At 58.7% G+C, this 57,671-nt stretch carries 51 protein-coding genes and 1 tRNA gene (2 of these 52 cut by a window edge); 17 read left to right on the top strand and 35 right to left on the bottom strand.

Translation table 11 applies throughout. From position 1 onward, the window contains the following. The 4 genes from IPK79_04310 to IPK79_04295 form a co-directional block, all read right to left on the bottom strand. Window positions 1-633, bottom strand: partial view of an NADP-dependent malic enzyme gene (locus tag IPK79_04310; protein ID MBK8189653.1) — the start only. The gene continues 1,884 nt to the left of window position 1, outside the view; the window shows 633 of its 2,517 coding nt (coding positions 1-633); the start codon lies at window positions 631-633; its stop codon lies off the left edge, out of view. Window positions 634-897: 264 nt separating this feature from the next. Then, the gene (locus IPK79_04305; protein ID MBK8189652.1) at window positions 898-1,194 is read right to left on the bottom strand and encodes a hypothetical protein; all 297 of its coding nucleotides are present in this window, start codon (window positions 1,192-1,194) and stop codon (window positions 898-900) included. Window positions 1,195-1,339: 145 nt separating this feature from the next. Beyond that, a complete protein-coding gene (crcB, locus tag IPK79_04300) occupies window positions 1,340-1,735 on the bottom strand; it encodes a fluoride efflux transporter CrcB (protein MBK8189651.1) in 396 nt (131 codons plus the stop codon). A 23-nt stretch (window positions 1,736-1,758) separates the two neighbouring features. Further along, complete coding sequence (locus IPK79_04295) at window positions 1,759-2,964, bottom strand: 2-oxo acid dehydrogenase subunit E2 (GenBank protein ID MBK8189650.1); 1,206 nt, start codon at window positions 2,962-2,964, stop codon at window positions 1,759-1,761. A gap of 173 nt (window positions 2,965-3,137) precedes the next feature. Between IPK79_04295 and IPK79_04290 the strand changes: the two genes are divergently transcribed. Both IPK79_04290 and IPK79_04285 read left to right on the top strand, forming a co-directional pair. Next, the gene (locus IPK79_04290) at window positions 3,138-3,800 is read left to right on the top strand and encodes an N-acetyltransferase (protein ID MBK8189649.1); all 663 of its coding nucleotides are present in this window, start codon (window positions 3,138-3,140) and stop codon (window positions 3,798-3,800) included. Continuing rightward, complete coding sequence (locus IPK79_04285) at window positions 3,801-4,949, top strand: DegT/DnrJ/EryC1/StrS family aminotransferase (GenBank protein ID MBK8189648.1); 1,149 nt, start codon at window positions 3,801-3,803, stop codon at window positions 4,947-4,949. 34 nt (window positions 4,950-4,983) lie between these two features. Here the strand turns inward: IPK79_04285 and IPK79_04280 are convergent, their stop codons facing one another. Next, window positions 4,984-5,955, bottom strand: a complete 972-nt coding sequence (locus tag IPK79_04280; protein MBK8189647.1) for a hypothetical protein — start codon at window positions 5,953-5,955, stop codon at window positions 4,984-4,986. A 216-nt stretch (window positions 5,956-6,171) separates the two neighbouring features. Between IPK79_04280 and IPK79_04275 the strand changes: the two genes are divergently transcribed. The 4 genes from IPK79_04275 (at window position 6,172) to deoC (ending at window position 8,571) form a co-directional block, all read left to right on the top strand. Further along, window positions 6,172-6,513, top strand: a complete 342-nt coding sequence (locus tag IPK79_04275; GenBank protein MBK8189646.1) for a hypothetical protein — start codon at window positions 6,172-6,174, stop codon at window positions 6,511-6,513. Window positions 6,514-6,620: 107 nt separating this feature from the next. Then, window positions 6,621-7,145: a peroxiredoxin gene (locus tag IPK79_04270; GenBank protein MBK8189645.1), complete on the top strand. Its 525-nt coding sequence runs from the start codon at window positions 6,621-6,623 to the stop codon at window positions 7,143-7,145. 513 nt (window positions 7,146-7,658) lie between these two features. Next, a tRNA-Leu gene (locus tag IPK79_04265) sits at window positions 7,659-7,740 on the top strand. A 39-nt stretch (window positions 7,741-7,779) separates the two neighbouring features. Further along, window positions 7,780-8,571 (top strand): deoxyribose-phosphate aldolase, encoded by a 792-nt coding sequence (gene deoC / locus IPK79_04260; protein ID MBK8189644.1) that lies wholly within the window; start codon window positions 7,780-7,782, stop codon window positions 8,569-8,571. A gap of 8 nt (window positions 8,572-8,579) precedes the next feature. Here deoC and sseA read toward each other — a convergent pair whose 3' ends face one another. The 3 genes from sseA to IPK79_04245 all read right to left on the bottom strand — a co-directional run bounded on the left by sseA (window position 8,580) and on the right by IPK79_04245 (window position 13,909). Then, complete coding sequence (gene sseA / locus IPK79_04255) at window positions 8,580-9,458, bottom strand: 3-mercaptopyruvate sulfurtransferase (protein MBK8189643.1); 879 nt, start codon at window positions 9,456-9,458, stop codon at window positions 8,580-8,582. Next, on the bottom strand, window positions 9,458-11,065 hold the full coding sequence (gene glgP, locus IPK79_04250; protein ID MBK8189642.1) for an alpha-glucan family phosphorylase: 1,608 nt from the start codon (window positions 11,063-11,065) through the stop codon (window positions 9,458-9,460). Before glgP ends, sseA begins: the two co-directional genes overlap by 1 nt. Window positions 11,066-11,395: 330 nt before the next feature. After that, window positions 11,396-13,909, bottom strand: a complete 2,514-nt coding sequence (locus tag IPK79_04245; protein ID MBK8189641.1) for a hypothetical protein — start codon at window positions 13,907-13,909, stop codon at window positions 11,396-11,398. Window positions 13,910-14,223: 314 nt separating this feature from the next. Here IPK79_04245 and IPK79_04240 point away from each other — a divergent pair, with 314 nt between their 5' ends. Both IPK79_04240 and IPK79_04235 read left to right on the top strand, forming a co-directional pair. Next, window positions 14,224-15,264 (top strand): NADP(H)-dependent aldo-keto reductase, encoded by a 1,041-nt coding sequence (locus IPK79_04240; GenBank protein MBK8189640.1) that lies wholly within the window; start codon window positions 14,224-14,226, stop codon window positions 15,262-15,264. Between the two features lie 54 nt (window positions 15,265-15,318). Continuing rightward, window positions 15,319-15,624 carry an MTH1187 family thiamine-binding protein gene (locus IPK79_04235; GenBank protein MBK8189639.1) on the top strand — a complete coding sequence of 102 codons (306 nt, stop codon included), beginning with the start codon at window positions 15,319-15,321 and terminating at the stop codon, window positions 15,622-15,624. Between the two features lie 57 nt (window positions 15,625-15,681). On the opposite strand, the gene IPK79_04230 is transcribed toward IPK79_04235, so the two are convergent. The 3 genes from IPK79_04230 to IPK79_04220 form a co-directional block, all read right to left on the bottom strand. Next, on the bottom strand, window positions 15,682-16,962 hold the full coding sequence (locus IPK79_04230; GenBank protein MBK8189638.1) for a 30S ribosomal protein S1: 1,281 nt from the start codon (window positions 16,960-16,962) through the stop codon (window positions 15,682-15,684). Between the two features lie 123 nt (window positions 16,963-17,085). After that, window positions 17,086-17,997: a sigma-70 family RNA polymerase sigma factor gene (locus IPK79_04225; GenBank protein MBK8189637.1), complete on the bottom strand. Its 912-nt coding sequence runs from the start codon at window positions 17,995-17,997 to the stop codon at window positions 17,086-17,088. Window positions 17,998-18,702: 705 nt separating this feature from the next. After that, on the bottom strand, window positions 18,703-19,968 hold the full coding sequence (locus tag IPK79_04220; protein MBK8189636.1) for an aminotransferase class I/II-fold pyridoxal phosphate-dependent enzyme: 1,266 nt from the start codon (window positions 19,966-19,968) through the stop codon (window positions 18,703-18,705). Window positions 19,969-20,187: 219 nt separating this feature from the next. Between IPK79_04220 and IPK79_04215 the strand changes: the two genes are divergently transcribed. From IPK79_04215 to IPK79_04205, 3 genes are all read left to right on the top strand, one after another. Then, window positions 20,188-21,162 carry a hypothetical protein gene (locus IPK79_04215; GenBank protein MBK8189635.1) on the top strand — a complete coding sequence of 325 codons (975 nt, stop codon included), beginning with the start codon at window positions 20,188-20,190 and terminating at the stop codon, window positions 21,160-21,162. 142 nt (window positions 21,163-21,304) lie between these two features. Beyond that, complete coding sequence (locus IPK79_04210) at window positions 21,305-23,137, top strand: hypothetical protein (GenBank protein ID MBK8189634.1); 1,833 nt, start codon at window positions 21,305-21,307, stop codon at window positions 23,135-23,137. A gap of 34 nt (window positions 23,138-23,171) precedes the next feature. Then, complete coding sequence (locus IPK79_04205) at window positions 23,172-24,488, top strand: methyltransferase domain-containing protein (protein ID MBK8189633.1); 1,317 nt, start codon at window positions 23,172-23,174, stop codon at window positions 24,486-24,488. Between the two features lie 46 nt (window positions 24,489-24,534). Here IPK79_04205 and IPK79_04200 read toward each other — a convergent pair whose 3' ends face one another. Together IPK79_04200 and IPK79_04195 are read right to left on the bottom strand one after the other, a co-directional pair. Further along, the gene (locus IPK79_04200; GenBank protein MBK8189632.1) at window positions 24,535-24,882 is read right to left on the bottom strand and encodes a hypothetical protein; all 348 of its coding nucleotides are present in this window, start codon (window positions 24,880-24,882) and stop codon (window positions 24,535-24,537) included. Between the two features lie 46 nt (window positions 24,883-24,928). Continuing rightward, the gene (locus IPK79_04195; GenBank protein MBK8189631.1) at window positions 24,929-25,414 is read right to left on the bottom strand and encodes a hypothetical protein; all 486 of its coding nucleotides are present in this window, start codon (window positions 25,412-25,414) and stop codon (window positions 24,929-24,931) included. A 150-nt stretch (window positions 25,415-25,564) separates the two neighbouring features. Here IPK79_04195 and IPK79_04190 point away from each other — a divergent pair, with 150 nt between their 5' ends. The 4 genes from IPK79_04190 to clpB all read left to right on the top strand — a co-directional run bounded on the left by IPK79_04190 (window position 25,565) and on the right by clpB (window position 30,548). After that, entirely contained in the window at window positions 25,565-25,855 is a 291-nt protein-coding gene (locus tag IPK79_04190) for a hypothetical protein (GenBank protein MBK8189630.1), read from the top strand. Next, window positions 25,852-26,409, top strand: coding sequence for a pentapeptide repeat-containing protein (locus IPK79_04185; protein MBK8189629.1), 558 nt, complete (start codon window positions 25,852-25,854; stop codon window positions 26,407-26,409). Before IPK79_04190 ends, IPK79_04185 begins: the two co-directional genes overlap by 4 nt. An 84-nt stretch (window positions 26,410-26,493) precedes the next feature. Further along, window positions 26,494-27,645, top strand: a complete 1,152-nt coding sequence (locus tag IPK79_04180) for a hypothetical protein (GenBank protein ID MBK8189628.1) — start codon at window positions 26,494-26,496, stop codon at window positions 27,643-27,645. A gap of 191 nt (window positions 27,646-27,836) precedes the next feature. Beyond that, a complete protein-coding gene (clpB, locus tag IPK79_04175; GenBank protein ID MBK8189627.1) occupies window positions 27,837-30,548 on the top strand; it encodes an ATP-dependent chaperone ClpB in 2,712 nt (903 codons plus the stop codon). Window positions 30,549-30,623: 75 nt separating this feature from the next. Here the strand turns inward: clpB and IPK79_04170 are convergent, their stop codons facing one another. Next, window positions 30,624-32,015 carry an MFS transporter gene (locus IPK79_04170; protein ID MBK8189626.1) on the bottom strand — a complete coding sequence of 464 codons (1,392 nt, stop codon included), beginning with the start codon at window positions 32,013-32,015 and terminating at the stop codon, window positions 30,624-30,626. Between the two features lie 216 nt (window positions 32,016-32,231). Between IPK79_04170 and panB the strand changes: the two genes are divergently transcribed. Next, window positions 32,232-33,107: a 3-methyl-2-oxobutanoate hydroxymethyltransferase gene (panB, locus tag IPK79_04165; protein MBK8189625.1), complete on the top strand. Its 876-nt coding sequence runs from the start codon at window positions 32,232-32,234 to the stop codon at window positions 33,105-33,107. A gap of 39 nt (window positions 33,108-33,146) precedes the next feature. Here the strand turns inward: panB and IPK79_04160 are convergent, their stop codons facing one another. From IPK79_04160 to IPK79_04060, 21 genes are all read right to left on the bottom strand, one after another. Then, a complete protein-coding gene (locus IPK79_04160) occupies window positions 33,147-34,820 on the bottom strand; it encodes a phosphoglycerate dehydrogenase (protein ID MBK8189624.1) in 1,674 nt (557 codons plus the stop codon). 111 nt (window positions 34,821-34,931) lie between these two features. Beyond that, complete coding sequence (locus IPK79_04155) at window positions 34,932-35,258, bottom strand: hypothetical protein (protein MBK8189623.1); 327 nt, start codon at window positions 35,256-35,258, stop codon at window positions 34,932-34,934. A 55-nt stretch (window positions 35,259-35,313) separates the two neighbouring features. Continuing rightward, window positions 35,314-36,162 (bottom strand): 4-hydroxy-tetrahydrodipicolinate reductase, encoded by an 849-nt coding sequence (locus IPK79_04150; GenBank protein ID MBK8189622.1) that lies wholly within the window; start codon window positions 36,160-36,162, stop codon window positions 35,314-35,316. Then, window positions 36,149-37,273: an FtsQ-type POTRA domain-containing protein gene (locus IPK79_04145; GenBank protein ID MBK8189621.1), complete on the bottom strand. Its 1,125-nt coding sequence runs from the start codon at window positions 37,271-37,273 to the stop codon at window positions 36,149-36,151. Before IPK79_04145 ends, IPK79_04150 begins: the two co-directional genes overlap by 14 nt. Beyond that, window positions 37,270-38,223 (bottom strand): D-alanine--D-alanine ligase, encoded by a 954-nt coding sequence (locus IPK79_04140; GenBank protein ID MBK8189620.1) that lies wholly within the window; start codon window positions 38,221-38,223, stop codon window positions 37,270-37,272. Before IPK79_04140 ends, IPK79_04145 begins: the two co-directional genes overlap by 4 nt. Window positions 38,224-38,326: 103 nt before the next feature. Continuing rightward, window positions 38,327-39,271: a UDP-N-acetylmuramate dehydrogenase gene (gene murB, locus IPK79_04135; protein MBK8189619.1), complete on the bottom strand. Its 945-nt coding sequence runs from the start codon at window positions 39,269-39,271 to the stop codon at window positions 38,327-38,329. Continuing rightward, the gene (gene murC / locus IPK79_04130) at window positions 39,262-40,794 is read right to left on the bottom strand and encodes a UDP-N-acetylmuramate--L-alanine ligase (protein ID MBK8189618.1); all 1,533 of its coding nucleotides are present in this window, start codon (window positions 40,792-40,794) and stop codon (window positions 39,262-39,264) included. Before murC ends, murB begins: the two co-directional genes overlap by 10 nt. A gap of 104 nt (window positions 40,795-40,898) precedes the next feature. After that, window positions 40,899-41,627, bottom strand: coding sequence for a methyltransferase domain-containing protein (locus tag IPK79_04125; protein MBK8189617.1), 729 nt, complete (start codon window positions 41,625-41,627; stop codon window positions 40,899-40,901). Then, window positions 41,624-42,919: a glycosyltransferase family 4 protein gene (locus IPK79_04120; protein MBK8189616.1), complete on the bottom strand. Its 1,296-nt coding sequence runs from the start codon at window positions 42,917-42,919 to the stop codon at window positions 41,624-41,626. The genes IPK79_04125 and IPK79_04120 overlap by 4 nt, the downstream gene beginning before the upstream one ends. Beyond that, on the bottom strand, window positions 42,916-44,727 hold the full coding sequence (locus tag IPK79_04115) for a hypothetical protein (GenBank protein MBK8189615.1): 1,812 nt from the start codon (window positions 44,725-44,727) through the stop codon (window positions 42,916-42,918). The genes IPK79_04120 and IPK79_04115 overlap by 4 nt, the downstream gene beginning before the upstream one ends. Next, window positions 44,727-45,686 carry a glycosyltransferase family 2 protein gene (locus IPK79_04110; protein ID MBK8189614.1) on the bottom strand — a complete coding sequence of 320 codons (960 nt, stop codon included), beginning with the start codon at window positions 45,684-45,686 and terminating at the stop codon, window positions 44,727-44,729. The genes IPK79_04115 and IPK79_04110 overlap by 1 nt, the downstream gene beginning before the upstream one ends. Next, entirely contained in the window at window positions 45,686-47,032 is a 1,347-nt protein-coding gene (locus IPK79_04105) for an oligosaccharide flippase family protein (protein MBK8189613.1), read from the bottom strand. The genes IPK79_04110 and IPK79_04105 overlap by 1 nt, the downstream gene beginning before the upstream one ends. Then, on the bottom strand, window positions 47,016-48,146 hold the full coding sequence (locus IPK79_04100; GenBank protein MBK8189612.1) for a mannose-1-phosphate guanylyltransferase/mannose-6-phosphate isomerase: 1,131 nt from the start codon (window positions 48,144-48,146) through the stop codon (window positions 47,016-47,018). The genes IPK79_04105 and IPK79_04100 overlap by 17 nt, the downstream gene beginning before the upstream one ends. A 21-nt stretch (window positions 48,147-48,167) precedes the next feature. Continuing rightward, window positions 48,168-49,433 (bottom strand): polysaccharide biosynthesis/export family protein, encoded by a 1,266-nt coding sequence (locus IPK79_04095; protein ID MBK8189611.1) that lies wholly within the window; start codon window positions 49,431-49,433, stop codon window positions 48,168-48,170. A 126-nt stretch (window positions 49,434-49,559) separates the two neighbouring features. Further along, window positions 49,560-50,357: a methyltransferase domain-containing protein gene (locus IPK79_04090; protein ID MBK8189610.1), complete on the bottom strand. Its 798-nt coding sequence runs from the start codon at window positions 50,355-50,357 to the stop codon at window positions 49,560-49,562. A gap of 130 nt (window positions 50,358-50,487) precedes the next feature. Then, the gene (locus IPK79_04085) at window positions 50,488-51,336 is read right to left on the bottom strand and encodes a fatty acid desaturase (protein MBK8189609.1); all 849 of its coding nucleotides are present in this window, start codon (window positions 51,334-51,336) and stop codon (window positions 50,488-50,490) included. 150 nt (window positions 51,337-51,486) lie between these two features. Next, a complete protein-coding gene (locus tag IPK79_04080) occupies window positions 51,487-52,260 on the bottom strand; it encodes a TIGR00266 family protein (protein MBK8189608.1) in 774 nt (257 codons plus the stop codon). Between the two features lie 116 nt (window positions 52,261-52,376). Next, window positions 52,377-54,554, bottom strand: a complete 2,178-nt coding sequence (locus IPK79_04075) for a DUF1926 domain-containing protein (protein MBK8189607.1) — start codon at window positions 54,552-54,554, stop codon at window positions 52,377-52,379. Window positions 54,555-54,963: 409 nt separating this feature from the next. After that, complete coding sequence (locus IPK79_04070) at window positions 54,964-55,941, bottom strand: type II secretion system F family protein (protein MBK8189606.1); 978 nt, start codon at window positions 55,939-55,941, stop codon at window positions 54,964-54,966. 40 nt (window positions 55,942-55,981) lie between these two features. After that, the gene (locus tag IPK79_04065; GenBank protein MBK8189605.1) at window positions 55,982-56,965 is read right to left on the bottom strand and encodes a type II secretion system F family protein; all 984 of its coding nucleotides are present in this window, start codon (window positions 56,963-56,965) and stop codon (window positions 55,982-55,984) included. Window positions 56,966-56,983: 18 nt separating this feature from the next. Then, window positions 56,984-57,286 (bottom strand): hypothetical protein, encoded by a 303-nt coding sequence (locus IPK79_04060; protein ID MBK8189604.1) that lies wholly within the window; start codon window positions 57,284-57,286, stop codon window positions 56,984-56,986. Between the two features lie 152 nt (window positions 57,287-57,438). On the opposite strand from IPK79_04060, the gene IPK79_04055 reads away from it, so the two are divergent. Further along, window positions 57,439-57,671, top strand: the 5' portion of a protein-coding gene (locus IPK79_04055; GenBank protein ID MBK8189603.1) for a tyrosine-type recombinase/integrase. It continues 943 nt past the right edge of the window; only the first 233 of its 1,176 coding nucleotides appear in the window; its start codon is at window positions 57,439-57,441; its stop codon lies beyond the right edge, outside the window.

The following is a 57,671-nucleotide window of genomic DNA, read 5'->3' as shown; positions in this document are numbered from 1 at the left end:
CTTGATATCGCCAACGCCCAGTTTGTGCAACATCCGTGCTGTCGCCACGCCCGAGGCTCCGGCCCCGGCGATGACCACGCGCGCGTCTTCGAGCCGTCGGCCCGTGAGTTTCAGCGCGTTAATCAGTCCGGCGTAGACGACCACGGCGGTCGCTTCCTGATCCGTGTGGATAATCGGCAGCGAAATGGCGCGCTTAAGGCGCTCGCAAATCGAAAAACAGCGCGGAGACGAGATATCTTCGAGGTGAATGCCCCCAAACGTCGGCGACAGATACCGGATCGTTTCGACGATCTCATCGACGTCCTGAGTGTCGAGCGCAATGGGAAAACCATCAATTCCGGCGAAGGTCTTATGGAAGACGCTTTTGGTTTCCAGCATCGGAATGGCGGCTGTGGCGCCGATATTGCCCATGCCGTACACGCTGGACCCGTCCGAGACGATCGCGACAGTGTTGCCGCGCATGGTGTAGTCAAACGAGGTCAGAAAGTCGCGCGCAATCTCCAGACACGGCTTGGCGACGCCCGGCGTATACACCAGACTCAGGGTTTCGGCGTCTCGCACCGGCGCCTTGGGCCGAATGCCGATGAGTCCGCGATATTTGCGACGATACTCAATGCCAGTGTCAGCGGTCATACGCGCGTATCTCCTTTTTTTGAATCCCCCGCGCGCGTCTCAACGCCGGGATCATCGCCCAGTAGAAACAAATAGCGCGCTTGCCACGAGAACGCGCCTCAGCACAGAAACAACTCAAACACAGAGAGGAGAGAAGACAGTCGGCGAGTCGGGCGTGAGGGACCCCTCGCCTGATTCAATTCAGCGTGCGGTTATCTTACCACAAAGGCGCCGCCCCTAAGGGCGACGCGTGAGGGGAGTCCGCTTGAATGAACTCTCCGCGCTTTACCCGTCGCCGTCGAAAGACATCATGGCCCGCGATGCCTCCATGTCGCGGCTTTTACGCCGTCTTTCCTCATTGTATTCGTCTAGCGCACAGTGCGCTTCGAGCATGACGTCGGCATGGGCGCGCTGAACGCCCAGCCATTTGTCCTGCGCGCCCAGCGCGGCGATTTTTTCAGGCGTATCCGCCTTCCATGCTTCATTGGCGCTTCTCATGATGGCGTCATTCAGCGCAAATAGGCGCGCGCCCCAGTCGTGGACGCCTGACGCCGCTGTCAGCGCGGGGCCAAGGGTGTTCATCTCTCCGTTCTCCATCATGCGCGTGTAAATTATTTTATAATTATAAAAACAATTAATAGAAACAAATTGTCTCATACAGGCGAATGGGCCTGAATAGCTCCCGCGTTTTCGCGCTCAACGCGCCGATCCTCGCTTGTGACCGCCCTCAGGCGCTGCCGGAAAGGCGAATGAGCCGGGCGCTGACAACATATCCCAGCCAGGCCAGCGCCAGACCGCACGCGACGCTGACGCCCAGGTACGCGGCCATCCGCCCCCACTGCCCATCGCGCGCCATCAGCAGGGCTTCCAGCTCCAGGGTCGAGAATGTCGTCAGTGCGCCCAAAAAGCCGCTGACGGCCAAAATCCGAGCCCACGCGGGAAACCAGCGCGTCTGCTCGCTAAAAGCCAGCGCCGCGCCAATGAGCAGACACCCGCAGAGATTCACAAGAAGCGTGCCATAGGGCCAGTGGGCGCCCCACGCCTGTTGCGCCCAGCGTCCGACGTAATACCGGCTGAGGGTTCCGGCGCAGCCGCCCAGCATTAAAAGCCATACGGCGTTCATCGGAGCCTTCATCAGAGAGGCGGCTAAAGCAGCAGGCGCGCCGGATTCTCCAGCGACTCGATGACGATTTTCATGAATTGGGCGGCTTCGGCGCCATCGACGACGCGATGATCGCCGCACATCGACAGGTGCATCATCTCGCGGATCACAATGGCGCCGTCGCGGACGACGGGGCGCGGCGCGATTTTATTGACGCCGAGAATGCCGACTTCCGGGGCGTTGATAATGGGGATGCCGAACAAGCCGCCGATAGAGCCGATGCTGGTAATCGTAAACGTGCCGCCGCCGGCCTCTTCGGGTTTCAGGCGTCCGGTTTTCGCCCGATTCGACAAGTCCTGAATAGCCTCAGCCAGTTGAAACACGTCGCGCCGGTCGGCGTGCTTGACGACCGGGACCATGAGCCCCTGCTCAGTGGCGGTTGCCACGCCAATATGATAATAGTACTTGGTGACCAGTTCGACGCGCCCGTCTTCGCCCGAAGGCTCTTCCAGCGCGCTGTTGAGAATGGGGAACGCTTTAAGCCCTGCAATCACGGCCTTGATGATAAAGGGCAGATAGGTCAGTTTGACGTGGCGCGCGTCGGCCTCGCCTTTGAGCTGGCGGCGCATGGCCACCAGCGCCGTCATGTCGGTTTCTTCGACGTAGGCGAAGTGCGGCGCCGTGCGCTTGGCTTGCGTCAGATGTTCGGCGATGCGGCGGCGCACGCCGATAAAGGGCGTACGTTTTTCAGGCTCTGGAAAAGCGGAGGCCGGGCGGTCGGCGGCCTTGAACTCTGCGCCGGTTTCTTCCGCGTCGCGGCGGGCCACGCGTTCAACGTCTTGCGGGGTGATGCGCCCATGGGGGCCCGTGCCGGTGACGCGGGCCAGATCCACGCCGAGTTCGCGGGCGCGCTTGCGCGTGGCGGGCGCCGCCAGCGCGGAAGAAGCGGGCGGCAGCGGCGCAATTGGCGGCGGGGCCGCGGCGATGGCGCAGGCGCCGCCGTCAGAGGCCTGCGCGTCGTCAATGACCAGAATCACGGCGCCGACTTTGACGATATCGCCTTCGCCGCCAAAGCGCTCGGTAATCAAGCCTGCACAAGGCGAGGGGATTTCGGCCGTCACCTTGTCGGTCATAATTTCAACCAGCGGCTGATCTTCGCTGACGCAATCGCCTACGTTGGCCAGCCAACGGACGATTTCGCCTTCCGCAATGCCTTCGCCTATATCGGGCAGCTTGAATTGCACGGCCATACTCTCTGCCAAGCCTCGCGTCACACGACCACGCCCCTGATAGTAGCATTAACAAGGGCTTGTGCCAAAGCGCCCTCGCCGGCGATGCGGGCCTTCGGGCCGCGCTTGCGCCAGCGGCGCGATCTCCGTACGATGCCAGTCGCGTAGACGCTCTCAATGCAAGAAGGCTCCGAATGACCGATATTCGTGGAGAAGACGATCCCCTCCTGATGGATTATTGCGCGGCCTCGGCGACAATTCATACGGCCGCCTGCGTCGATCGCCCGTGCCGCATCGGCGACTACACCGTCATTAATCGCTATGCGCACGTGATGACCCGCGCGATTATCGGCGATAGCTGCTATATCGGGCAAAACGTCACTATCGGCGCGGGCGTGATGATTGGCCATCATGTTCGCATCCTCAATAACAGTATGATTCTGAGCGGGGCGATTCTGGAAAACGGCGTGTATTGGGGCCCATCTACGGTAATGGCCCCGCTCGATCGCCTGCGGGCCAATCATGCGCCGCTCTCTCGCATTACGCCCACGCTGGCGCGAGAAGGCGCGACGATCGCTGCCCATGGCGCCATCGCTGCCGGCGTCACGCTCGGACGCTTCTGCTTTATCGAGGCGGGCGGCGTGGTCGATAGAAATATCCCCGATTTTGCGGTAGCATGCGGCAATCCGATTACCTTAATCGGCTGGCGTTGCGAATGCGGCGCGCCGTTGACCTTTCAGGACGATCGGGCGGCTTGCCTGCCCTGCGCCCGTCGGTATGTGAGAGAATCCGCCGAAAAGGTGACGCTGGCGAGCCCGCCGACGCCCGGTAGCGTTGAGCGAAGGCATCCGGGTTAGATGATTCCTATTTTTCAAATCACCCGCCAATATGCGCAGTTTCAGCAGGCCTTTGATGATGCCCTGGTGGCGGTCGCGGCCTCCGGTCAGTATATTCTCGGCCCGCAGGTCAGCGCCTTTGAAGCCGAAGCGGCGCGTTATCTGGGCGTGCGCCATGCGATCGGCTGCGCCAGCGGCACCGATGCGCTGGTGTTGGCGCTCAAGGCCCTGCGCATCGGCCCGGGCGATGAAGTCATTACCACGCCCTTCACCTTTATCGCCACTTCCGAAGCGATTGTGCAGGTGGGGGCGACCCCGGTCTTTGTGGATATCGATCCGCAGACGTTTAATCTGGACGTGGCGCGTATCGAGGCGCTGATCACGCCGCGCACGCGCGCGATTCTGCCGGTTCATCTTTATGGCTTGCCAGCCGATATGGCGGCCCTTCAGGCGTTGGCGCACCGCCATGGCCTGTGGGTGGTGGAAGATTGCGCCCAGGCCATGGGCGCCGACGTTCGCGGGCAAAAGGTCGGGAGTTTTGGCAACGTCGGCTGTTTCAGCTTTTTTCCGACTAAAAATCTCGGAGCCTTCGGTGACGGGGGCTTGCTCACGACGCAGGATGACGCGCTGGCCGATCGCCTGCGCATGCTCCGCGTCCATGGCAGCCGAAAACGCTACTATCACGAAGAATCTGGCCTGAATAGTCGCCTCGATGAAATGCAGGCTGCCGTTTTACGCGTAAAACTGCCTCACCTCGACGCCTTTAACGACGCGCGCCGCCGGATTGCCGCGCGCTATAGCGACGGACTTCAGCCGTTGTCAGACTGGTTGACGAGGCCCAGCGCGCCGCCGGACGCGCTTCATGCGTTTCATCAATACACCATTCAATTGCGCACCGACGATCTCACGGCGCGCGATCGCCTTCAGGAGGCGCTGGCCCAAGCGGGCGTCGGTTCGATGATTTATTACCCCATTCCGCTCTATGACCAGCAAACCCATGCGGGGCTGGGCTGCGATCGATCGCATTTTCCTGTCTGCGAACGCCTGCGCGCGCGCGTGCTGTCCCTGCCGATGTTTCCCGAATTGACGGATGCGGAAATTCAGCAGGTCATTGACGCCGTCACGAATGGTATTCGAGAAACCGTCGGCGCGACGGCCTCTTCCTGTTGAATTGCGCGTATCGGCGTCTGGCTCGCGCCGGGCTTTACCACATCGCAAACAGCAGTTGGAAAAAGCGATTCAGCCATTCCCGCCACATGTCGGGCGCTTTGGCATTTGGGGCGCTTGCCTTGGAGCTGGACTCTTTTCCGGCCTCGGCGGCGTCCTGAGCGACCTCTTTGGTAGATTTCCTGGCGACATACTGGGTGTCAGGCGTCTTCGCAGCGCTGGCGCTGGCGGCCAGATCCGTGGCGTTCAGGAGAAGATCGTGATCGCCGCCGTCGGATTTTTGAGCCAGATCAGAGCGCGATAGCCAACCATCGCCGCCCGACAATTCGCCAAAATTATCCAGCATAAATTGGGCTCGCCGGCGATCCTGCGCGCTCACGCCCGGCTCATTGGCCGGTAAGGCGAGGAATTGACGTAACTGGTGTTGCGAGACCTCGTTTCGAACGTGGGACGGCGTATACGCCGCGCCTGTATTCCAAAGGGTTGGATACAGATTGGCTTGTTCGGCTTTATCGAGCGTTTCAATGAACTTCTGGAAAGAGTCCTCTGAGTGATATTCTGCGCGAATGCGTTCAGGGAGCTTCAGGCCGTCTCCTTGATCCAGGCGATCTTTCGAGCCGCCTTTGGCGGCTGCGTTGAGCAGATCAGAGCGACTCACGCCTTTGGCGGAACTGGCCAGGGTGGCGAAGTTCTCTTTCATCAGGCGCGCGGGTAAGACAAATTCCTCATTCAGTTTGATTTTCGAAATATCTCCGGATCCGGGCTGAGGTCCGAAGCGCACCACGTGGTCATTCAGTTCTTTTTGCGTCACAAAACCATCGCTGTCAGCGTCCGCCCGTTGAAACGACTCCAGAAAACGAGCGACTTCAAAAGGTCGCGCTTCATGAATCGTCTGATATTTTTTGAAGGCGAACGCGTTGGCGACCTCTTGCTGCGGCGTGAGGACAGTCAGGCTCGCTTGTTCAGCGCTTGTGGAGGTTTGCAAATAAGAGTTGTTCACAGGCGTCATAATCTGACCTCTCTCTCTCTTCTCGCATGGCCGATCAAGATGCAGGCGTCTATGACAGATCGCTCTCAAGAATGGGATTGCTCATACTGCTCGCTTTAAAATAAAAACATTATAAAGAGCCAGATTGCCTTCATTTCTTAAAATCTGCCTATACTGTGCCAATAGGACGTTTTTGTGGCGTCTTTTTGAAACCAAAGAACCAAAGGAGTTGACGCGTTGCGAGCAATCGCCTGGCTGACGTCTCCGCTGCTTTTGATAGGCGGCTCGATGGCTGTGCTGGGGGCGGCCTCTTATTGCCCGATATGGGCTGCCTCACCGGATGAACGACCCAGCGAGGCCGTTTTTGACAGCATTACCCAAAGCTGCTGCCAGCAAATGGCGCGCAACGTGGTCTCGAACCCGGTGGCTGCCGCCTATTGCTACTGTTATGCGGAGACGCTCACGCAGCAGTTGTCACAGGCAGACTTTGAGCGGATGGGCCAAAGCGGCCCGACGGATCGCGACCGGCGGATTTTTCAGGCGGCGCACCGTCGCTGTGGGCGTCCGGCGGGTCGCTAAAAACCGTAAGCGCTTGAAATTTGAACGTCTTGCCTCTATAACCAAGGCATCCGCGTTCGGTTGCCCGCAACCGGCGATGCCCGTTAATCGAAGAGGAGACGATGTCCATGGCCCCGCAAATCGGCAAGCCCGCCCCCGAATTTACCACCCAGGCCTACGTGAATGGCGAGATTAAAGAGCTTTCTCTCAGCCAGTATCGCGGCAAATGGGTCGTGTTGTTTTTCTACCCGCTGGATTTTACCTTCGTGTGCCCGACCGAAATTCAGGGCTTTAACGAGCGTCTCGGCGACTTCGAGAAGCTCAACGCCCAAGTCCTCGGCGGCAGCGTCGACAGCGTTTATTCCCACAAAGCCTGGAGCGAAGGCGCTTTGGGTCAGATGAAATACCCCTTGTTCTCGGATCTGAGCCACCGCATCAGCCGCGACTACGGCGTGCTGGTCGAAGATAAAGGCCTGAGCCTGCGCGGTTGCTTTATCATCGACCCCGAAGGCGTCCTTAAGAGCTATGTCGTGAACGACTTGGCTGTAGGCCGCAACGTCGACGAGATTCATCGTCTGGTGCAGGCCTTCCAAAGCGGCGAACTCTGCCCGGTCGGCTGGAAGCCCGGCGAAAAAACCCTCGGCAAAGCCTAGCGCGCGCTGAGGCCACTCCTACCTGTCTCAGGCCGTTCGCTGTTCTCAGCGGGCGGCTTTTGACTTGAAGCCCACTAGCTACTCGGCTAGCCTTGCTCCCTCTCCCGGCTATCCCTCCAATGGGGGGCTTGCCTCTTCATACGCTTGTTCTCTATACTATACCTCTTATCTTTGGAGGGATTCACGCGACTGAGCGCTTGTCCAGCGAGCGGCTCCAGCGGCGGAAATCCGGTTTCGCTTTTCAAGCTTTGGAGGAATCGGGCGCGTGTCTGTACATTTCGGCAGGAGATTTAGTCTGGGGGATTCGTCTGGCTCTGTGGGGAAGGCAAGCGTGCCTCCTGCAATACCGGGGCCAGCCTTTTCAAAACGTCCTTTGAATGACATCATTGACCAATTTGTGCAGGGTTCGCAGCCCCTGCGCCAAGCGCTTCCCTCCGCCGTGAGTTTTGATCGTTTCGCTTGAACCCGCCTCCCCTCAATGTTACGATACCGGCTGCGAGAGACGCCCGATAAGCCGGTGTGGCGGAATTGGTAGACGCATGCGACTCAAAATCGCACGGAGCAATCCATGTCAGTTCGAGTCTGACCACCGGCATTCTGGCCTGCGACGCCCTCATCGAGGCGAGGCCTGTCCATGACCTTGACGCCTGAAGCTTTGGCGCGCGTCATCGACCATACGCTGCTTCAGTTTGATCCCGCTGAAGACGCCGACGCCCAACGCCGCCGTATTGAAGCCCTTTGCCGTGAAGCGACGCGCGAAGGGTTTGCCGCCGTCTGCGTGCGGCCAGTGCATGCGGCCATCGCCCGCCGGGCTCTTGACGCGCTGCAGTCGTCCGCGCATCTGGCGGTGGTCATTGCGTTTCCTTCCGAGCGGGCGGCCTTGCGGCGCGAATGCGCGCATCCCACGTTTGGCGGCGCCGCGACAGCCGATAAACTGGCCGAAATCGCCCAAGCCCTTGCCGATGGCGCCGATGAGCTGGATATCGTGATGAATCTGGCGCTGTTTCAGCGGGAGCGGGCTGAGAGCGAATGGACGCAGACCGCCCGGGAATGGCGCGCGTTGACCCAGGCTGCGGCGGGTCGGCCCGTCAAGCTGATTCTGGAAACCGATTGGCACAATCCTGACGATATTGCGCCCTTGTGCCGCCTGGCCGCCGAATGCGGCGTGGCGATGGTCAAAACATCCACCGGCATGGCGATCGACGCGCCCGGCGCGACGCCAGATATCATTGCCCGCATGGGCGCGGCTTTGGCGGGACAGTCGCGTTCGGTCGGCGTTAAAGCCAGCGGCGGCGTTCGCTCGGCGGCCCAAGCCCTTGCCTTGCTGCAAGCCGGCGCCACGCGTCTGGGAACCAGCGCAGGGCCGCATCTGCTTGCGCAGTTGCGCGCCAATGCCAGTACAGAGGCAATCACAGCAGCGTATTAAGGGCGGCGTTAAGGGGCGTGATCGCTGCCGGGATCGCTCGCGCCGTGCGCGAGCGGCAGATCGTCGCGCGAGCCCCACTCGGCCCATGAGCCGTCGTAGACGGCGGCGCGCTCATTACCAAGCAGATACAGGGCCAAAGCGGCGACGCACGCCGTAATGCCGGAGCCGCAGCTACAGGCCAGCGCCGATTGCGGTAAAACGCCCGCCCGCGAAAAAACGTCGCGCAATTCCGCTTCGCTGCGCATACGCTGCGTGTCAGGATCGACCAGTTGCGTCCAGGGCAGATTCACGCTGTTGGGAACGCATCCGGCCCGCATGCCTTGGCGCGGTTCGGGGGCGCGCCCCGCAAAACGATCGGCGGCGCGCTGATCGAGAAGGACGAATTGCGGCTGATCGAGATTGGCCTGTACCGCGCGCCAGTCTATCAGCAGATCGGCTTGCGGGCGGGCATGATAGGCGCGGGGCAAGGGCGCGCGATCGCCGAAAATAAGAGGACGATTCTCCGCCAGCCACTGCGGCAAGCCGCCATTGAGAACGCTGATGCGCTCGTGACCAAAATAGCGAAACGTCCACCAGACCCGTGGCGCGCTAAACAGGCCGTGCGCATCATAAACGACGACCTCGTCGCTCTCGCAGACGCCCAATTCGCCGACAGCGCGTTCAAATGCCTGCGGCGACGGCAACATGTGAGGCAGATGGCTTGCGCGATCGGCAATGGCGTCGATGTCAAAAAACGCCGCGCCCGGCAAATGCCCGCGCATGAACTCTTCGTGCTCATCGCGCGTAGAAGGCGGCAGATGATACGTAGCGTCCAGAATCCGCGGCGGTTGCGCCTGCGTAAGGCGCTCGGCGAGCGCGGCGGGCTCAATGAGCGCCGGATAGCCCATTACAGGGTAACGGGTTTATAAAACCGCGTGAAATACTCAATCACCATGCGATCCGAATTGAAGAACGATTCGGAGGTGGCGATGGCAAGCTGCATCATTCGGGCCCACTCTTGCGGATTTTCGTAGTAGGTCGGGATGATCTTCTGCTCAAGAATTTCCATCAGCGATTCGTGGTCCTGCCGATGACGCTCTTCAATGGGCACGTACTCGTCGGCGCGCTGCTCGTTAATCAGATAGCCGTTAATATCGTGGAAGGTGCCCTCGACCGCCCAGCCGTCGAAAATCGAGCAGTGGATGGCCCCGTTCATATTGGCCGACATGCCAGAAGTGCCCGAGGCTTCCATGGGACGCAAGGGGGTATTCAGCCACACGTCCGCTCCGCGCTTCAGTTGGGCGCTGAGTTCCAGCTCGTAGTTCATCAGGATGCCGATATTGGGCAGCGTCTGCGAGTGGCGGATGATGGTATTGAACATCTGATGGCCGGCTTCGTCCGACGGGTGATATTTCCCGGCGAACAGCAACTGGATTTTGTTTTCGCTGAGCAGGCGCACCAGACGGTCCTGATCGTAAAACAGCAGCCACGCGCGCTTGTACTCGGTAAAGCGGCGCGACCAGACGATGGTGAGAATATCAGGATCGAAGCGCTTGCCGGTTTCGCGCTCGACGCGCTCAAACAGCTCGGTTTTCATTTGTTTTTTAAGCGTGAGCAGCGCCTCGGGTTTTTTGACCGCTTCGGTAATGCGCTTGTCCTGCCAGTATTTGCGGTTGGCGGCGTTGGTAATGGCGATGATGGGGCAGCGATCATGCACCCAGCTCCACATGTTTTTGGCGACTTCGCCGTGCAGTTGCGAGACGCCATTGGCCAGTCGGCTCATGCGCAGAGCGGCCACTGTCAGGCAGAAGTCTTCGCCGCCCAGTTGAATGGCGCGCTCCAGCGGCGTATTGACGAAAAATCCAGCCTCGTGCAGCAAATGCGCCGGATGCGTTTCGTTTCCGGCTGCGACCGGCGTGTGGGTCGTAAAGACCAGGCGATTGCGAACCTGCTCCAGATCGCCGCCGAATTCGTCCAGCAGCTCAAAGGCTGCGGGCAGCGCATGGCCTTCGTTCATGTGCACCACGTTGGTGTGAACCGCAGAGGCTTTCAGAACGCGTAAGCCGCCAACGCCCAGTACGATTTCCTGCGCGATGCGCGTGCGCTGATCGCCGGCATACAGCACCTGGGTAATCTTGCGATGCTCGGGCTTGTTTTGCGGGATATCGGTGGTCAGATAGTAAATTGGCGCCGTGCCGAACTGCTCGGGCGGCAGCAGAAAGGCCTTGACCCGCACCGGTTCGCCGAAAATATTGATGACAACCGTCACTCCGGTGTTCTGTAAAAACGGGTAGGAGCGTTGATCGTAGCGCAAGTCGACTTCGTTGCTCTCATTCACGAATTGCTCGCCGTAGCCGTAGGACCACAGAATGGTGACGCCGACCATGGGCAGGTTCAGCTGCCCTGCCGAATACATATGGCTTCCTGCCAGATAGCCTAACCCGCCGGAATACGTGTAAAGGGACTGGTCGATGGCCATTTCCATGCAGAAATAGGCGACTTTGGGAAGCGTCATGACGTGTCAGGTTCCTGTTGGCTTATGGGACAGTGATACTCAGCGGAGAGCGCGTTTTGAGGGCGAAGGGCGTCCAGAAATTGGGTATATCTTACCGTTGGAAGCGCGCGAGTCAAACTTTTTTTCGCGCGACGGCTGCGGCGTTTTTGCGGCGCATCAAGCGCCAAGCGCTCTTGAGGGCAGCATAAAGCGCCGAAGCGTGATTACGCATCCTTCATTCAGAGGGGGGCTCTGTAAAAGCGCCTCAGGAGAAGACTCCTGAAGCGCTTTGTCTGGATTCCCGACGGGGATGATCGCGCGCGGCGATCGCTGTTTACGATCCAGCGTGCGTCATGACGCCTGCGACATGGTTTTGAGAATCGCCAGAATCGATTCGCTGGCCTTCAGTGCGCCGCCCTCAATCGTCTTGACCAATTCTGACGCCATGGCGGCGTCGATGCCTTGATCGACCAGAGTCTGACGCACGGCTTGTCTTGCGCTGGAATCGTTTTCGCCATTGGCCCGCAAGATTTCATACTGGGCGTCGGCCGATCGCAAGATGACTTCGGTCAACGACTCGTAGGTCTTCGCCAGAAACATGGTCGGCTGACCAAACACAATCAACGGGGCGGATGATTTCCCGAAGCCGCGCGGCAACTGGATCGTCATCCGGCGCTCGCGTCCCAGGAGGAAGGCCGCTTCGTTGCGGAAATCCAGTTCCGTGTCGCTGCCGTCGCCAGTAGAGCCGGACCCGCCGCCTGAGCCGCTGCCGCCAGTAGAGCCAGAGCCGCCGCCGGAGCCGCTGCCGCCGGTAGAACCAGACCCGCCGCCGGAGCCGCTGCCGCCAGTAGAGCCAGAGCCGCCGCCGGAGCCGCTGCCGCCAGTAGAGCCAGAGCCGCCGCCGGAACCGCTGCCGCCAGTAGAGCCAGAGCCGCCGCCGGAGCCGCTGCCGCCGGTAGAACCAGACCCGCCGCCAGAGCCGCTGCCGCCAGTAGAGCCAGACCCGCCGCCATTCTCAAACGTCGGCGGCGCAGGGAGCGGCAGATCGTCCGCATCGGCGGGAGGCGCGTTCACCCGGGGCGGCTGGGGATCTGCCTTCCAGTAGCCCAACGCCAGCTTTGAGGAACCCGCCTTGGTTTCCGTCAGGCGGCGTTCGCGAATGATGCCTTCCGTTATCGCGGTTCTACCGACCGCATGCGCGTGGATTTCGCCTTTGCCATCGGCCCCGTTCTGGCCGTTGCGCGCGCTATACGGCATCGTCAGCGAGCCGGGCTGCGGGACGAAAACGCCGCCTGCTGCGCCCCCGGCGCCGCCTTCGCCGGTAAATACCTGGGCCTTGGCGATCGCCACGCCGTTAACAGAGGAAGCATGCGCAAAGACGTGCGCTTCCGCATTGCCCGCTTTGCCGCCCGCGCCGCCATTGGCCGAAATCGTTCCGCCGCCGACAGGATTCACAGGACCATCAAAAATGACGCGTCCGCCGCGTCCGCCTTGGCTGCCGTCGGCCCCATAGGCGTACAGCGTGGCAATCACGAGCTCGTCGTGCGGTTTATTATTGGTATTCTGGGCATAGGCGTGCGAGTAGCTGTGACCGCCCGCGCCGCCATTGGCCTGTATGAGGCCGCTGCCGCCCTGCGTGAAAATATCGCCGTATTGAAGCAGAATTTCGCCGCTGTCGCCGCCGTCGGCTCCCTGATAGGGTCGCGTATCGCCGACGCGTCCACGGAACGTGTTGTCGCCGCCTTTGCCGCCGTTGGCCTGTAACGACCCGTTGTTGGTGACGGCGCCCAGGGCCTGAAGGGTGAGCGCCCCGCCCTTGCCGCCGCCCGCCGGCGCCGCGCCGGAAGACCCGTTTCCGCCGTTGGCGCGAATACGTCCTCCATTCAGGATGTCATCCGCCGCCAGCAGGGTCACGGCGCCGCCGTCTCCTGCGCGTCCGGCTGCTGTTGCGCGGCCTGAAGACCCGTTGGCTTCTAGCGTTGCCTGCGCCCCCACCACAATATCGCCGCTTTGAAGCGTTGCCAGTTGCGTTGTGCGCGCTTGCAGGGCGGTTTTCTCTCCAGAACTAAAGCCGCTGGCTGTGGTCAGGCCGTCCAGCGCGCTGGCGGCGCCGCCATTGGCCACCAGTCGAATCGCGCCGCCCGAAGAGCCGAGATTGTTCCACTGAACGCCGTTGGCGCGAACGACGCCCTCGACGTTGACCAGCGCGCCTTCGATGCGAATCAGCGCGGGATTCACCAGACCGATCACGTGACCGGAAGCGTCTATCACGCTGCCTTGCCGCAGATCGACGACGTTTTGCGCGCGCAGGGTGATTTGACCGCCTGCGTCACTGGCGCCCATGGCCTGAATGCGTCCGTTGGCCGTTTGCGTCAGTGAGCCGACGTCCATCGAGATTTGGCCGCCGCGCGCGCCATTGGCGTAAATCTTGCCGTTCTGATACAGGAAAGCGGCATCGAACGCGATGCTGCCGCCATTGCCCAGATAGATCGATCCGCTTTTGACAGCGCTGGCGTCAATCGTACCGTCAATGCGAATGACTTGTCCGGGAGCCGAAAAACGCAGCGAGCCGCCGTTATTGGTCAGGCTGGCGGCAGGACTGGCCGGATTGCTGACTTCCAGCGCGCGAACGGTTGTCCCCGCGCCGACGATCAGGCCTGAACCGGTGGCTTGAAACACCGTTTGCGAGCCTGCGGTGTTGTAATAAACGCCGCCCGCGACGTTGGTGACGTTGTGAGTGGCGTTCACGTCGCCGGGCGCCGCCATGGCGGCAGAACTCATGGCAATGGAGAGAGACAGGGCAAGCCCCAGCGAGCGGGTCGCGAGTGAACGGGCGATTAACGCAGACGCACAACGAGTGTTCATGGCAAATCCTCTAATCGACTATCCTTGGGAATTCTCAATTCTGTCAAAATCATCCCATACGCGATATAGGTTTTGCTCGTCCAACGTATGTAGACCCGGGATAATAAACGGGGATGAAATAATGATCAGCGTTTGCGCCTGACGGGGAACGCAAGCGCCTTAAGGCTTAATCACATAAGGCCCTGCTGAAAAGGGATTGGGTGTAAGATAGGAAGGCGCCAGGGCGACTGGGCGCAGCGCGAAGGCAAGCATCACGCGCAAAGCTGCGAAATCGTCATCAACTCCGAGCATCCTCCAAAGGCGGAAAATAAACGATGGAATACCGTGCGCTAGGACTCACCGATCTGCGGGTGAGCGTCATCTGTCTGGGGACCATGACCTGGGGCGAGCAGAACAGCCCCCAAGACGCGCATGCCCAACTGGATCGCGCGCTGGCGCTGGGCGTTAACTTTATCGACGCGGCGGAACTCTACCCCGTCCCCGCGCGTGCGGAAACCTCCGGCAGCACCGAAAGTATTATTGGCGACTGGCTGGCTGCGCGCGGCAATCGCGATCAGGTGATTCTGGCGACCAAAGTGGCGGGCCCCTCTGCCATGAGCTGGATTCGCGCGGGGCAGGCCCGATTGAATCGCGCCCATATCCGCCAGGCGCTGGAAGGTAGTCTGCGCCGACTGCAAACCGATTACATTGATCTGTATCAGCTCCACTGGCCGGATCGACGTACCAACTACTTTGGGCGTCTGGGCTACGAGCATCAGCTGGAAGAGGCAGCAACGCCTTTGGAGGAATCGCTCGCCGCGCTGAACGAGCTGGCGCAGGAAGGCAAGATTCGTCATATCGGTCTTTCCAACGAAACGCCATGGGGAACCATGCGCTGTCTGCAACTCGCCGGGCAAGGCGTCGGGCCGCGCGTGGTGAGCGTGCAAAATCCTTACAACCTGCTGAACCGGTCTTATGAGATCGGCATGGCGGAAGTGTCGTGCCGTGAATCCTGCGGGCTGTTGGCTTATTCGCCATTGGCTTTTGGCTTGTTGAGCGGTAAATATCAAGACGGCGCGCGTCCGCCGGGAGCCAGAATGACGATTTTTGGCCCGTATTTCGATCGCTACGCCTCTGCGCAAAGCGCCCTGGCTGTTGACGCCTACGTCACGCTGGCGCGCAAGCAAAATCTGTCGCCTGCCCAGATGTCGCTGGCCTTTGTCAATAGCCGCCCGTTTGTCACCAGCTCGATTATCGGCGCAACGTCACTGGCGCAACTTGAAGAGAATATCGCCAGTCTGGACGTGACGCTCGATGAGGAGGCGCTTGACGAGATTGAGTCGATTCATCGCCGCTGGCCCAACCCGGCGCCCTAACGTTGAACGGCGTGTCGCCGCTGCTTGTGTCCCTAACAAAAGGCTTGTTGCGTGATGCAGATTATCGTCGATTTATGCGTCGTGCCCTTAGGCGTCGGCGTCTCGGTTTCCAACTATATTGCTGAATGCGAGCGTATCTTATCGGCTGCCGGACTGAAGACGGCTCTTCACGCGTACGGCACTAACATTGAAGGTGAATGGGACGTGGTGATGGCGGCCATTAAACGCTGTCACGAGCGCGTGCATGAGATGGGCGCGCCTCGCATCACGACCACGATCAAGCTGGGTTCTCGCGTGGATCGCGCGCAATCGATGGCTGATAAAGTCGCCAGCGTCGAGCGAAAACTCGCCTCGAGCTGATTCTTGACCCCGTTGACGCGGGGATCACGGCATCAATGAAGAAGGCGGCTTGCGCGATTAGTCGACCCAGACGCCCAGCTGTTCAGTCTGTTTGGCAGCCGGACGGTCGGTAAACAAGGCCGACGGTTCAGAATCGTCATCGAGATCCTCGTTGAGCGACTCGACCGCTTCTTCCTTGGCAGGACGCGTGGCGCGAGCGGGCGGCGCGTCGCGACGCTCTGCGCCCGGATGGGCGCCATGGGCGCGGAAACTGAGAGAAATACGCCGCTCTTCGGGTTGGAATTTCACGATATAAACAGCGATGACATCACCGGGGGCGAATTTCTTGTCGAGCTGCTGTTCTTGATCGCTCATGTCTTTGTTAGGAAGCAAGGCTTCGACGCCGGGGAAGACTTCCACAAACGCGCCAAAATGCTTGATCCGCGTGATAGCGCCTTCCACTTGATCGCCCAGACCCAGTTCCTGAGAGACCTGTGTCCAAGGGTCTTCAAACTGACTCTTAATCGAGAGGCTGACGCGCTGTTTTTCAGGATCCACGCCGATGACTTCGACTTTCACCTTGTCGCCGACCTTCAGAACATCCGACGGATGTTCCACCCAGCGCCAGGACATTTGCGACAGCGGCAGCAAGCCATCCACCCCGCCGAGGTCGATAAAGGCGCCGAAGTCCGTCAGGCGAACGACCTCGCCTTCCACCAGCGAGCCGGGAACCAGATTGGCGAAGATATCGCGGCGCTGTTCCGCCAGTTGCTCAGAGACGACCTTGCGGTGCGACAGGATGATATTGTTATTTTGCTGGTCGAGACTCAGAATTTTAAAGGGCAGGCTTTTGCCCACCAGACTTTCGTACGAATCGCGCACGCGCAAGTGGCTAGAAGGCACAAAACCGCGCAAGCCCTGTACGTCTACCAGCAGACCGCCTTTGACCACGCTGCTGATGGCGCAGGTAATGACCTCGTCGGCGTCCATCATGTCCTGCAGGCGCTTCCACGTTTGGGCCTGGAATACGCGCCGACGCGACAGCACAAATTTTTCGTCCTGCGGGTCTTCACGCAAGATGAAGAACTCGTGGATCGAGCCGGGCGGCAGGGTTTCTTCCAGCGTCTGGCCCGGGGTGAACGACACTTCCTTGACCGGCAGCATGGCCAACGACTTGGCCCCGATATCGACCAAAATGCCGCCCGATTCATGACGGACTACTGACCCTGTGGTAATTTCACCGCGTTTAAAGGCATAATCGTACTGCGACAGGAGCGCTTCAAACTTCAACTTTTCGGCGGTGCGGTCAGTAGAGTCCTCCTGATGGGCTTGCTGTCGCGCGTGGCGAGCATGGGGCATTGGTCGGGACAACCTCCGGTTCAACAACTCAATGGATTTGAAATGGCCTGGACATACAAAGTGGACTAAGCCATAAATGACAGCTTAGTCCACAGGTGGCAAGATATCAATAGGGGTCGCGCGCTAATCCCCCAGATGTTTTAGGTATTGGGAGCTGCGGAGTTTGGCCAGCGCGCGGATCTCGGTTTGCCGCACGCATTCGCGGGTGACGCCGAAGCGCTTGCCGATTTCTTCCAGCGTTAATTTCTTGGCTTGGGCTTGGCCCAGGCCAAAGCGAAGCGCCAGAATTTCGCGTTCGCGAGGTTTCAGCGCGTTACGAAGCGCCAGCAGCAGGCATTCCAGCGATTTAGTATGATGAAGGCGCGTTTCAGGGTCGTAGTGTTCGTCTTCGATGGTTTCGCCAAGAGTCTGGGTGTTGCCGTCTTTCAGAATGGTTTCGGCTTCCAGGCTCATGGTTTTCTGGCCGACGCGCATCAGTTGCTGGACTTTTTTAACCGACAGGCTCAGTTTTTGCGCCAGTTCTTCGGTGGTGGGCTGGCGATCGAGCGTCCGTTGCATGTCGTCTTGCAGGCGGCGCAGTTTGCTGAGGCTGTCGATGACGTGCCCCGGCAGGCGGATGGGGCGATCATGTTCGGCGAAGGCTTGCAGCACGGACTGTTTAATCCACCAGGTCGCATAGGTGGAAAATTTATAACCGCGACGATAGTCGAATTTTTCGATGGCCTTCAGCAGCCCGACATTGCCTTCCTGTACCAGATCCAGAAAATCCACGTTGCGGCCGGCGTAGCGTTTGGCGATGCTGACCACCAGGCGCAGGTTGGCTTGCGCCATTTTGCGCTTGGCGATCGGGTCGCCCTGCTCAATGCGTTTGGCCAGTTGGATTTCTTCGCTGCCGCTAATCAAATCTGCTTTGCGGCCAATGGTTTTGAGGTACTGAACCGCCGCGTCCTGAACGCCTTGGGGCTCTTCGGCAATCGCGGGGGCGGCGTCGCGCAAGGCGTCTTCTTCAAAAATTTCCAGGGTCGCCATGGTCATGGGTGTCTTTCCCTCCTGCTTACCAACGTCTTCTCCTCGGAACTCAGTCAAAATTGAAAAAAATAAGATTATCTTTATAAATTCTATAAACAGTAAATTAAGGCGTAAAAAAACCTCCCAGTGCGGCGGCGGATCGGCGCTGATGTGCCGTCAACTGCGGATGTGACTCAAAAACAAAAATCGGGCAGAGGTCGGCGACGGCGTTGCCTATCAGGCCCCTCAACCTGATGAAGGCGCGGTTTGCTGTCTGCTGAACGCGGCGCGTCAGGGACGTAATCGCATCCCTGCCCGTTATGCGTGCGGCTATCCCAAGGCTCGCGCGGTGAGGCGCTGGCTCTGGGACAGGATTGGTACATCGTCGAAAACGGAATAAATGCGATAGGCGCGGATTGAGTCCGCCCTGACTGTATTTCCACCCTTCCTGTCTGGTGAAGGCGCTTTGATTGAAGGCCTTACATTTTCACTATATAGACAATTAAAACAATTTTCAATCACATGAGGCCATTGTTTTTACATTTATTTATATAAATAAAAAATGAGGCAATTTTTGCGCGCGCCGCGTTTTACGCGCTTGCGGTTTTACAGGCGTATAAAAGGGTCTAAAGCAGGATATCGACGGGCGCGACTGCGTGCTCGATGAAAAATATCCGCCTGTGCGCTGTTTTGGGCGGCGAGAGTCTGGCGGACGGATCCAGGCGAACGGATCTAATAGGTAAAACCGTCAGTTTCCATACGGCTCAGCACTTCCTCCAGCTCCTGACGCGGATTGACCAGTGAGAGGCGGAAATAGCCTTCGCCATATTGTCCGAACGCCGTTCCGGGGACGACGACGACGCCGGCGGTTTCCATCATGTCGGCGGCAAAGCGCTCACATGACGTGTATCGCGGCGGAATCGGCAGCCATAAGTAGAAAGTGGCGCGCGGGACCGCAAGTTCGTCCATCGGCCAGCCCAGTTTTTTGAAGCCTTCGACCATAAAGCGCTGGCTGTCTTCGTATTCGGCATTCATTTTTTCAATATAGGCGTCACAATCCGGGCTGGTAAGGGCGAAGGCGCCGACTTTCTGGATGACTTTCCACACGCCGCTGTCCATGGTGCCTTTGACGGTTTCCAGAATGCTGACGGCGTCCTGATTCCCGACCGCAAACCCAATACGCCAGCCGGTGGCCGCGTATGGCTTGCTGAGGCTGTGGAATTCAATGGCGATATCCCGCGAGCCGGGAACTTCCAGAATGCTGTGAGGCTTGTCTTCGCCTGCAAAGGCCATATCGGCGTAGGCGTTATCGCCAATGACCAGAATATTGCGCTCGCGGGCAAAGCGAATCGTGTCTTCGTAATAGGAATAGGGCGCCAGCGCGCCAATGGGATTGCTCGGGTAATTGAGAATGAGCGCCTTGACGTTCGCCGGATTCAAGCCTTCGGCCTTGAGCGCATCCAGCTCCTGCTGAAAATCGGGAAGATAGCGATTCTGAGGCGTCAGCGCCACCGGCTGGCTATAGCCGCCTGCAATGCGAATGGCGTCTCCATATGAGGCGTAACCCGGATCAGGCGTCAGAATAATGTCTTGATCCGCGCGTTTGGGTCGCGGCGTGATAATGGCGCGAAACATGGCCGCGAGCCCTTCTTTGGAGCCGAGCAGCGAGCAGACTTCGGTTTTGGGGTTGAGGTCGACGCCGAAACGGGTCTTCATCCGTTGGGCGACGGCTTCGCGAAAGAACGGCTCGCCCTTGGGCGTCGAGTAGGTGTGGATGCCGGGCTCTTGAAGCGCCTCGCGAAATTTCTCCATCAGAATGGCGGGCGGCGCGGCGGTGGGGGCGCCGATGCTCATGCGAATGGGCGGGCGGCCCTTGGCCTTGAGCGATTCCGTTAAGTCCAGAACGCGCTGGGCGATGCGAAACATGATGTAGGTTTCCATCTTCGCGCACGAATCCGAATACAGGCTTTTGATATCCGGGCCGGATAAGGTTTTCATCAGCGGCGTCCTTTACAAGATTGGGGCCAACAAGCGTTCATTCTTATACCGCGAACGCCTCTGCGGCGACGGTTCTGTTAAGGAAGATTGCGGGTATCGCGGCCTTATTCAATTCTTTCCAAGAATGGTCGATGGTAAAACGCGCGCGAGGGCGTGTCTGGATTGCGTGGATGCCCGGACCGACGCCCCCGGACATATTCCCAATGCTGAGAACGACCGATGATGGGACAACGTGGGGCCTTAGGCCGCTCATATTCTGAATACGCGTTGATCATCGCGTTGCTCGCGCTGGCGGCGATTCCGTCGCTGCAATTGATAGGGGGCTCGGTGGGCGCACTGTTTCGCCGTGAAGCCGCGGCGCAGGCAGAAGGGCTTTTTGACTTGATCGCCTCTGATCCGCCTCGCGTCGATGAAAAAGCGGCTGTCTTCGAGCAATTGCGTCTCAACGGCGGCGATCTGCAGATGTCTATGCGCAATGGCGCGCTGGAATTCCGCCTCAATGGCGTGCCGCTGGGCGAGGCCTCGGATACCACCGGGGCTCAGGGCGCTCTGGTGACAAGCGTCATGGCGGATCAGTTGCTGGCTCTGGCCAGCCAAATCGAAACCGATGGCGGCGATTCGGCCCTGGCGGCTCGATTACGCGCCTTGGCCATCACAGGACGCGATCTGGCTCAGGTGGAAGACGCGGTTCATCAGGCCCGGGTGAGTGGTGATACGGCGGCCATGATCGTCACCGACGTCACCGATCCCGACTCTCTGGCGAGTAAAACCTATGCGGCGCATTGGCGCTGGACAGATGCGGCCAATGAGGCCATTCAGTGGATGAAAGCCGCCTACCCGACCCAACAGGGCGATACCAGCCAGTTTGCGGATGCCAGAATTCAACAGACGTTTGATCGCCTGAATGTATACGCCGAAGGGATCGATACTGTTGGCAACGTCAATTTTATCAGTGCGCCGGGTCTTTTCTTCGCTGCGGACGGAAAAACGCCGCCGTTAACCCAACTCCTCGGTAAAACCGTCGCAAACGCCGACACGAGATTTCAGAATCAGGTGAACGTCTCCGGGATTACCCTCGATATTGCGCCGACGTTCACGGAGGCGACCGCCAATCGTATTGCGCGCGCCGGGCAGGAGGCTTCGGGCGCTCAGAACGTTGTGGCAGGCTATGCGGGCGGGGCGCTGCCCAATTAAGCGGCGCTCCTTCGCGTGGTGGATTTTGATGGGAAAAGACTCAGGATTTTCTCCCCTGCGCCGATGACTCGGTAAGACGTCTTGCTCCCGGCGCGGTTGGCGGGAGGAGACCTCCAATCATTACCCGTCGGCGGAGGGACCCATGGCGGACGATTTGCAATTGCTTCAGCAAGGCTACGATTTTTGGCGCAACGGCAAAAGCCGCCGCGCGACGGATATTTGTCGCCGTCTTCTGGAGAAAAATCCTTATCATAAAGGGGCGCTCGATCTGTTTCGACAGATGGTCGAAGACGCTGCGTCGCAAGCCAAAGACGGGTTGAAAGGGGTTCGCTCGTTTGAAAGGGCTTTCTGGCTGGGCAATTACTATATGGGCGCTCACAATAATGTTCTGGCCGAGCGTTATTACCAGGAAGCGGTTGCGTTACAGCCTCGGCATTTTGGCGCGTTGCGCAATTACGCCGGCGTCAGTCATGCGCTGGGTAAGCGCGATTTGAGCGCTGAGCTGAATAACCGGGCCTTTGCGCTGAACCCGCACTATGAAGTGCTGATCGAAATGGCCTTCGGTTTGCCGATGGTGTATGACAGCTATCAAGAGATTGAAACGGTCCGCCAGCAATTTATTCAGAATATCGGCGCCTTGTCGCGCGAAGACATTCGTCTGAGTCGTCCGATGGAACGCCTCACGAGCTGGCCGGGCTTTTTTCTGGCATATCAGGGGCGCAACGATCGCGAGATTCAAAAATCGATTGACGCTTTTTTCCGTCAGGCCCTGATCCACGAACCGTTTGTCGATCATCCGGATCACGACAAACTGCGCATTGGTTTTTTGTCGCGCCATTTTTGCGAACAGCACACCATCGGCAAACTGACGCGCGGCCTGATTGAACGCCTGCCACGCGATCGATTCGACGTCACGCTGTTTTATCTGGATGACAACTATGACAATAACCCGCTGGCCCATGAGGTGATTGCCGAGGATGCGCGTCACGTGCGCCTGCCGTATCGCGAACTCTATAATTCGGCGCGCCTTATCTCTGAAAAGCAGCTCGATGCGCTGATTTATACCGACATTGGCATGGATCCGTGCAGCTACCTGCTGGCGCAATTTCGCCTTGCGCGTATCCAGTGCGCGTTTTGGGGCCATCCGGTGACGACCGGCATCGACACAATGGACTATTACGTCAGCAGCCGCCTGATTGAGCCGGACGATTGTGCGGCGCATTACAGCGAAAATCTGGTGTTAATGGACACGCTGCCGTGTTATTACCATCGCCCGAATCTGGAGACGGATGCTTCTAAAACGCGCGCGGACTTTGGTTTTTCAGACGATCAGCATTTGTATTTATGTCCGCAGTCGATTTTCAAGATTCACCCGGATTTTGACGCCGTTCTCGAAGAGATTCTGGCGCGCGACCCGCAAGGGCGCATTCTCTTGCTGAAAGACGCGTCGCAATATAACAATGACAAGCTCATGGCGCGCTTGCGCCGCAGTATGCCCGAACATCACGATCGCGTCGTCTGGGTCGGTCGTCAAACGCTTCAGAATTTCCTGAGTCTGATGCGCGTCAGCGACGTGATGCTGGATCCGCTGCATTTTGGCGGCGGTAATACGACGTATGAAGCCATTGCGATGGGCATTCCCATCGTCACCTGGCCGGGAGAGTATATGCGGGGCCGCGTGACGTATGGCTGCTACCAGAAAATCGGGATGACCGAGACTATCGCCTATACGCTGGACGAATACGCGCCTCTGGCGGTCGCTATTGCAAGTAACCCCGACTTGCGCGCCGCTTTGCGCGAGAAAACCCTCGCGCGTCATCATGCGCTCTACGAAGACGAGGGCGCCGTCGATGAGTTCGCCGAATTCCTCGAACAGGCGATTCCGCGCGCGGGCGCGCGAGATCATCAGACCCTGCCGGGGAGGGCCCCCCATCCGCTTACGCAATTTCAGGAGGCGCTGACCGCTCATGGCTAAGATCCGCCCCTTTCGCAACCGCTCGCAACGCGCATTGGGCGCGCTGCTCATTGAAACGCCGTGTCCGGCCTGTGGTCATCAGCTTGCGTTCCCGTTTTACGATGGCGGGCGTCAGCCGCTCACGACGCTTGCCTGGCCGAGAAGCGCCGCCGAAGCGCAATCGATGGAAGCTCTGCCGCTGGATTTTATCCGCTGCGTGAGCTGCGGGCATGTGTTTAATCAGGCTTTCGATTACGCCAAGGTGCCGTATTCCGACAAGCCGAATCTGATGTTTAACAAGGGCGCCCTGTGGCGTGAACATCTGGAAGCGACTGCGGGCGAACTCTCGCGCGGCTTGCCTGCGCGCCCTACCGTTGTCGAAATTGGCTGTGGCGACGGTCATTTGCTGCGCACGCTTGCCAAGGCCAACCCCAACGGCCGTTTTGTCGGCTTTGATCCCAATGGCGCCATCGAAACCGGCGACGGCTTGGTGGAAGCGCAATACAAGCTGTTTGAGCCCGCCGTCCATTTACTGGAATACCGGCCGGATCTCATTATGATCCGCCATGTGCTGGAGCATCTGACGCAACCGCTGGCCTTTTTGCAGGCGCTGTCGTTTGCGGCGGCGTGGCATGGGCTCAAGCCGCGACTGTTTGTCGAAGTGCCCTGTATCGATCGCGTGTTCGCTACGCACCGCACGGCCGATTTCTTCTACGAGCATAACTCCCACTTTACCCGCGCGTCTCTGGCGACCTTGCTCAGTCGCGGCGGCGCTGCCGTCGATCGAATTGAAACGCCCTACGACGGCGAGGTGCTGACGGCCTTGGTGCAACTGGGGCGCGAACATCGTGACGCCAACGCGCCGATGACAGCCTCAGGCGCCGATTCTGTCGCGATTGCGCGCGATTCAATCGCCTTTTACAATCATACCCGCCATAGCGACGCCGTCTTGCGCGCCCGCATAGACGACCTGGCACAGACCGGATCGCGCGTCGCCGTGTGGGGCGGGACGGGAAAAGCCGCCGCCTTTATTAACCGCTATGGCCTGGATGCAACGCGATTCCCTCTCGTTGTGGATTCTGACGCCAGCAAGGTCGGGACGTTTGTGCCCGGCGCAGGCCAGGAGATCCTCCGCCCGGATGCGCTGTTGCGCGACCCGGTGGAAGCGATCCTGATTGCCACGCAATGGCGCGCCCGTGATATTGCCCGCGAAATCGAAGCCGCCGGCATTCCGTATCACCGTCTGCTGCTGGAGCACGAAGGTCGTTTGATCGACTACCACCGAGACGCTCACCCCTATCGCGATGACGCTGCGCGCGCGCAAAACGCCGATAAAACCGTCATTCGCTTAACGACGCGTCCCCAGGCGTAAGCGCTGGTCAGAATGGCGGCCGGCGCTGGCTCCCGTTTTAAATCGGCTAAGCGGTGACGTCGACCCGTTGAGCAGCGCGCTGCCCTGATCCGGCTTGTGCTGATGGCTGTAGGAAGATCAGTGCCATTGCCATTTGATAGATCTCGCGATCGTCGGAATTGGCAGTCTGGAGATCCAGCTTGCCATCGGGCGTAAGGGCAACAATGCGATTCGTATGTCCATTACTGTCCATCAAGCGAAGGCGATGAATATCTCTGTCACCTTCTAGGCTGAGCAATTCGCCATTAGGTCCCTGAACGGTTTTTAAGGGGATAAAGCGTCCCATCTGATTGTCCTGAAGAGGATTGTGAGGACGGCGTCGGTAAGGCCGTTTTCCGAAACGAATGGGATCCATGATCGGGTGTTCTCCATCGTGTAAGAAGGGACTTCACACGGGCTGGCTACGGTTGACGCGCCTCGGCGTCGGTCAGCAGGGTCAGGGCTTGTCGGTAAAGTAAATCGGCATGGATTGGCATTTTCCAACCCGTCGGTAAATAGTAGCGGCCTCCCGCTTCGAATCCTTCCATGGCTTTGTGCTGGGCCCCAAGCGCTTGCTCAGGGGCCATGATATAAGCCCCTCGAAGCGAGAGGTTGGGCTTGAGCAGAAAATCCACGATGAGGTGCGGATTCTCGGGCAGAAGCCCTTCGGTTTTAATGCCAAATCCGCCCCACGGCGACAGCCAGACGAGTGCTGCGGACCTGCCATTTTTTTGTGCGCTCAGGAGCGTTTCTTTCCCCTGCATCCTAAGCGCGTCCGCCGGGCGATAACGCTTTTTGAGCGCCTGAATCAGCGCCTCTACATCTGCCGGTGGCTCTGAGAGGCGAGTCTCATAGATGCGGGGCGTTGCAAGCGTCGAATTGCTCTTAAAGCGAATGGCAGAAACCATGGGTCAGTACAGCCTCTCTGTAGGGATAGGAGGATTGAAAATTACAAATATAACAAACGCGCGCCCCTGGCAAAGGACACGAAAGGCAATTTTATGAATTCTGGCGCGTTGTTTTTGGTTTGAAAAGACAACCTCAGGAGACACATGGCCATGAAACCTATCGCCGGGCCGCGCTTTGGCGGGTTCTCGATTGAGAAGCCTTCTGATAGAATCCCCTATATCCAGTTGCCTATAGCGGTTAGAAACCTCCCGGTTTTTGCAACGGGGCAAGATTGCGACGTCTATGATCGCCTTGTCAAGGCTCGCCTGCAGGCTCATAGACAGGAACAGAGTGATTCGAGAGTTATCGAGGAAATTAATGATAGACTCGACAAAGAATTGCAAAGGCTCGCTCAAAAGGCTTTGGAGTGGTTGAACACCCGCCACGCAAAAAACTCATGACCGCCGCTCCCCATACGTCGCAAGACTGGCTCGCAATCCTGGACGCGGAAGGCGTTGGGGGGTTTAATGCGCGTCGTCAGGCGATGGGCTATGAATACCTTGAATTGTCCGATCTGGATCTGTCGCATCGCGATTTGTCGGGCATCAATCTCAGCAATGCCCGTCTGCGCGACGTCTCGCTGGATTACGCCTATCTGGCCGAATCGCGCCTGATTCTGGCGGATATTCGCAACGCCTCGTGCCGCGAAACCGATTTTTATATGGCGATGATGGACGAATCTGAGTGGGTGGATTGCGACTGCGCGGGGGCGAATTTTCAGGCCGGGGGGCTGGCGGATGCGTCGTTTACACGCGTTCGCGCAATGGGCGCGCGTTTTCAGGATGCGGATCTGTCGGATGCGATTCTGGATGATTGCGATCTCGACGACGCGGATTTTACCGGCGCCTCGCTGCCGGGAACGGATCTAAGCAAGGCGCGCGCGCCATGGGCAATTTTTGACGACTGTCGCAACGATGAACGGACCCGCTGGGCGCCTTCGGCAGACGTTGTGTAACGCTTTGTAAGTATTTCTTCAGTTGGCGGTGCGCGTGTCGACATGTCTTATAGCTCGCTGCATACGCATAGAAGGTTTGTTGGGATGACGTCGTTTCGCAGTCATGGTCAATCGCTCAGTGAATACGGGTTAATTCTGGCGTTGGTCGTGCTGGTGGCCGTCGGCGGTCTGATTTCCTTCGCCCCGGATCTGCTGAACGTCTTGGGCATCATGGGCGGCAGCATTATGGGAACGGGCTCTGTTGCGGGTTCTTCGTCGGGCGGCTCAGGAGGGTCCTCGCCGGTGGTTTCGCCGGTGACGGGAACCACCACGGTGGAAATCAAGCTCAGCGACGGTAGCGTCATCGCCGTGCCGAACTACCCGGCGAGTGCGGCGCAAGCCATTGAAACGGCCGGCGTCAATGGCGCCACGAATCTCTATGTCAGCGCCTTGCGCGATATGATTGATCAATTGGTCGCAACCGGTGAAGTAGATGCGACTCAGGCCGCTTTTTTGACGCAACTGGCCAATCAAAGCCACTCGCTGGCAGAAGAACAGAAATATCTGGAGTCCAACTGCTTCACCAGTACGTTTATTGCCGCTAACGTTGGCAGCTTGCCCTCGTGCGCTTCCTCTGGCACGGGCGGCGACATCCCGCCGACGCTTCGTCAGCAGTTTCAGGACGCCGCAATGCTGTATTATACGAGCGGCTATAACCCGCCGCCGACCTCGGTCGATGTGTTCAGATTTCTCTACGATCGTCATTCCAACAATTTGTCTACCATTCTGATGTCGGCCCCATCGGGAACGGTGCTGGAGCAACTGAGCGCCGTGGGCTCGGCGAATCCCTCGCTGGTGTCCGCCCAGCCGCAAACGGGCGTGATCAGCGCAGTGGATCAGTCTGGCAATCCCATGCCGTTACCCTATACCAAAGCGCCGTCTCAGGCGGTTCTGGTGTATGACCAATATCAACAGGCGCTGGCCAACGGATCATTAACCAACCCTGCCGTTAAAACGGTCGTGGATCACCTGGTCAATCAGATTTTGACCATGGATATGCGCTTGGGCAATGCAATTCAACAATACACGACGGATGTCACCACTCAAAACAACGTATTGCTGTCCGGCGGTACGCCCACGGCAATCGACTTGGCGCCGTATACGCAGATTAAGGTATCCTCGCCCACGCATTCAAACGCCAGCGATATCTGCACCACCGGTCAAGGGACGGATTCTGGCGTGCAGTGCGCCGGATAGGGGTTCGCATTTAATAAGCCCTGCCGATGTGAATAAACGCGCGCCGCCAAGCGTTAATTCATCCTTAAGCGCGGCGCGCAGGATAGGCGAATCCGCTATGATGAAAGCGAGGAGACGCCCCAGGCGTCATCTCTCTGAATCTCTTTAAAATAAGAGGCTGGACCCTGCGCTAAAGCGAGAGAGCGTTTGCCATGATGATTGATCCCAACCAATGCACCGCGCAAGCGCAGCAGGCGCTTGCCAGCGCCCATGACATTCTGGCGCGCTATCAGCAAAACCAGCTCGACAATGAGCATCTGCTGCTGGCGCTGCTCGAAGACGAGAAGGGGTTGATGCGCCAGACGCTTGCGCAACTCAAAATTGACCCCAAGCCCCTAATTGCCCAAACCGAATCGGTGATTGCCTCGCGGCCCCGCGCGGGCGTTTCGTCTCTCGAATCGGGCTCTGTTTACGTGACGCCGCGATTCAAGAAGCTGTTTGACGCCGCAGGCGAGCAGGCGCGTCGCCTGAAAGACGACTACGTGGGCGTTGAGCATTTTTGGCTGGCTATCATCGACGACGGCGGCGAACTGACGCGGGCTTTCGCTCAGGCGGGATTGACGCGCGAGCGATTGCTCAAGGCGTTAAAAGAAATTCGCGGGGCGCATCGCGTCGATAGTCCTCATGCGGAGTCTAACTATCAGGCGCTGGCGCGCTATGCGCGTGATCTCACTGAAGCGGCGGCCAGTGGCAAGCTCGATCCGGTGATTGGGCGCCAGGAAGAAATCCGTCGCGTGGTGCAGGTGCTCAGCCGCCGGACCAAAAATAATCCCTGTCTGATTGGCGAGCCTGGCGTCGGCAAAACGGCTATTGTGGAGGGGCTTGCCCAGCGCATCGTTCAGGGCGACGTGCCGGAAAACCTCAAGAATCGCCGTCTGATGGCGCTCGATATGGGCGCGTTGATTGCAGGCGCAAAGTTTCGCGGTGAGTTTGAAGAACGCCTGAAGTCCGTGCTGAAAGAAGTGCAAGCCGCCAGCGGCGAGGTCATTTTATTTATTGACGAGCTGCATACGGTGGTCGGGGCCGGGGCGAGCGATGGCGCAATGGACGCCAGCAACCTGCTCAAGCCGATGTTGGCGCGAGGCGAGCTGCATTGCGTCGGCGCAACGACGATCAGCGAATATCGCAAATACATCGAGAAGGATGCGGCTCTTGAGCGACGTTTCCAGCCGGTAATGGTCAGCGAACCTTCTGTCAGTGAGACGGTCAGCATCCTGCGCGGACTTAAAGGGCGATACGAGGTGCATCATGGGGTGCGCATCAAAGATTCCGCCATTATTGCCGCAGCCAATTTGTCGCATCGCTACATCCGCGATCGGTTTTTGCCTGATAAAGCCATCGATCTCATTGATGAGGCGGCTTCCAAGGCTCGCATGGAAATCGATTCGATGCCCATCGAGCTGGACACGGCCTCGCGCCAGTTGATTCAACTGGAAATTGAGCTGGAAGCGCTGAAAAAAGAACACGATGACGCTTCGCGCGCGCGGATGCAGCGCGTACAAGGCGAGATTGAAAACCTGCGCGCGTCTCGCGATGAGATTCAGGCGCGCTGGGAGCGAGAGAAATCGTCTGTGCAGGAGTTGCAGCGCCTTAAAGAAGCGCTGGAGCAGACGCAGCTAGAAATTGAACAGGCGGAGAGAAACGCCGATCTGGCTCAGGCGGCGGCGCTGAAGTATGGACGTCTGCCCGAGTTGCAACGCGAATTACGCGATCTGGAATCTGGCGGCGCCAATGGAACGGGCGAAGACGGCCGTCTGGTCAACGAAGAAATTGGCGAGAACGAAATCGCCGACGTCGTCAGCCGCTGGACGGGCGTGCCCGTGGCCCGGCTGGTCGAAAGCGAAATTACCAAGCTCCTTCGGATGGAAGCGTTTCTGCATCAGCGGATTATCGGCCAGGATGAGGCGGTCAGCGCGGTGTCGCAGGCCGTGCGTCGCGCCCGCGCGGGGTTAGGCGACGAATCGCGGCCCATGGGCTCGTTTATGTTTCTCGGGCCTACGGGTGTCGGTAAAACCGAGTTGGTGAAGGCGCTCGCCGAGTTTTTATTCAACGATGAATCGGCCGTGGTGCGCATCGATATGTCGGAATACATGGAAAAGCACGCCGTCGCGCGCCTCATTGGCGCGCCTCCCGGTTATGTTGGCTACGACGAGGGTGGCCAACTCACCGAGGCGGTGCGTCGTCGCCCCTACAGCGTTGTGCTGTTCGACGAAATTGAAAAAGCGCATCCGGATGTTTTTAATGCCCTGCTGCAATTGCTCGATGATGGTCGGCTGACGGATTCCAAGGGGCGGACCGTGGATTTTCGCAATACGCTGGTGATTCTCACCAGCAATATCGGAAGCCAGACGATTCTGGCGCATCGCGCAGAACTGTCGCTGGGCGGATCGCAAGGGCTGGAGCGCTTAAAAGAGCGCGTGTTTGACGAACTCAAGGCGCATTTTCGCCCGGAATTTCTGAATCGCATCGATGATATCGTCTTTTTTGAGGCCCTGACGCCGCAGCATCTCGCCCAGATTGTGGACATCCAGTTGGGGCAGCTCCGTCAGCGTCTGGAATCGCGTCATATCACGCTGACGATGAGCGATGACGCCAAAGAGCAGCTTGCCGCCCAAGGCTTCGATCCGGTCTATGGCGCGCGTCCGCTGAGACGCGTGATTCGCCGCGCGATCGAAAATCCGCTGGCGGCGCACCTGCTGCAAGGGACGTTTTCCGACGGCGACGCCATTGGGGTTGAGGTTGGCCTGGATGCCGCAGAGCCGTTTGTGTTTCGCCGGCTACGCCCTCACGAGCCCACGCCAACATCTGGCGGGGACAGCGGTAATCCGTTTACGGGCGTTTCCTCTGGCCCGCCGCCGATGTAAGGGCGCGTCTGCCCGCTTTTGGCATGGGACGCGCGCCGAATTTTTATTTTTCAGGGCGACTTATTGGCCAGAAATTTAATGAGCGCCGAGCGCGGGAGGCCCTTCTTCGCAATGGGTTTCCGGCGCTTCATGAACGCGTTGCAGTAACAGCGCGGAAATCAGCACCGAGATGCCGCCTATCACAAAGGCAACGCCTTCGTTGCCGCCTGCAAAGCGCGAAATAATCTGCCCGACCAGCAAGGTGCACAATACGCCCGGCGCAGCGATAAAGATGTTGAACGTTCCCATCAGCAGGCCTTCCTTGCCCTTGGGCATATGATCGGTGAGCAGGGCAAACGGAATCGAGAGCGTCGTCGCCCAGCCAAAGCCAATGCACGCCATGGCGATCATTGCCTGTATCGGCGTGCTGATGAAGTTAAGCGCGATGAAACTGACGGCCATCAGTACCAGCGCCGCCGTATGCGTGGCCTTTTTCGAGAAACGCCGACACAATTGACTAATGCCGAAGGAGACGACAAAACACGACAAATTAAGCGCCGTTTGGCAGGAAGCCGCCCACCGAACGCCGTCATTATAGAGGTCTGTGCCGGGCGTGGCATGGAAAATCTGCTTGGGGATGAAGACCGAGAAGAAGATGAACAGACACATCAGCCCAAACCACGTAAAGCTATGCGCCACGCACAGCTTGAGGGCTTCTTTGGGCATGCGCGGAATTGCCATCAGAGTTTCGCCTAAAATCCCGGTGATAGCGCCTATCGCAGATTTCTGCCCGTTGGGGTGAACGACGGGATCCTTGTCGGTCGGGCGTTCGCGGGTGGTGAGCGCCGTCCAGCCGAGCGCGATCAGAATGGCGGCGGCTCCGAGATAAAATACCAGTTGCGGCACGGCGATTTGAGAGGCGATAAACGTCGACACTACGGCTCCCAGGCCAATGGTCAAGCTCATTAACGAATACGCCGTCGTTTGCTGCGCGCGCGGAACAACGTCCGGCACCAGCGCACGATACGGGCCTTGGGTCAGGTTGATGCTGGCGTCCAGTACCCAGAGCCAGATCGCCGCTACCAGTAAATTGGGAGAATGGGGCATGCAAATGAGCGCAATGGCTGTGGTTAGCGCGCCTAGGAGCAGGAAGGGCCGTCGCCGTCCCAGACGACTGCGCAGATTATCGCTCAGGACGCCGACAATCGGTTGCACCAATACGCCGGTGACCGGTCCGGCTGCCCAAATTAACCCGGTGAGCCACGCCTGCGAGCCCATGCTTTCCAGTAAAGGGCTGACTTGCGTCATCTGAACCGCCCAGACGAACTGAATCCCTAAAAATCCCACGCTGATGTTAATGGGCAGCGCCAATTGTCGGATTCCGCCGGGCGCAACGCCCGCCGTGGGCACAATGGGGGCCGAAACAGAAGAGGCCTCCGGGGAAGAAATATTTTCAGCAGAAGAGGGAATCGTGACGGAATCGGACATCGCAGGCGCTCGCCTCCCAAATTGTCTGAATTTTCTAAAAACTTGGATTAACCACAGTAAACTATCGTAAAACAGGCTCAAAGACAGGCCATTATAACAAGAACATACAAGACACAAAGCTTTGGCCCGGCGCCCATGGCCGCGCGGGGCGTTAAAACCTGTTGAATAGCCCCGTCATTGAATTCCGTGGGCGCGCAGTCTACAATAGACGGCGAGATGACCGACGCGAGTTCCCCCAAACCCCTCACCTGCCGCTCTTTATCGCGCAAGAAGGAGCGGGGCGAAAAAATCGTGGCGCTGACGGCTTACGATTACGCCACCGCGCGCCTGCTGGATGCAACCGGCTCGGTGGACCTGCTACTGGTGGGCGATTCGCTGGCCATGACGGTCCTAGGGCATCGTGATACGTTGAGCGTGACGATGGATGAGATGGCCCATCACGTCAAAGCGGTGACGCGCGGCGCTCAGCGCGCGGTGGTGGTGGCGGACATGCCGTTTCTGAGTTATGGCGTGGATTTGGCCGAAGGCGTGCGTCATGCGGGACGCTTTATTCAGGAATGCCGCGCTCAGGCCGTCAAGGTTGAAGGCGCCAGTTCGCCGGTAGTGGCCTTAATTGAACGCCTGGTGTCATTGGGCGTTCCTGTGGTGGGGCATTTAGGGTTTACGCCGCAGTTTATTCACGCCTTGGGCGGCCCTCGCGCGCAAGGCCGCTCCGTGGAAGCCGCCAGCCGTTTGCGCGAGGACGCGATGCGCTTGCAGGCCGCCGGCGCCTTTGCCCTCGTACTGGAAATGACGCCGCCGCCGGTGGCGCGTTGGATCGCCGCGCGATTGACGATTCCCGTAATCGGCATTGGGTCGGGCGCGGGGTGCGACGGGCAGATTCTGGTGATAGACGATTTGTTGGGCCGTTTTCCCGATTTTCATCCCCGATTCGCGAGGCAATATGCGCCGCTGGGCGAAATGACGCAAGACGCCGCCCGTCGTTTCGCTGCCGATGTCGCGGGCGGCGATTTCCCTGATGAGCAGGTCGAAGCCTACCCCCTGACGTCGCAGGAAGCTGCCGATCTTGCGGCGTTGCTGGCTGCGGAATAAGCCGGATCGCTTAAGCGCAGCTTGATGATGGCGCGGATATTAGGCGCGATCGTTTTGAGAGACGGGCAGATGGGCGTAAACGGCGGCGTAAATGCCGGGTTGCGCGCGCAAGGCGGCCAGCGTGGCATCATCCACAGGGCCGTCGAGGCTGAAAATCATCAATGATTCGCCGCCCGCCGTGCGCGTGCCCTGGCGGCGAGCGACCTGCATGGCGCTGATGTTGATGTGTTGCGCGCCCAGAAGAGAAGCCGTCATGCCGACCATCCCCGGTCGATCTTCGTGAGGGGTAAACAGCACATGCTCGGTGGGAGCAAGCGATACGGCGTATTCGTCGACATCCACGATGCGATACGCGTCGCCATGCAGGTGCGTGGCGGCCACGCGATAGGCGCGTCTATCCGTGGTCAGCGTTACTTCGAGCAGATTTTGGTAGCTGTCGAGCGTTTTGACGCTGGATTGCTTGAGCGCAACGCCGGATTCTTCGGCGATAAGAGGCGCATTGACGTAATTCACGCCCTCGCGGCTTTGCGAGAGCAGCCCTTTAAGGGCGGCCAGCATCAGGGGGGCCGTATCCAGAGACGCCAACGCGGCGCCTTTGGCAGTCAGTTCGACGGATTGCGCGCCGCCTTTGGCGATTTGACGCGCGAGCGCGCCCAGGGTTTCTGCCATGGGCATCAAATGCTTGACGGGATCCAGCGCTTCTTTTCGCAGCATCGGGATGTTGACGGCATTTTGCGCAAATCCTTCACGGAAGAAATCGCGCAATTGCTTGGCGACGTCCAACGCGACGTTAATTTGCGCTTCTTCCGTGCTGGCGCCCAGATGCGGGGTGAGCACCACGCGCGAGCCCAGCGTCAGAAGCGGGCAATCGGCGGGGGCGGGCTCTGCGGAAAACACATCAATGGCCGCCGCCGCCACATGACCGTTGCGAATGGCCTCGGCCAGATCGGCTTCGTTGATAATGCCGCCGCGCGCGCAATTGATAATGCGGACGCCGGGTTTACACTGCGCCAGCGTCTGGGCGTTGAGCAGGTTGAGGGTTTCGCGCGTTTTGGGCGCATGGATGGTAATGAAATCGGATTCGCGCCAGATGTCGTCCAGCGTAACGATTTTGACGCCCAATTCGTCGGCGCGCGTGGCGGCCAGAAACGGATCATGGACCAGCACGCGCATCCCCAGCGCGCGACAGACCTTGGCGACGCGCGCCCCGATTTTTCCCAAACCAATGACGCCCAAGGTTTTACCTGCGAGTTCGACGCCGGTGAGCTGGCTGCGCTTCCATTCGCCTGTTTTCATTGAGGCGTCGGCTTCTGGGATATGGCGGGCCAGCGACATCAACAGCCCCACGGTATGCTCGGACGCAGCAATCGTATTGCCTTCGGGTGAGTTCACCACAATGACGCCATGGTGAGTGGCTTGCGGCAGATCGATATTATCGACGCCCACGCCGGCGCGCCCCACGATTTTCAGGCGTCCGGCGACGGCCAGCGCATCGGCGGACACGCGGGAGGCGCTGCGGATCATCAAGCCGTCGAAGTCGCCGATACAGGCCAGTAGCGCCTCATGGGAGAGAGATTTCTCGAATGTGACGTCGGCGACGTCTTCGAGAATTGCCACCGCTGAGGGGTGAATGTTATCGGTGACCAAAACGCGCGGCTTACCAGCCATGCTATGAGGGGCCGTTTGCGAATGGGGGGAGGGGGCAGACGCCATGGGGTCGGGATCCTTCCTGTTCTTAGCCGGGACCAGGCGCGCGCCTGCGGCTCAATTCAGGCGGATTATACCCAAAAACGTCCGCGTCTTCGAGACGGGGCGCGTTCTGATTCAGTGCGTGATCCGGTTCACGATTCGCTCCAACTCCCCAATGGCGATTTCAATATAATGAACCCGCGTCAGGATTTGGTCGAGAGCTTTCCCCCGCTGCTCCTCAGTGAGCCTTTGACTGTTCATGACGGTCTCCAGACGATTGGATTCTTTGATCAAATCGCCGTGCGCTTGCTCGAGCAAGGGACCTGCCGTCCATTCTTTTTGAGCGCGCCAGCCGTCCGCATGAATGAGAACAGGATAACGCCGAATCTTTACTGAGGTGGACGCGAGCCCGAAGCGGACGGGCGTAGAGGTCCAATAAGGATCTGGCCAGGAGGATCGCATGACGTTCATAAGTCATGAGAAAAACAGCGTATGGAACGAAATTGCGCGCGGTCGTCTACGTCAACAGCGCGTCCAGTCCGTAGGTCAGACCGTTGAGCGCGCCGACGCGTTTGACGGCCAGCGCTACGCCCGGCATAAAGCAGGCGCGATCAAAACTGTCATGACGCAGCGTCAGTAATTCGCCCGCCGCGCCGAAAATCGCTTCCTGATGCGCCACCAGACCCGGCAGGCGCACGCTGTGGATGCGAATGCCTGCGGCTCCCTGAGCGCCCCGCGCGCCTGCGATGGTCTCGGTTTCAGGCGCGTTGTCGGCCCCAAACGTCTGCAGGCCGCGCGCCGCCAGCCCCTCTTGCATCTTGAGCGCGGTTTTTACCGCTGTCCCGCTGGGCGCGTCCGCCTTCTGGTTGTGATGCAATTCGATGAGTTCGGCATGATCAAAATAGCGGGCGGCTTCTTGCGCAAATTTCATGAGCAGCACGGCCCCGATAGCGAAATTGGGAACGACCATCCCGCCGATGCCAGCCGTCTGTAAGGCGTGAGCGATGGTTTGTAAATCATCCGGGGAGAGGCCTGTGGTGCCGATCACCGGACGGCAGCCCGACTCAATAATCGTGAGCGCATTGGTGAGCGCGGCTTGCGGTCGGGTGAAATCAACGCAGACGTCTGCTTGCGATTCGGCCAGCGCCGCGCGTAAATCCGGGCGAATGACCTGGCCGCAAGGCTGCGTCAAGCCCGCGATGAGGGCGGCGTCTTCGCCCGCATGATGCGTATCTACCGCTGCCGCCAGCGTCAGCGCCGGATCGGCCAAGACGGTTTTGACCACTTCGCGACCCATTTTGCCTGCGGCGCCTGATACCACCACGCGAATCGGGGGGGCGGGGGAGGAGGGGTTATTCAAGGCCATGGGGGTGATCTCCGGGGGCTTCTTCGGGATGTTCTTCTGGAAAGGCGTCAGTCGGGCTTGGCAACAACCCCTTGGGTAGCGAGGCGTCGGCGCTGGCAGGCGCGCGAAGAGACTGGCGCAGGGCGGAATGTGAGCGCTGCCAAGCGTCGTTTCCACGATGGAACGTTACCTGATTCAACCACTGTAAATTCACGGCGTCTATCGTGGGGACTTTTTCAAGAATAATCGGGATCAATGACGTCAACCGCGCCAGCCGTCGCGGCGCCGTCACATCCAGAGCGCCCAGGTTGACCTTCACTTGCGAAAACATCAACATCGTTTGTTGCGGATTGCGAAAATCAATCCACTCAAACGTTAAGCCGGTCATGCCGCGCGCAATTTCGGCAATTTCCGCCAATCGGCGGGACTCGGCGCGCGGTAGTCGCTGGCCGGGATTGACGTAAATCCGTAACAGACCTCTCTGTGGAAAGGCGGCAACCGCCCGTTGATAGGGCGCCAGGGAGAGAACGTCGGCGTCATACGTAATAACGGCGCTGGGACGCGTTGAGATGACATCCGTGTAAACTTGCGCCAATAGGGGTTTTTCTGACACCGTCAGGGTTAAGCGCGCCGGAAATAGCGCGCGGCGAACAACGGCCCGATCCAGAATCGGGTAGCGGCGTTTAAGCCATTTTTCCAACGCCTGCGGATCAATTTGGGTGATGGGAAGGCCTTTGAGCGCGCCGACGGCGGGCGCAATCGCATCGCTGGCGATCAGATGCGCGTTTTCTACCCGGATGCGCGGCGCATCCATTGCCCAGAAGGAGGCGGTGGCGAACTGCCACAACGTAAAACAGAGCAGCAGCAGAAAGCACAGTTTGACCAGAAATCGCAGCCGGGAGCACATCACCAGAATGCGTTTCCGTTTGCGTCGCGCCTGAAGATAGGCTTGTTGACGTCCGCGGGCGCGGTTTACGTCTTGAGCGCGCTTGCCTGCGGGAATTTTTCCGATTGGTTTCGGGCGCGAACCCCGGGATTTTTCAGGCGGCGTCGGCGCGCGTAAACGGCCCGGCAAGGCTTTGGCGACGGGCTTTGCGCGTAAGGCTCGCGAACGGGGGGGCTTGCGCTTCATCGCGGGTGTTGGGCCGTCATTAGAATGATTTCTACCAGCGCGTCATAGCCGATGCCCATGGCGTGAGCCTGTGCAGGCAGGTCGCTTAAAGAGGTCATGCCGGGAATGGTATTGACTTCCAGAAGATAAAACCGCAATTGGTCGTCCACCACCACGTCTGTTCGTGAGACGCCATGGCAGCCCAGCGCCCGATGGGCCGCCAGCGCGGCTTGCTGCAGCCGCTCGCTTGCCTCGGGCGGCAGTTCAGCCGGCAGGATGAATTCAGTTTTACCCTCTGTGTACTTGGCTTCGTAATCATACCAGCCTGAGGGCGTACGAAGTTCCAGAACCGGCAGCGCGGTGGGCGCGCCTTCAATGTCGATGACGCCGATCGTCATGGAACGGCCTTCGACGTATTGTTCGATCATTGCTACGCGGGCTTTGCTGGCGGCCAGCTCCAGCGCGCCGCCCAGGTCTTCGATGCGTTCTATCCGGCTCATGCCAACGCTGGAGCCCTCGTTAATGGGTTTTACCATGGCTGGCAACGGGCATCGGGTCTCAACAGCTTTTAGCGCCGCCTGAGCGCCGGCGGTGAGTCGGACGGTGAGTGAGGGCAGTACGGGCAGCCCGGCTTGCATCAACAGGCGCTTGGTGAGGTCTTTATCCATGGCCAGAGCGCTGGCGGCAATGCCGCAACCGGTGTAGGGGATGCCCAGAATCTCCAGCATCCCCTGAATCGCGCCATCTTCGCCGTAGCGGCCGTGAAGGGCCAGAAACGCGATCTCTGCGTCTTCCTGCAAAAGGCGCTCGGCAATGCGGCGATCAACGTCTATCAGGACCGTGCGGTGATACCCAAGGCGCAGTAAAGCGTCATAACAGTTTTGTCCCGAGCGCAGCGACACGTCCCGTTCGGAAGACAGTCCGCCGCATAGCACCGCGATACGGGCGTCATGGGTGATTTCAGCCGTCATGACCGTGCGTCTCCTGAGATATTCCTGATAAGAGATTCCTGTTGGGCGTCGGCTCCGATCGGCGATAAGCGCCTCTCGCCAGATTCGTTACGCGATGGATTTGTTACGCAGTCAAGGCCGCCCATAAATCCGCCTCTTGCGGCGTTGCGTCGCCGATAAACTCATTTTCGGGCCGGACGTCAACGCCATACGCCGATTTTATAGCGCGTTTCATCCGCATCATCAAGCGTAACACGTCGCTTGACGTTCCATTTGCGACATTCACGATGAAATTTGCATGCAGGGGGCTGACCCGAACCCCGCCTTCATGCCACGACCTGGCTCCGAGTTCATCGAGCATGCGTCCGGCCGTCAGATGCGCATTGGCAGCGTCTTTCGAGAAGGGGTTTCGAAAAACGCTGCCACCGTTGGGCTCGGTAGGATGATGCGTTTTTCGGAACGAGACGTTGGTTTCCATCTGGGCGCGAATCGCGGCAGGGTCTCCTGCCTCAAAAACAAGCGTTGCTTCGAGAACGACGCGCAACGGCGCAGGCGCTTGCAGCGCGCTGTGTCGGTACGCGTACTGCAGGGGTTCGCGTGGCCAGCGGGTGATCTCTCCCGACCCGGCGTCAAACAGCAAGACGCTGTCAATGACTGATGCGGTTTCTTGCCCCATGGCTCCAGCGTTCATACGCGCTGCGCCGCCGATTGTTGCGGGAATGCCAATCATGAATTCCGCGCCCGTCCAGCCTTGCGCTTCGGCCATGGTGGCGATTCGTGCCAGATGGACGCCCGCGCCTGCGATGAGGCGTCTGCTCTCTGGCTCGACGCGCGTGTGGGCTAGTTTTCGCGTCACCAGCGTCACGCCGCGAATGCCAGCGGAGGCGACAATGACGTTGCTGCCCCAGCCTAAAATCGTGACGGGCGCGCCTTGCGTAAGCGCTTGTCGCAAAACCTCTGCGGCCTGCTCGGGAGTTTCGGGCTGATGTAAATTGTCAATCGGCCCGCCCACGCGATATGTCGTAAACGCGGCGGCTTGGCCCGGCGCGCCGCAGGTCGTTACGTCCACGGCCAGCCGCGCAAGGCATGCGTGATATCGCCTGCGCCCATCGTCATAATCAAATCATCCCGGCTGCCTTCGGCTTGTAACTGCACGCGCAGGGCGTTCCAATCACGCCCGGGCCAGTAGCGAATTTCTGCCTGTATGCCTGCCTGGCGAAGGGCGGCGCAAAACGCGCGGCTGTCGATGCCGGCAATGGGGTCTTCGCTAGCAGCGTACACATCGCATACGTACAGGACGTCTGCGCCGTCAAACGCCTGAAGGAACTCGTCCCAAAAGGTTTTAAGGCGAGTGTAACGATGAGGCTGGAAAATTACAATCAGCCGTCCGGCGCTGCGGGCGAGCCAGTCGCGGCCTGCTCGGGTCATGGCGAGCGTTTCGGTTGGATGATGCGCATAGTCGTCTACCAAAACGCCGAAAGGGGTTTCTGCCAGCCGCTCAAAGCGTCTGCCCATTCCGCTAAACGCATTCAACGCCTGCGTGATAGGCGTCAGCGACAATCCCAGCTGGTCGCTGATTGCCAGAGCCGCCATCGCGTTAAAAAGTTGATGCGCGCCGGGAATGGCCATCTGGAGCGTCGCCAGCGGGTCGCCATTTTTCAGAACGATGCCGCCGTAACAGCCATGCGTATCGGTCGATGGCGTCTGAATGGCATAGCGAAGCGTTTGTGGAAATCGCTGGAAAAAGACGCTTAAATCAGACGTCTCGGGCGTTGAGGCGTCTGGAAACAGCGCAACCGGACGCTTGTCGTGTCCTTGAAGATACTGTGAGACGACCGCCACTGTTTGCGCGCAGGCAGCGTTAAAATAAAGGAACGCGCCTGGGGGCAACGCGGCGACAAAATCGCCGAAAAGGGCCGCTACTTGAGGAAGGCCGCCGGTAAAATGATCGGCGTGATCGAGTTCGATATTAAGCAGGACAGCATGCGTGGGCTGATAACGCGTGAGCGAACCATCGCTCTCGTCCAATTCCGCGACAGCAATGCGTCGATGGGTCCCGGCCAGCGCGTTGGTCTGCCAGCCGGGCAATTTGCCGCCGACGATCACGGTGGGCTGTTGGCCCGCCGCCAGCAAGGAGACGGCGATCATCCCCGTGGCGCTGGTTTTTCCGTGCGCGCCTGCAACGCCAATGGTCTGGGCGCTCCCCATTGCCTCGCCATGCAGGATTTCGCGCAACAGGTCCGATCGATGAAAAATCGCTTGGCCTCGCTCCAGCGCGATGGCGACCTCCGGATTATCCCGACGAATCGCCGTTGACGCAATGACCGTCGCGTTGGCTGGGACGTTGGCTGACGCATGTCCAATGGCGATATGGGCGCCACTGTCGGAGAGCAAGCGGGTATTGGCATTTTCGGCAACATCTGACCCGCTGACCGGCAAGCCTGCCTCCAGCAATAACTTGGCCAGACCGCTCATCCCGATGCCGCCGATGCCGACAAAATGCGTCGGACGTTCGGGGCTGAGCGTCAGACGCGCCGCCGGCGCAGACGCGGAGATATCCAAAGAGCCGGAAGGCGCAGGCGGAGCCGTCATGAGCAATCGTTCCTGAGGAAGGGCGCTCCTCTATCCTAACGGTCGCGGCGCGCTTTGACCAGATCTGTCGCTTAAAATCAAAGCGTCCCCAGAGAAATTGGCACTTATTTAATGGCTTCGATATAGAGCGAGCCGGGCTTGTATTCTCCGCCTTCAGCGTTGCGATCCAGTCCCCAGTCGTTCCAGTGCGGGATCTGGCTCTCAGCATAGCTGACGACGCGCGTCTGCGAGAATCCGACGTCTTTTAACAGCGCCTGCAAACTGACCCGATCGTATGCCCACTGATGCGTCTCTCCGCGCTTGCGCGCGTCTCCCAGCAGACGATTTTCGAGCCACCGCAGCATAGGGCGCTGACGGCTGGTGCCAGCCGGTTCTCGTCGCACGCTTTGCTCTAGCATCTCGGCGATTTTCGATTCGTGCGTTGAGATATCCTCGGGCTGAGACAGGCAGGCGTCCAGGCTCTGCAAATACTGACGGCATAACGCTTCCCAGTCGGGGACGACAATGCGGTGGACGCCGCCGGGCCGCAGCGCGCGGAGCGTTTCGCGCAGAAAAGCAGGCGCCGCCTCGCGATCCAGATGCTCCAGAAAATGCGAATGATACGCCGCATCCACGCTATTATCAGCGTAAGGCAAGCCTTTGCGCAGATCGTAAGCCCGAATGGTTTCGGGCAGCGATTCCAGCGCCGCGCGTCTCTGTGCGCTCAAGAACGGCCAAATGAGCCATCGCAGAAGCAGATTGCGCTTGACAATCAGATAAATCGACCAGTCCAGATGCGCGACCTCTGGAGCAGAGGTCGTTTTGACGCCGCAGCCGATATTCAGGACAATCATGCGCGTTTCTGCGCTCCTATGACCGGTTGGGGACAATCCTGCGTTAAGGGATAAGCCTGCGCAACCAGAGCGGACCACTGGAACTGGGCGGCGCATCGTCGTGCTCCCTCTGCCAGCGTTGCGCGTAAATCCGGCGACGCGGCGAGTTCCGCGAGGGCTTCGACCAGTCTGCTCACCGCCTGGCGCTTGCTGAGACGGTTAACGTCGATGCGCCTGCCGCAGGCGTTATTGACCATCACGCCAGGGCCTCCCAAATTCCAGCATAGCACGGGGAGTCCGGCTGCCATCGCTTCCAGCGCCACGAATCCTCCAGAGTCATGAAGACTGGGGAAAACAAAGGCGTCGTAGTCGGCGTAGCGACAAAGCAGCTCTTCGCGCGGCAGGCGGGGAATCCACTCAATCTGCGCGTGGGGATGATGGTCAAGGCCCAGAGCGCGCGAACGCCCTCGAAGCCAGGCCGCCTGCGGCCCTTCGCCAACAATGGTGAAATGGCACGGAACGCCTCGCAAAGCCAGTTGGGCCACGGCTTCCAACGCGAGATGAACGCCTTTCCAGTACCAGAGTCGACTGACGCACAGCAGGCGGAATGGACGCGCATCGCAAGTCGCTTCGATTGGCGCAGAAGCCGGGACGCCTGCCGCTTCACTCGCAGTCAGTGCGGCCAGTGGCATCAGGGCTGTTTTAGGGTGGTAACGAGCGGGAATCAGCCGCAGCGTCTCGCCCGTACCTGCCCAGATGCGTTCGGCGCTGGCGAAGGTGAGACGCATCAACGGGTCCACCTGCGCCCATCGATTGCTGAGATCGCGCATCAATTCCCACGCCCATCCTTTTGAGGGGAATCCTTCTCGCAGTTGCCAGGGGGATGTTTCGCCCCCGCCTACGGGGCCAAAGATAAAGGGAATCCCCAATAATCCCATGAAGCTGGGCTGCCGGGCGCTGACAAATGTCGCATGATGCGCGCAATCAAATTGCTCAGCGCGATGAAGGGCGCGCGCGCGCCAGAACGCGCCGACCTGCCATAAAAAATAGTACAGATGAATGCCTCGGTAGCCTTTCTTCCAGAAGCTGGCCCAGCGCGGCAGGTCGTAATAGGCGAAGCGCAGTCGTCCTGCGTCGACGCTCGCCATCGGATGCGTCGCCAGAAAGGTTTCGATGGCCGTTCGGTTGGCGTTACGCGTGAGCGCCGTGACATCGTGCCCCGCTTGCGCCAGATGAACCGCCCATTGCCAGCCGATGCCCGGATCTGATCCCATTTGCGGCGCGCATGCGTAAGCCGACAGCAAAATCTTCATGACGCCGCCTTGTCTTGCGACGTTAAATCCAGCAAAGCCCATTCTAAGACGGGCGTTGCCTGCGCGTTCCCATCCTCAAACTGCTGTAGCGCCATTTGAAGCAGCGTAAATGCATAGAGGCGCTCTATCCAGTCGACTTCACCAGACAGATCCTCATCCAGCGTTTGAATATCCGGTAGGAAATCCGCCTGCAGCTGTGTAATGACCGAATCGCGCCGAATCACGGCCAGCGCATCGCGCGGCGTTCCCAATGTGAACGATTGGATAGCGTAAAAATAGCACGCATCCAGCAGCGGTAAGGCGGGCCAGCGCGCCCATTCCCAATCGACGGCGCCCAATTGACCATCTGCCTGACGTTTGAGATTCCACGGCGCGAAATCGCCATGGGCCATCACCGCAGGCAGCGCTGTTTGGCTGGAAATGGCGGCCAGTTGCGTTTCAATGACGCTGACTTGTTTCTGGCTAAGGCTTTTCCAGTCGTAAAAGCCCGTCTGCAGTCGTTCGCATTCATCTCCTAGCGAGAGCGTCTTGTCTGGCAGACGCAAACGTCTCAGAAAATCGCCATGATAGGCGCGTAAACGCCGCCCGGAGGGCGCGCCTGATAACGGCGTTAGTAATAGCGCCTCCAGCGCTGCGCTCTCTGGATTTCCTGCGGCCGACAACAGGCCGGGCGCAAGAGGACGGATGTTTTCTGGAAACGTTGCCAATTGCCTCAGCGCGTCGCGCTCGCGAGCGATGAGCGCCGATGCGCCCGGAGCGACTCCCCACTTGGAAATTTGCGTCAATGCGCCCGTTTGCGCCTCCCCATCAAAGGCGAGCCATTTCTGGCAATGGCACGGCGTCCCAACGTAGAAAGCTGGAAGCGTTTTCTGCGCCGTCTGAACGCGTAAGGCTTGCGCGCGCGGCCAGAGCCCCAATGCGCCAATGCGATAGCACAGACGAAATGCCGCCCATCCCAGCGCGGAAAGTCGACCGTAAGGGCGCCAGCCAGACAACGCTTTAGACGCAATGCGCCGCTCAGAACGCGGTAGAATCCAGCGCGGCGCGCCTGCCGCAGTGCGCACGATCCAGTAACGCGAGGGCCCGATGCCTAACGACGCCTGCTCTCCTGTCCGCGCGCTTAAGGCATTTGCCAGAGGGGCGATAGCAGGGTCAAAGGCCGGGGGATCCAGCGCTTGGGCGAGCGTTGACAAAATCTCAATCGTTTGCGCGCACACCGTCTCGATAGGCTGTGTCGCATCGAGGCTGCGTCCGCCCGGATACTGCGCGATGAACCCTTGATAAGCCGTAGCCAGAGAGGCGCACGCTTCGGGGCTCAGCTCCTGCTTGCGCGCCCGTAAAATATCCGGCGGCGCATTTAAGGCGATCATGACATCTGGCTTTGGGATCCAGCGTGACACCACGCTTGCCAGCCATGGAGGACCGGCGTAGCGGTAGCGTTTGGGGTCGATGATCACATCGTGAAAATAACGATCAAAAATAATCAGAGGCGGTCGTTCATGCGAACTTCGCGCTCTTGCGCTGGCGCGTCGGGCCTGACGGCGTAATCGCGGCATTCCCCACAGGTAATCGCAGGCGAAATACGCCAGCTTAAGCGTGGAGGATAAAACACTGCGCGGGGCTTGGCCATGAGGCGGCTCCAGCGGCGCTTGCCCCAGCGCCTGGACCGCTTTGCCAAAGCGGGGTCTCAGATGACAATAGGTGATTGGCGCGCCCCAGCGCTGCTTCAATGCCTGAATCAGCGCGGTTTTGCCACAGCCGTCCGGGCCGAGCAAAGCCAGTACTAAGGGCTTGGCCTCGCCTGACATTACGAAATCGTCCACTGGCGACGCAATCGCGTCAACGTATACCGCGGCTGCAAGAGCGCAGCCCCCGCCATGGCTGCTAACGCTTGAACGCGCCGTCCGTTAAGGTGATCCTGACCGGCCTGGCGATACAATTGCTTGGCGAGCAGCTTGCGTTCGCGTTGAAGCTTAACGCCCCAAGGCGCTTTTTCGCGTTCCGCCAGAAAAATCTCGCGCGAAGGCTCCGGCTGGCGGCGTCTTCGAGCGGCCATGCAAGCCCGTACCCAGTCATATTGAAGACGACCGGCTCTAAATTGAGAGGTGATTACGGATTCCTCGTGCAAGCGATAGGCCATTAGCGTTTCCGGCTGGACCAGAATGCGATGCCCGGCTTCCGCCAGTCTGGCCCATAGGTCGATATCGTCTGCAGGCCAGAACTGTCCCCGGTAGCCGCCGACGCCAAGCGCTGCCTCGCGTCGCATCACCACGCCGGGATGCAGCAAGCCAATCGCTTCGCCCGTTCTTAATGCGCGATCAAAGGCTTGCGGGCTCAGCAATTCACTGGCCGTCCGTCCAAAGCTCCGCCCTTGCGAATCCATATAAACGGCAAGACAGGAAGTGACGCTGATGTCGGGATGCTGGTTCAGGAAATCGATTTGTCGCGACAAGCGTTCGGGAAACATCACATCATCCGCGTCCATACGGGCAACCCACTCAGTGGACGCCACTGCCAGCGCGCGATTCAATGATTCGCCCATACCGCAATTCTCGTGACGTAATACCCGGATTCGTTCGGGGTCTTCTCGGGCGGCGGCGTCCATGAGCGCGCCGGAACCGTCTGTGGAGCCGTCGTCAATAATCCATAGCGTCCAGTGGGGCCACGTCTGCGCCCGGACGCTGTTGATGGCCTCCTGCAGAAATCGCCCGGCGTTGAACGCAGGCATCAGGACGCTAAGCGCGATTGCGGCGTCCTTTGAAGACATCAGGCCATGTCCTGCCGCTTCGTAAGATACGCTTGTCTGGCGCGCCGATAGCCTGCCCATAACGTCGCCAGATTCAAGCCTGCCAGTAAGACCAGGCCTACGGCGACGCCATTAAGTCCCATCAGGTGAATTAAGGGCCAGGCCAACGCGACGCTGGCCGCCGCCGTCACAAGATAACCCAGAAAGATAGGACGGGCCTCTTCCATGGCTCGTAAGGCGAAGGTTAATTGCTGCGCAAAGAATGCAAGACCGTACGTGAGAGCGAATCCGATGACCACGCCCGCGTACTGGCCGAAATCCGCTCCATAAAAAAGCGTCATTAACGCATTCGGCGCGACGATTGCAGGCGCCAGTAACGCCAGGGTGCCCACGGCGCCTAATAGAGTGGTCCGTCGTAAACTGATCGACATGGCCGCCGCCCCCCGATGCCGCAGGAGAGACGCCAGACGGACGGGGATAAAATTGGAGAAGGCGTTAAACAGAATATGCGCCACGCCGACAATATTCTGGGCGGCCTTCAGAGCGCCGACCGCCGCAGGGCCAAGCCACCATCCGGCGGCGAGAATGAGGGTGGAGCCGGACATCCATTGCAGCACGGCGGAGCCGCTGAGCCAGCGGGCGCTGCGCCAGTTGCGTCGAAATGCCGGCCAGAAAAACTCTTCTTCGATTTTCATCGGCGTGAGCGAAGCGAGTCCGACCGCCGCCGCAAGCCCCGATGTGGCGGCGATGATCCAGAGCGCAGCTTCCAGAGAAGGGCCGCCGAAAGCTTGTGGGGCAAATATCCACGCCCCTAGCAACGCCGCCTGCGATCCGTAGCTCAGGACGTCATTAATAAAAGCTGCCTGATACCGTCTGAGCGTAAAGAAATAACGTCTCAGAAATTCCTGAAGCTGGCATGTGACCAGTGTCAGGGCAATAGGGAGGCCCAACCCGGTCAAGCCCCATTGAGGGGCGTATCGACCCAGGGCTTCGGCGCCGAGACCCAGCAGGATAAAACCGATCAAGGCGGCGATGAGTTGCTGTAGGAGCGCGGCGCCGTAGTAAGCGGGCTCATCGTCGGCGTTTTGTTGAGGACCGATGCTCATCATCGGCGCCAGAATCATGGCCATTTGCAACGTCGCAGCAAGCGAAATCGCCAGCCATACCGCCGAAAAGCGTCCAAATGCTTCCAACCCCAGACAACGGGCCAGGACAATGCCGGTGAGGAAGTTCACCCCGCTTACCAGCCCTTGATCCAGCAAAGTCCAGTTGAGCGCCCTCGCGTCGGTCATGTTGCGTCGAACGGCGGTGAGGCGCCCGCGCCATCGGGTGGTATGTCGGGTCATGGTTTCAGGTTGCGCCGACATGAGACGTCTCCTCGGCATTTTGGGACGCGGCGGCGCGCGCAAGACGTCGAACGGCTTGCTCTTGGCTCTTATGCGCCACGAGTAAGGCGTCGCCCGCATCGACAATAATCAGTCCCGCCACCCCCAGCGCTGCGACGGTTTTTCCGGGCGTCTGGGCGTAAATAAGACAGTCTTGCGATTCTTCCAGAAAAACGCGTCCGGGGCCTTCCCGCAAGACAGCATTATCGTTGGCGTCTTTCATGCCCATTTCCCAGAGGGCGCGCCAGGAACCGATGTCGTTCCAGCCCATTTCCACCGGCGCAACGGCTGCGTGCGCGGTTTTTTCCATGACGGCGTAGTCAATCGAGCCCGAAGGACATGTCTCCAGAGAGGCTCTGTCCAATCGGGTAAAATCAGCATCGCGCCGCGCCAAGTCTAACGCCTGCTCGCACGCGGCGCGCATCGCTGGCTGAAACAGCGTTAGTTCTTCAAGATATCGATCGGCGCGAAAGACGAACATCCCGCTATTCCAGAAAAAATCGCCTGCGCGCACAAATTCGCGCGCCGTCAGTTTGTCTGGTTTTTCTACAAAGCGGCTGACGGCATAAAGCGTGTAATCCCCTGTTGCGCCAAGGTCTTCAAGCGGTTCGCCGCGTTGAATATAGCCGTATCCGGTTTTGGGCGCGTCCGGTTGAATTCCGAACGTGGTGAGATAACCCGCCTGAGCCGCTTGGCAAGCGGCCTGCGCCACGGCGCGAAAGGCTTCTGCATCGGTAATGGCGTGATCGGAGGGTAGGACCAGCAGCGTCGCGTCGGGATCGCGACGTACAGCCTCCAGAGCGGCGAATGCGACGGCTGGCGCCGTATTACGTCCGATGGGCTCCAGTAAGATCGCGGTTGGACGAATATTCAGGGCGCGGAGTTGTTCGGCGAGCAGGAAGCGGTGGTCGTCGTTGCAGATGAGAATAGGCGCGTCGAGGTCGGGCAGGCCTGAGAGCCTCAGAAGCGTTTCCTGAAGAAGGCTATGGCCGCTGTCGCTGCCTGAGAGCGACAAAAACTGCTTGGGCCGCTCTGGCCGAGAGATGGGCCATAGCCGCGACCCGGCGCCGCCGGACAGAATCACGGGAATCAGCATGAAGGCTCCCTGCGTTGGGCGTTACTTGACCATATTATTGATGTTGGACATGCCGCCTGTCACGAAGAAAAATGGCTGGGTCATCTGACTCAGGAGCTGGAGGCCGTCGCGTACGCTGGACAGCTTGCTGTCAGCCACATAGACGACGTCGCCTGCCATCAGCTCGAAGTTGACCTTGCGGCGATCGATGCGGAATTGGCTGAAGCTGCCTTGCTGGGTCGGACGCTGTACCAGGACGACGCTTTCGCGGGAATAGGACTTAAAGCCGCCCGCCAGTGAAACGGCGGCATTCAGCGAATTGTTATTGGGATCGATCTGGATTTCTCCCTGCTTTTCAACGGCGCCCAGCACAATAACAGGGAATTTTTCGCCATAAAACGTAGAGCGGCACACGAGCCGGAAGAGTTCGGGAGACATGGGCGCCGACGCGGCGGGAACCGAAACCGTGTCGCCGGGCATCAGCCAGATGTCGCGATTATCGCCTTTCAGCAATAAATCCATTAGATCGTAGTCGTCTTGAATGCCGGTTTCATTATGGCGCACGGCGATGTGACGAAGATCAGAGAAGAGGGTCAGACCGCCTGCTCGCTTGAGTACGTTGGTCAGCGTCAATTCCATCTTCTCTTGTAGCTCGCTGGCGATGGTGGAGTTATTTTGCCCTTGACGGATAAACTGGTAAGTGCCGGGGCGACGAACGGCGCCCGAAATATAAATAAGCGCCGGGCGCAATTCAGGAACGCTGAGCGTGATGACAGGTTGTTTCAGGTAAAACCGGAATTTCTCTTCCAGCCAGGTTTCCAGCCCGGCAAGATCGCTGCCGGCGATGTAAAACTCGCCAAAAGGATGAATAGACGCGTAGCCATCCGGGCGAATGTCAAAGCGTTGGTCGTAGGCGCTCAAATCACGGATTTTCATATCGATTTTGTCGCCGGGTCCTAAAATATAGCGTCCTTCCTGGCTGCTGACGCGTCCTTTCAGATACGTAACCGGCATCATACGTCCGCTATCGCCTACTTTTCGCGCCAGCGGAATGTCTCCCGGCGGCGTCATCACGGCGGCGTCGCGCCCGTCATGGCGAAAGGGCTGGACAATATCGCCCACATGGGCCGGAATCGCCTTAATCGCCGATTCTGGCGGTGGATCCTGAAAACTGTTTTGGGCGCTCGCGTCAGCCGTTGTGCCAGCAAGCGCTACGCAAACAAACGCCCGGATCGCAAGCAGGCGGACGTTATGGCGATTTATTTTACGCCAATAGTCGAATGTCCTTATAATCAGGCTCATATCCACTCGCGTCTCACTCCTCACAACCGCCTCGCGCTTTTTACTTTAAAAAGAGGCCCGTGCGCCACACGGATTCATTATGATCGTTGCCGTCCGAGCGCCGGATCCTATGGATGGCGGATCTGGCGTTTCTTACGATTTAGGGCGACGTAACCGCTTTAGCCGGCGAGAAAACGCCTTGCCGAATACGGTAGGAACGCCAAGCAACAAGGTTTTCTGCATCTCTATCCAGCGCGTGACCGTCATGCGACGGGGCTCACAGACCTCTCGCAGCTTGTCCGGGTGAACCAGCGCAAGGGGAATGACGCTTCCGATCTCAGCTTCTGTCGCCAGTTCCGGGTAGTCGGCCAAGCGATCGCGTTGGACATACAGCATCATGTTTTGCTTGTACCACCAGTTGACCTCCGCAAGCGCCCATACCCGCCGCCGTAAGGCATCAACGGGGATAAAGCCTTCTGCCTCAAAACGCTTTGCCCAATAGTCCTGCCATTGCTCGTTGACGTGATGCGCGCCGCCTTGATGGGGAATCGCCGCCGAAAATAAGACCACTGGCGCCAGTTGCGTCAGCGTTTTAATAAACGCTTGCGCGCTCGCAGGATCCAGATGTTCAGCGACTTCCAGCGACATGGCCAGATCAAAGCGCCGGTCCAGCGTGAACGGGCGTTCTAAATTGCGCGCCTGAAAACTCTCAGAAGGAATCAACAATTGCGCGCTTCTCACGTAATCGCCGTCTACGCCCAGGATATCGCTGATGCCATGCGCGCGGCATACCGATAGCCATGCGCCATGGCCGCATCCGACGTCTATGACGGATTGCGCCTTTGTCCAATCAAGCGCGAAAGGGAGGATGGTCTGAGCGGACGTAATCGCATCTTTTTCATGCGCGTTGAAAAATGCGGCGTTATACGTGGGCGTAGAGGGGGGCGTCATGAAAAAGCTCTCCCTGTCGTAAGTCCTTGAAGAAAACTCAATAAAAAGGCGCAGATGCGCGTCAAGCGGCATTTTAGCTCACAGGCGCCCGTGCTGACCTCCCCCATCCGCGCGAGGCGAACTCGTGGGTCTATACCGCGACGCGGGTTGCCCAGCCGCACGCCTTAAAGACGCGAATCATGCCGTAGGTCACGTCCATTTCATACCAGGCGCGCCCGCAGCGAGCTGAACGTGGATGCGCATGGTGATTGTTGTGCCAGCCTTCGCCCCAAGTGAGCAATGCGACCCACCAGTTATTGCGACTGGTATCGGCTGTCTCAAAAGAGCGATACCCCCACAGATGCGCCGCTGAATTGACGAACCATGTGGCGTTAAGTCCGGCGATAATCCGTAAAAAGCCGCCCCAGACCAACAATGATACTCCTAAACGCCACCCGCCCCAATAGGCGCCAGCCGCAAACAGCGTCGCTAGAAAAATCGCATTGATTGAAACGTAATGCCGTTCCAGAAAGCGCATGCCTGGGTCTCGCTGCAAATCCGGGGCGAGCCGCTGGGTGGTTTCGCGCGCCTCGTCGAGTTGCGGATGGCGAAAAAATGCCCACAGAAAATGAGACCACCAGAAGCTGTTGCGTGGCGAATGCGGATCCCCGTCTCGATCCACGCGCCGGTGATGCAGACGATGGCATGCGACCCACCAAATGGGGCCGCGTTGATAGGCGAGACAGGCAAGCAACGCCAATAAAAATTTCAATGGTCGCGCCATTTGGCAGCTCTGGTGCGCCAGAACCCGGTGATAGCAAAGGGCGATGCCCAGACAAATGGTCAGGAAATACAACCCCAGGAAGGCCGCCGCACCCGCCCAGCTAAAGGTGAAAGGCGCCGCCAGCGCGGCGATGTGTAACACGATGTACGTCGCCAGAAGCGGCGCATTAAAGCGTCCTCGGGTGGCATAAGCTGGAAAAATCGCGCTTGTCGCCACCGGAATCTCCTCAGGCCTACGGAAACGTCCTTCTTGACGGCTCATTGAAGACAACGCCCCAAGCGCCTTCTGCAAGGAGTGGCAGTATAGCCCAAAATCACAAAAAAAGCCCCGTTACCGCAAAGGCTTGCGTGAGATGACGCGCGAGCGTTAGTCGCCGCCGAGCAGCGTTCCGAAAATCTTTCCGGCGAGACCGCCGGGGCCGCGTGTTTGGACGCCGCCTAGACCGCTGGCGCTGACGAGCCGATCCGCCAGGCGATTTAATGGCATCGATTGCAGATAGACTTTGCCAGGTCCGGCGAGATGCGCGAAAAACAGGCCTTCTCCCCCGAATAACGCGGTTTTGACGCCTTTCACCAGGCGGATGTCATAGTCAATGGAGGCGCTCATCGCTGCCAGGCATCCGGTATCGACGCGCAGCGTCTGGCCGGGTTTGAGTTCAAGCGGAAAAACCATGCCGCCCGCATGCGCAAACGCCTGCCCCGGACCGGTCAGCTTCTGTAAAATAAAACCTTCGCCGCCGAAAAGACCGGCCCCGAAGCGTTTGGTGAAGGCGATATCCATATCCACCGTGGTTTCTGCGCACAGGAAGGCGCTGCGCTGGCATAGCATCGGCCCGGTTTCCGACAGATTTAATTCGATGATCTTTCCGGGGTTGGGCGCGGAGAAGCCGACTGCGCCGGCTTGATGATGCGCCGTACACACGGTCATAAACAGGCTGTCGCCAGCCAGCATGCGTTTGGCGCCTTTCCACAGCTTGCCGATCGTATCGCTGTTCTCGGCGCCGCCCGCTCCCAGACGTGTTTCCATCTCGACGCCGTCGGTCATGTACAGCATGGCGCCCGCTTCCGCCATGACGGACTCGCCCGGTTCCAGCGAGATTAAAATCGCCTGCAGGTCGTCGCCAAGGATTTTGTGTTTCATGGGAAAGAACTCCTTTTCGGCCGCTCGTTTGGCTTTCGGGACAAGAGCCCGGGCGCTTGAATAGAATCGCTCAGAGACCCGAGACGACTCGTTTCTTTTTCAGGAGCACGCGTTATTTATCCAGAAATAATCTGGACGATTTCCACTGACCAGGCGGCGCCGGGGGCCAGCGTGATGCGCCAATGCGGGAGCAGCGCGCTTGACTGATAGACGCGATCAAAGCCGCTCTCGGACTTGGAGAACGTCTCAATCGGAAAGCGCCAGAGATCGGCGCGTTGGCTAAAGTGGAGTTGATAATCGATCTGGTTGTACTCATCTTTCAGGCCGATCGCGGCAATCTCGCGCAGCGTGCCGGTAGAGGCCAAATGCGGGTGCGCAATACTGGTGTCCGCATGGCAGGAAGGCTCCGTGAGCGCAGCGCTTTGAGACGCGTGCGGCGCCGCCTTCGCTCGTAACGTCTTGCCTGAAGGCTTTTCCGGGGCTGTCGCGTCTGCCACAGGTAGGTAGTAATAACGATCGGGCGCATGCGGGGCGAGCAAATTGACGTTGAACTCGGGGGCGAATGTCAGCGATAATGCGCTTTCGCCGGGATTGCGAAGGGTGTAGAGGATATGGACCCGCGCGGCGTCTCTGGCGATTTCCAGCCGCTTTTCGACAGAGAGCGGGCGGCGATGGTCTTGCTGCCAGACGTGCCCATCGCGATGCAGGGTGACCATCAGGCCGACGGGAAGGGGCGTGATGGCGGCCTCGTAGGGCTGATCCACAAAATCGCCTTGCTCGGGGAATTGGCAGGTTTTCATGGTTTGTAAATTGGCGCCCTCGCCCAGGAAGTGGTCCAGCAGGCTCGCGCGCCGATGCCAATCGTACGCAAGGCCTTCTCCTTCATGGTGGGCGGCATGATACGGTTCAGGACGGCGAGACAATGTATCCAGCAGATTAAAGTTTTTGGGCCGGTAGTCCAGTTCGTAGAGCATGCCGCCTTCAGCCGGATCAAGATACAAATTCTGGAACGGCGTTTCCACGGCGATTTCCGCTTCTCCATCTCCGTCGAGATCCTGCGTAAGTGCCTCGCAGAAGGTTTTGCTCCGAGTCAGGCTGTCTGCGAGCGATTCGGCCTCCAATAGCCGGCGATAATTGGCGCTGCGTAAATTAGTGAGATAGAGGCCGCCAAAAACGCCATGCCAAAAGACATCATTGGATTGTCCGCGCCATAGACAATCTAGCGCCTGTTGGGCCTGTTGGCGTTCGGCGGGTTTGCCTTTTTCTGCTTTATTGATGGCGGCGCGGACTTTATCGGCAACGTACAGCATTTTTTTATGCAGTGCGTTTGATTCGGGATACTTCACCAGAAAATGCCGCCAGAAACCTGCGCGCACGAAACGACGCGAAGCGTCATCGGTCTGGGTCAGCGCCCGTTGATAGTCGCTGGCGAGTTGATGCGGCATCGCCCATTCCAGCATTTCGGCATAACTGGCGGTGGGAAGATACGCCCGGCCAATGGGGCGCGTGCGATCTCGATACTGGCTTGGCGTGACGCTCTGGATAACGTCGGCGTTGTTTTCGATAGCTGTAAAGAACTTGTCCAGCCATTTTTCCTGATACACCCATTTGTGAGTGCCGGGCCAGACGCCGAACTTCTCGCCGTCATCCATGTACACCGCCGCCTGACCGCGGCGGTTTTCGGCGGCTTCTTGACGAAGGTAATCCATGAGTGATTCCGGCGGATCGTAAGGAATACGATAACGCAGGGTTTTATTCACCGGGAAAATTTCCAGCAGACGGCCCTGTTCTTCAGTGACATAGCGTCCGAAGAGATCCGGGTCATCAAACCCGGCGGCCTTGAAGTGGGTGTCGTCGAGGCAGGCGAAGCCGACGCCCGCTTCGGCGATAAATTTGACCAGATGCGGCTCCCATACGCGCTCCGCAAGCCAGAGTCCCTGCGGCGCGCATCCGGTAAGCTCTTCTACGCGCGCGCTAAGGCGGCGAATCTGCCCTATTTTGTCGGCGTCGGGGATCATCGCCAGAATGGGCTCGTAATACCCGCCGCTCAGCATTTCAACTTGCCCGCGCGCAACCAGGCGGCGTAATTGGTCGAGGTGCTCGCTGTGATGGTCCGCGATCCAGTCCAGCAGATAGCCCGTGTAGTGGATCGCCATCGCCACGCGCGGATGATCGGTCAGTACGTCGAGAAAAGGTTGATAGCAGCGATCATAGGCTTCTTCAATCACATGATGCCAGTTGTCGACCGGCTGATGGTTATGGATGCCCAAAATCAGGTGAATGGGAGATGTCATCAGGCAAGCCCCTTTCGATGTAAGCCTACTCTCTGCAAGCCGCGCGGTTTATTCAGCATTCTCGCGCGCCTGTGAGCGCTATCATACCGCAACCCCCTTCGCCTGAAGAGAGCGACGCGCAGAAGTCGGCGATCGGTTTGAGACGTCCCCGTCAGGTTTGTTTACAAATTGGCATCAGATTGCCTTGAGCTTGCTTTATCTCTTTGTCAGGAGCGCCGAGAGCGGGCGATCGTGACAGAAGGGGTCTGCGCTTTTCCCGATAAGGAAATTAAAACGCCTGGCCGTGGCGCGCCCGACAAGCTTTATCTGTCCATATTCCGATAACGTGCTACTCTCTCTCCCCCATACAGTGACGCCCGTCGGCCAACGCCCGGGCGTTTTCTTTTGAATCAGGCAGGCTGTGTTCTAATTAACGCATAATCTGCATATTTGAGAAAATTTCCATCATGCTATCGACCATCACCATGCCAATCGGTCCAAAAATAGAAACAAAAATGGCTGGGAATAAAAAGATATAAATGGGCATGACCATTTTGACCGGAATTTTATTGGCCTTCTCTTCAGCCTTTTGCAGGCGTTTCACGCGCAGCGAGTCAGCTTGTACGCGCAAGGTATGCGTCACGCTGGAGCCCATTTCATAAGCCTGAGCCAAAGCGTTGATAATGACGTTAAGATCTTCTACCCCAGTGCGGTGCGCCATATCGAGCATCGCCTCTTTACGGGGGCGCCCAAAGGCGATGTCCTTGTTATAGCGGAGGAGTTCTTCTCTCAGATATTCGGACGTTCGCGCGCCGTTCATGTTCGCGATTTTAGAAATGGCCATATCGAGCCCCAGGCCGGCTTCTACGCAGATGACCAGTAAATCCAGAAAATCCGGCAAGCTTTTCTGAATGCTGTCCTGACGTTTGCCCGCCTGTTGCATCAACCATATCAAAGGTAACGCATAGCCTGCCGACGCAAATACAATTGCCACCAGCAAACCAATCATCAGGGGTACTTTGCCGACCAGCGTGATGACGCTTGCCAGAAACGCAAGAATTAATGCGGATAATAATAACTGAATGCCCAGGAAAATCTTTGGATAATGCGGCTGCGTATATCCCGCTTGAATCAGCTTTGCCCGAACAAACGATTTATTGCCCAGTGGAATGATGGCTTGCGTCTGATCAAATATTTTCTGCGCGAGGGGAAACAAAACGCGTTCGTTAAACGATTTGTCGAGGTCTTTCTTACGCAGGAGCTTTCCTGCTTCAACCGGCATCATGCCGGCGCTTAATCGGGCGACTCGATCAACGACGGTTTTGTTCTCGCCCCTTGATCGCCCCGCCCAAAAGGCGGCGAACATTAATCCGGCTGTTATTAAGACGCAAATGATTATCAGGCCCATGCTAGATAAACTCCTGCTGCGTCGATAAGGACGATCATTGTCATACCTCGATTTGAACGATTTTAAACAGGACTCCGATGCCCATTACCATCCACACGCCTGCCGCAATGAGCAACACCATGCCGATAGGATTGGTCACGAATTTGGTAACAGGTTCCGGTAAAAAGAGGTAAATCACGCCCATTAGGAAAAACGGCACGCAAACCACGATACTGGCCGATAGTTTTCCTTGTGCAGAAATTGCCGTGACCTTGCGTTTAAGTTTAAAACGTTCACGGATCGTATGACTGATATTGCCTAATAATTCAGCCATATTACCGCCAGTTTCTTTCTGAATTAGAAGCGCAGTGACGAATAAATCAACATCGGTCAGTGGGATGCGCCGTGACAGATTGCGCATGGTGGTTTCCAGTGTTGCGCCCAAATTGGTCTCTGCTGCAATTTTGCCGAATTCGGTGCCCCATGGGTCTTCAAAATTATCGGCAATTTGTTGAACGGCGCGATTAAACCCAAAGCCGGTTTTAAAACAGTTGCGCAGCGCGTCCAGGACGTCGGCGAATTGTGCTTCTGCCCGTCGAATGCGTAACCAGATGCGGATTTTAAGATAGGCCGCTGGCGTAAAGAGGCCCCCTAAGCCTGCGAGGATCCCGATAAAGGGCGCTTGCCCTAAAACGACGACGGCTATCAAGCCTGCAATTGCGCCGACGCCACCGCAGATCATCAAAAATTCGCGGCTGCGGATAAGCATGTTGGCGCGTTCAAGGTCCGTTTCCAGTCGATCCAGCGCGGTTTGCGCGTCGCCTTGCTTTTTACGGCGCTTGAGGACCGCTTCGCTTCCTATGGAAGCCCCGGTCAAGAGGGAGGCACCTGAGGTCGAGACGCCCGCGCCTGCTGCGCGACCCACTACCGACTCCACATGCTCGCGCGCTTTGACCTGTTTCTCTAATAACGCTTTATAGGCTGCCATTAAGGCCATGAACACTGTCGAAGCGACCAGCGCAATGAGAATGCCATCCATGTTCATAGCGCGCATCTCCTGCGTTTAAATCGCAAACATCGACATATCAATCTCAACGCCTTCGGCAATCAGCGTGTCGAGAAAGCGCGGGCGAACGCCCGTGTAGCGAAATTCTCCAATCACGCGGCGGTCTTCATCCAGTCCCCGCTGCGCAAAAGCGAAGACATCCTGCAGGAGAATCACGTCGCCTTCCATGCCGACCACTTCGGTGATGTTCATAACGCGTCGACTCCCATCACTGAGCCGACTGGCCTGAATGATAACGTTGACCGCCGAAGCGATTTGCTCGCGAATCGCCTTTTGCGGCAGATCATAGCCCGCCATCATCACCGGGTCGGTGACCGTCTGAAAGCCTTTCCCTGAAAGGATTTCTTTTTCAAAAATTTCTGTTTCCGGAAGTTTCTGATCGGATCTCCTCTCTGCGGAGGAAGCGGTTTAAACAGCGATCCGGGCTAATGATAGGAGAAGGAATAACGTTTATGACGCTGACACTCACCACTACCAAAGCCGCCCAAGATTTGGGCGTTTCTCCCCGCCAGGTTGTCAATCTCTGTCGCGCGGGTCGATTGCCGCATCATATTCTGTCGATTGGCGAGCGAACGACTTACGCAATTTTGCCCTATCATCCGGATTATATCGCATTCAAAAAAGCTAATGCGGGTAAAAAGAAGCGTCAGCCGCCAGCGCCTGCAGCCGTTGCAGTTCTACCGCT

It is taken from the genome of Vampirovibrionales bacterium (assembly GCA_016712355.1).
Classification (GTDB): Bacteria; Cyanobacteriota; Vampirovibrionia; order Vampirovibrionales; family Vampirovibrionaceae; genus JADJRF01.
This window is presented reverse-complemented; position numbering and strand designations above follow the sequence as displayed.

Bases quoted from the DNA above. Each gene is read 5' to 3' on its own strand.
- IPK79_04225 (MBK8189637.1), bottom strand. From the start codon at position 17,997: ATGACCATGGCGACCCTGGAAATTTTTGAAGAAGACGCCTTGCGCGAC.
- IPK79_04140 (MBK8189620.1), bottom strand. From the start codon at position 38,223: ATGACGGCTGAAATCACCCATGACGCCCGTATCGCGGTGCTATGCGGC.
- sseA (MBK8189643.1), bottom strand. From the start codon at position 9,458: ATGGGCTATCCGGCGCTCATTGAGCCCGCCGCGCTCGCCGAGCGCCTT.
- IPK79_04270 (MBK8189645.1), top strand. From the start codon at position 6,621: ATGGCCCCGCAAATCGGCAAGCCCGCCCCCGAATTTACCACCCAGGCC.
- IPK79_04075 (MBK8189607.1), bottom strand. From the start codon at position 54,554: ATGACATCTCCCATTCACCTGATTTTGGGCATCCATAACCATCAGCCG.
- IPK79_04285 (MBK8189648.1), top strand. From the start codon at position 3,801: ATGATTCCTATTTTTCAAATCACCCGCCAATATGCGCAGTTTCAGCAG.
- crcB (MBK8189651.1), bottom strand. From the start codon at position 1,735: ATGAACGCCGTATGGCTTTTAATGCTGGGCGGCTGCGCCGGAACCCTC.
- IPK79_04110 (MBK8189614.1), bottom strand. From the start codon at position 45,686: ATGTCTTCAAAGGACGCCGCAATCGCGCTTAGCGTCCTGATGCCTGCG.
- IPK79_04290 (MBK8189649.1), top strand. From the start codon at position 3,138: ATGACCGATATTCGTGGAGAAGACGATCCCCTCCTGATGGATTATTGC.
- IPK79_04200 (MBK8189632.1), bottom strand. From the start codon at position 24,882: ATGGATCCCATTCGTTTCGGAAAACGGCCTTACCGACGCCGTCCTCAC.
- IPK79_04295 (MBK8189650.1), bottom strand. From the start codon at position 2,964: ATGGCCGTGCAATTCAAGCTGCCCGATATAGGCGAAGGCATTGCGGAA.
- IPK79_04105 (MBK8189613.1), bottom strand. From the start codon at position 47,032: ATGTCGGCGCAACCTGAAACCATGACCCGACATACCACCCGATGGCGC.
- glgP (MBK8189642.1), bottom strand. From the start codon at position 11,065: ATGACGCTTCCCAAAGTCGCCTATTTCTGCATGGAAATGGCCATCGAC.
- IPK79_04215 (MBK8189635.1), top strand. From the start codon at position 20,188: ATGATGGGACAACGTGGGGCCTTAGGCCGCTCATATTCTGAATACGCG.
- IPK79_04280 (MBK8189647.1), bottom strand. From the start codon at position 5,955: ATGACGCCTGTGAACAACTCTTATTTGCAAACCTCCACAAGCGCTGAA.
- IPK79_04190 (MBK8189630.1), top strand. From the start codon at position 25,565: ATGAAACCTATCGCCGGGCCGCGCTTTGGCGGGTTCTCGATTGAGAAG.
- IPK79_04100 (MBK8189612.1), bottom strand. From the start codon at position 48,146: ATGCTGATTCCCGTGATTCTGTCCGGCGGCGCCGGGTCGCGGCTATGG.
- panB (MBK8189625.1), top strand. From the start codon at position 32,232: ATGACCGACGCGAGTTCCCCCAAACCCCTCACCTGCCGCTCTTTATCG.
- IPK79_04185 (MBK8189629.1), top strand. From the start codon at position 25,852: ATGACCGCCGCTCCCCATACGTCGCAAGACTGGCTCGCAATCCTGGAC.
- murC (MBK8189618.1), bottom strand. From the start codon at position 40,794: ATGACGGCTCCGCCTGCGCCTTCCGGCTCTTTGGATATCTCCGCGTCT.
- IPK79_04060 (MBK8189604.1), bottom strand. From the start codon at position 57,286: ATGATGGCGGGCTATGATCTGCCGCAAAAGGCGATTCGCGAGCAAATC.
- IPK79_04145 (MBK8189621.1), bottom strand. From the start codon at position 37,273: ATGAAGCGCAAGCCCCCCCGTTCGCGAGCCTTACGCGCAAAGCCCGTC.
- IPK79_04155 (MBK8189623.1), bottom strand. From the start codon at position 35,258: ATGCGATCCTCCTGGCCAGATCCTTATTGGACCTCTACGCCCGTCCGC.
- IPK79_04125 (MBK8189617.1), bottom strand. From the start codon at position 41,627: ATGATTGTCCTGAATATCGGCTGCGGCGTCAAAACGACCTCTGCTCCA.
- IPK79_04070 (MBK8189606.1), bottom strand. From the start codon at position 55,941: ATGGGCCTGATAATCATTTGCGTCTTAATAACAGCCGGATTAATGTTC.
- IPK79_04240 (MBK8189640.1), top strand. From the start codon at position 14,224: ATGGAATACCGTGCGCTAGGACTCACCGATCTGCGGGTGAGCGTCATC.
- IPK79_04230 (MBK8189638.1), bottom strand. From the start codon at position 16,962: ATGCCCCATGCTCGCCACGCGCGACAGCAAGCCCATCAGGAGGACTCT.
- IPK79_04220 (MBK8189636.1), bottom strand. From the start codon at position 19,968: ATGAAAACCTTATCCGGCCCGGATATCAAAAGCCTGTATTCGGATTCG.
- IPK79_04195 (MBK8189631.1), bottom strand. From the start codon at position 25,414: ATGGTTTCTGCCATTCGCTTTAAGAGCAATTCGACGCTTGCAACGCCC.
- IPK79_04235 (MBK8189639.1), top strand. From the start codon at position 15,319: ATGCAGATTATCGTCGATTTATGCGTCGTGCCCTTAGGCGTCGGCGTC.
- IPK79_04160 (MBK8189624.1), bottom strand. From the start codon at position 34,820: ATGGCGTCTGCCCCCTCCCCCCATTCGCAAACGGCCCCTCATAGCATG.
- IPK79_04245 (MBK8189641.1), bottom strand. From the start codon at position 13,909: ATGAACACTCGTTGTGCGTCTGCGTTAATCGCCCGTTCACTCGCGACC.
- IPK79_04120 (MBK8189616.1), bottom strand. From the start codon at position 42,919: ATGAAGATTTTGCTGTCGGCTTACGCATGCGCGCCGCAAATGGGATCA.
- deoC (MBK8189644.1), top strand. From the start codon at position 7,780: ATGACCTTGACGCCTGAAGCTTTGGCGCGCGTCATCGACCATACGCTG.
- IPK79_04090 (MBK8189610.1), bottom strand. From the start codon at position 50,357: ATGACGCCCCCCTCTACGCCCACGTATAACGCCGCATTTTTCAACGCG.
- IPK79_04305 (MBK8189652.1), bottom strand. From the start codon at position 1,194: ATGAACACCCTTGGCCCCGCGCTGACAGCGGCGTCAGGCGTCCACGAC.
- IPK79_04150 (MBK8189622.1), bottom strand. From the start codon at position 36,162: ATGGCCTTGAATAACCCCTCCTCCCCCGCCCCCCCGATTCGCGTGGTG.
- IPK79_04115 (MBK8189615.1), bottom strand. From the start codon at position 44,727: ATGTCAGGCGAGGCCAAGCCCTTAGTACTGGCTTTGCTCGGCCCGGAC.
- IPK79_04180 (MBK8189628.1), top strand. From the start codon at position 26,494: ATGACGTCGTTTCGCAGTCATGGTCAATCGCTCAGTGAATACGGGTTA.
- clpB (MBK8189627.1), top strand. From the start codon at position 27,837: ATGATGATTGATCCCAACCAATGCACCGCGCAAGCGCAGCAGGCGCTT.
- IPK79_04210 (MBK8189634.1), top strand. From the start codon at position 21,305: ATGGCGGACGATTTGCAATTGCTTCAGCAAGGCTACGATTTTTGGCGC.
- IPK79_04080 (MBK8189608.1), bottom strand. From the start codon at position 52,260: ATGAAACACAAAATCCTTGGCGACGACCTGCAGGCGATTTTAATCTCG.
- IPK79_04065 (MBK8189605.1), bottom strand. From the start codon at position 56,965: ATGAACATGGATGGCATTCTCATTGCGCTGGTCGCTTCGACAGTGTTC.
- IPK79_04170 (MBK8189626.1), bottom strand. From the start codon at position 32,015: ATGTCCGATTCCGTCACGATTCCCTCTTCTGCTGAAAATATTTCTTCC.